Source organism: Priestia sp. Y58, assembly GCF_029522095.1.
Taxonomy (GTDB): domain Bacteria; phylum Bacillota; class Bacilli; order Bacillales; family Bacillaceae_H; genus Priestia; species Priestia megaterium_E.
On sequence record NZ_JAKWFL010000008.1, the window covers coordinates 115,344 to 173,014 of the forward strand.

The window sequence follows — 57,671 nt, forward strand, 5'->3', positions numbered from 1 at the left end:
AAAAATTAAAAACATTTATTTTCTTTTAAAATAATGGAGAAATCGCAATTAGCTTTTTAGAAGAACGTCAATTAGGACAATCTCATCTGAATTTTTTAGGGCTCTTTTTATTATATTTTCAAATTCGACTAAACTATTTGCCCGTTCTCCTTTAATTCCAAAGCTAGTTGCGAATTGGACAAAATTTGGGTTTGTAAAAGTTACTCCATAGCTCTTACCAAACTTTTTGTTCATCATTTCCTGCTCTATTTTTAATGTAGAGTCGTTTAAGACAATAATGATGAATGAAAGCCCTAAGCGCTTTGCCGTCTCTATTTCAGCAAAATTCATTAAAGCTCCTCCATCTCCAGTAATACAAATAACTGGATCATTAGGGCAGGCTAGTTTAGCCCCAATTGAGCCTGGTAAAGCAATACCCATGGAAGCTAGACCATTTGATATAATGAACTTGTTAGCGTTTTTGGGTTGATAAGTTCGAGCTATAGATACTTTATGAGCTCCCACATCTGAAATCACAATTGTTTCCTCTGAAGAGAGCTTGTCAATACTATGCAAGATATTCTCGATTGTCAAAGGCAGTAAATTACTATCTATCTTTTTCTCTTCAATGTGATAGGATTGCTTAATTTGCTCCTGGAGATTGCCAGAGGGAGTCCACGGTTTAGAAGGGATATCCAGCTGATTGAATACTCGTAAAGTCTGCTTTATATCTCCAACCAATTCCACTTCTACAGGATAATATTCATCTATTTCTGCCGTTAAAGTATCTATATGTAAAATTGGTGTTTTTTCGATGTTCCATTCTTTGGGTAACTTTTCGACAAAATCAAACCCAATTACAATAAGCAGATCAGCTTCTTTTAAGCCTGCGAGCACTTCATCTTTTTCATTAAATCCAAACGTAAAGAAATTTTGTGGATGATCTTTAGATAACACACCTTTAGCCATATAACTATGGGTAACCGGTGATTGAAGGTGTTCAATAAATAGTTGAAGCTCATCCACGGCTTCCTGTCTAACAACGCCGTTACCGATAATAACAAAAGGTCTCTCATACTGCTTAATAAGAGTATTGGCAGCCTGAATTGACTCCATGATAGGTATACTTACGGGTATAGATGTAGGTGAAATAGGTTTAATGGGAACGATTTGAGTTGCTAAGTCTTCTGGCAATTCTACTACTACGGGTCCTGGCTTTTCCATCTGTGCAATTTTAAATGCTTTTCGAATAATCTCAGAAAGCGTTTGTGAATCTTTTATTTGAACACACCACTTCGTTGCCGGTTCTACCATTTTAATAATGTCCATATATTGATGTGACTCTTTATGTTGTCTCCCCAAAGCAGCCTGTCCCGTTAATGCTACAACAGGAGAGTGGTCTAGCTTTGCACTAGATATACCCGTCAATAAATTAGTAGCTCCAGGGCCTAATGTAGACAAACATACCCCTACTTTGTTTGTTAACCTTCCGTATACATCTGCCATAAAAGCAGCTCCTTGCTCATGCCGCACATTCACGAATTGAATCTGTTTAGAGTTGGATAAAGAATCAATAAAATCCAATGTTTCTTTACCAGGTATTCCGAAAATATATTCAACTCCCTCATTTTCTAAACACTGAACAAGTGTGTCCGTCACTTTCATATTGTTCGACCTCTCTCTAGATAGTATTCTAACAAGCTTATGTGAAAGAAATAGCTCATTAATTCTTATCTCGTTTTTTCTAGTTTTGACTAACCGAAATCGTAAATATATGGAATGAAATCATACTCACTAACTATTGTTTCTAGTGTAACCATTAGGTTCTTATATTAAATACATTTTTTAGATAATATATAAATAATTGGCTGAGTAAAAAATTGTAATAAAAGAACGCTTCAATGATCGTTTCTTTGTTAATTAACAAAAAAAGGCCCCCTTAAAAGTGAAGCCTTTTAAATTAAGTCATTAAGATTTGTAAAAAGGAAGCATCAATGTATTATTTTTGTGTTTGAAGACTCTTTTCAAACATATCGATAATATGAAGGAACCTTTCAGCCTCTCGAAAAACATGATCAGCTAAAAGAGGATGAATAATACTTTTAATTTTACATTCCTCAATTAAATCTCTCGCTGTTTTTTTAAAGTCTCTAAGGGAAGCCACTGAAACACGATTCTGATCAAGAAATTGATCCAAAAGAGGTACCGTTTGAGATTGAGGCTTCATAGACTCTAAATCTCTTGCTTGAAAAACTAATTGATCAAAATCATGACTGAAATTTCTCGCCATATCTACAAGTTTTCTTTCTGATGGATCAAGAAGATGGCCTATAAACTGGGCATGATCAGCCATAATTCTTAAAAAGAAGACATTTTCCTTTATAATGGCATCAGCGAGTGGCTTCAATTTCCCTTCGTTTAATTCAATTAATCGTTTTCTAAAATAGTTGGCTTCTCTACTAGTATGATCAACCAAAAGAGGAAAGTTATTTGAGCCCGGCAGTTGACAGGTTAAGATTAAACCTAAAATTTTTCTCTTAAAAGCAAATATACCTGTGGCGGCTCGTTGGACTTCTGAATTAAATCTTTTCATTTGCTCCGGATCTGTTTGATTCGTAAATGAATGAGACCGCTGTTCAATATCTTCAAACAAACGATAAAATTGATTCGCTTCCTGAATTAATTGTGTATCCTCACCTCTAAAACCTAATCGAAGAAACAATGAGTGTTCCTTCATAATCCTTGACCAAAAACGAATTTCATCTAAGGATTGTGCAACAAATGCATTAGTCATTATTAATCCTCCTATAATTGTAAATTAGTTTCATTCTAAGTTATTCTGCTTTATGTCTGGACATGCTTAGGCTCACATAAAAAGCTCAAGTCTTTTCAGAATTGAGCTTTTTCGATGTATTCTTATATCTAAAAATTGGTTTTACTATATTTTTGAGGAATGGAATAAAAGATTTTGATTTCAGCCTTTTTATCACAAAAAGAACAGGTACATGTAGAGTAGTGAATCTTCTTTACATGGGGGATTTTAAGACCAATAAGTCCCTCCTTCACATGCTGATTACGTACTATTAGCATATGCTTCACATTTTTTACCTCTTTTTCTTCTAGAGTTTTATATAAGCATATGAGACGAGTAATAATATTTATGAATGTATAAATACAAGAGCCTAAAATTTCGAATTCTCTACTATCACCTTATAGAAAGGTATCTTCTGTAACCCTTCATCCGCGTGAGCTGATTGGTAGCATGACAATACTCTATAAAGAATTATTATTAGAAAATAACGTTTTAAGGAATGTGAAAAATCCCATATACAAATAATAAGACGGATCATTTAAATTGGAAGGAGCAGTTTTTATGAAAAGATTATTATGGATAGGATTTACGTTGTTATTTTCGCTAAACATGCTGGTTGAACCAAGTAGTGCTCGTGCTGAAACACAAGAACATCGTGTTAGTCAATCTCAGGTAACGTTTGAAAATGAATTCAGAAGACTTTGGATGGATCATGTACTGTGGACAAGCAATTATATTACAAGTGCAACAACAGCAGGATCAGAAGACCAAAAACAGGTGTTGACAAGGTTATTAAAAAATCAAGAAGATATCGGTAATGCTGTGAAACCAATATACGGAGAGCACGCTGGGAACAAACTTACGGCTTTGCTCAAGGAACATATTGTGATTGCTGGCAAGATTGTAGATGCAGCTAAAACGGGAAAGAAAGCCTTGGTGAATCAATTAAACAAAGAATGGTATCGAAATGCTGATGATATAGCAGCGTTCCTTAGCCAGGCTAACCCTTATTTAAAAAATGAAGACTTAAAAAAATTACTGTATATGCATCTAAAATTAGTGACAAATGATTTATCTGCAAGCTTAGAAAAAGATTGGGAAGCAAGAATCGTTGCAATTGATGAAGGAGTATCACATATTATCTTAATGGCAGATACTATATCTGCGGGAGTTGTGAAGCAGTTTCCAAAGAAATTCAATAAATAATTTTAACAATATCCAGTATTATTTGAAATTTCTTCATAAAACACTGTACCTGTAAGGGCTCTTTTGCTTGATGACTCTAAGAAACCTTATGCTCACTAAACAGGTACACGTAGATATTCTGCATAAAGCGTTATAACCAAAGGTTTATTAAATTTAAACACTGGGTATTATCAAATCAAGACGATGTGTTTAGAGTACCGCCCGTGCATAGGGTGTGTCCTTTTCTATTCTATAAAAAATGGCGCCTCCAACGGCGTCATTTTTTATGTGTAAATAAGTTTACGGATGGTAGTGCGAAGGTTGTATTTATATGAAAATGACATATAGATTCCTATCTAACAGAATCTATTTTTACGCCACTGTTCAAAAAATTTTTGAGTGAACTTCCCTTTCTTTTTGAACAGACCGCTCCCATTGTGCTTTCTCATCTAATTTAGGTTCATATTTATGAATACAGTGCCCTTAATGATCGTGTGAACATTGGCTAATACTCGACGTCTATCATTTCCGTGTGTAAAAGATCACTTATAAATATGTTGAAGTTTTTGCACGAGAATCCCGTTATGATGTACATAGGCATACACTTATTACCTTTTAGTGGCATGAGTAGTGATAAAGAAAGTTAGAAAGATCACATTAATTTAAGTTTAAGATGTCTCTATTGGGATAATATAATAAATAAGCTAGATTTAATGATAATCTGGTTTATTTTCTATATTCTAGGAGGCAACAAAAAATGGAACACGGTAAAGTGAAATGGTTTAATGCTGACAAAGGTTTTGGATTTATTGAGCGTGAAGGTGGAGAAGATGTATTTGTTCACTTCTCAGCTATTCAAGGTGAAGGCTTTAAATCCTTGGATGAAGGTCAAGAAGTGACTTTTGATATCGAACAGGGGCAACGTGGACCACAAGCGACAAACGTAAATAAAGCATAAGAAACCATACTAAAAAAGCAGACTCTATTTTCAGAGTCTGTTTTTACTTAAAAAGATTTTTATATCAACACTTATTCATCAATAATTATAGTTCATGTTTTTTACATAATGACTTTTTAAAATTGTCACTAATTCATTCGATACTCTTCTATTTACTATTTCTCCATCACTAAATATTTTCTCACTCATAGCTCTTATCCTTTTTTGCACCTCTGTAGATTGCTTACAAAATAGTAAGCGTATTAAGAAATCTGCTGTTTTTGTGTATATAAAATTTTTCATAAAATTGATATCTTGGGCATAATACAGGATAGATACTTGGTAGAGGGGCGATTGTTTGAGACTGAAGGATGGAAACTTTTATACAGATAATAGAACCAATAAGGTATACAGATTAAATGAAGATAACAAGGGAAGCTGGTACCTGAGTACGCGTGATGATGAAGATCATCATCAAATGTCAAGAACTTCGGGGCGTAACATGATGAAATTGTTAAAGAGTTTTTATAACAAAGTGAACGACAGTTGAAAATTAACCGCTCTGCAAAACAGCATAAAAAATATAAAGCTAGCTTAACACAGCTAGCTTTGTTTCTAATTTATAGAATTAGCTATCATGATGTTTTTTAGGGATTAAGCAACGATACTAACAAAAAATTTTTAGCCTGGCCCTTGGCAATGACCTATTATTTAATTTCGATTGCAGAAGCCTTGTTGTCCCAATCCGACGCCATAATACCATTTCTATATTGTTTTTTGAAAAATCATCTATAATTGATATTGTTTTAATCTCATATTGAGATATATAATAAAAACAAGAACAAAAGAAAACGCTTTCTAAATTTAAATACATCGTTATTTCTCAAACTATAAGGAGGATTTAAAATGAGCCAAGTGGAAAGAAATTCTAAAGTGCAGAAATTAGTTGAGTATCAAAAATTCAATGAAGAAGAAGTTTTAAAAATGACAGATCCGCAGGTTGAATATTATCACTGGCTCTATTTTGATGATTCCGCTTATGATTATATGTAACTCAACTATAAAATAAGAAAAAAGCACAAAAACGTTTGGTTCCAACGGGTTTGTGCTTTTTTCGTTTCTTTAATTATAAGATTACTCGTTTTCAATACCATTTCCTGTGACAACAAAGTGCGGGCTGTCTTCCTTTCGGTTGAAAAGTCTCCAGAACTCACTATATTCATCGTCTTCTGAAGTATCCGGAAACACCTCTAATAAATAACCTTGAGATAAAAAGATCTTTAGCCCTCCTACTTCGTCCGATTCAACTCTTTCTACAATCGTGTGTTCGTTTATATCTTCTATAATCGATTTAATTCGTTCTCTGATTTTTCCCTTCTCTCACTTCGCTGATTGTCTTTATAAATTCACGCTCAGTTACGCCTAGATAAGAGTCAGAGCGTCGAATGTACACAATCCTGAGGTTTCTGTAAGGCTCAGGTATTGAAAAGAGCTGTACTAACCCTTCCCTCTCATATCTCTCCGCTAATGACCGGGCTATAAGTGTCACACCAAGACCAGAAACTACTGTCCCCATAATCGTTTCAAGTGTAGCAAATTCCATAATTTTTGGGGATACGATCTGTTCTTCTTTTAACCACTGCTGTAGCCTTTCTCTATATTGACAGCCTTCATTAAATAAAATGAATGGTAAATGCAGTAACTCTTTGGCAGACTGAATCTGTTTCTTCCTGTTCTCATTTGCACTGCATACAAGTACAATTTCTTCATCAAAAGCTGGAATTTGATCAAGCGTTGACACATTTACTGGTTCTGCTACAAATGCCCCGTCTAACTGGAACTTAAGAACTTTCTCTATTAATTGTGCACTTACTCCTGATACTAAAGAAATATCCACATTTTTGTGCTTATTATGATAGGAAGAAATGATTTCAGGAAACCCTACTACCGTTTCAACTAATCCAATACATAATGATCCAACAAGGTTACGCTCATCTTGAAACGCTTTCTCTATTTCATCTATCAGCCGCATCATTTGTTCTCCATATGTTAAAAGTTTTCGACCTTCTACATTTAATGTCATTCCTCGTCTGTGACGATGAAACAATGGGTGTCCAATTTTTCGTTCAAGAGACCGAATACGTGCTGTTACATTTGGTTGGACATAGCCTAGCTTATCAGCGGCAAGGCTTACACTGCCGTATTCTGCTACAGCCATAAATATGCGTATATCTTCTACTTCCATAAACATCCTCCTTTCCACTTGCATTCATTTAGGTATTAATAATAGTGATATCTATAATCATTTATCATTATTTTACAAGATATCAAGCTCTAGATAAAATAATGACATCCGAGTGCTACTGCAATTATTTAGTAGCAATTACGTAAAGTTCTTAAAATAAGGTGACTGAAAGGAGGAAATCTGATTGTTTTATTTACTATTGTTTCTTGCCATCATCTTGGAGGTAATCGCAGTATTTTTTCTTAATCTTACAAATGGATTCACAAACTTTGTTCCGACTGTTTTCGCCATACTATTTTATTGTTCTTCAATTGCTGCTTATATGCTACTTAACGCCAAAGGTGAAGTAGGAGTAGCAAGTGCTTTGTATGCAGGAGGAGCAACTGTACTTGTTGTTGTCACAGGTATTATCTTTTTTGATGAAACTATTTCTTTATCTAAAATTTTAGGAGTTTCTCTTATTATAATCGGTGCAGTTTCTCTTAACATTAAAGGGAGCTCTAAAGAAAGAAGGACAGCGTAATGGGATACGTATTTTTAACGATGGGCTTAGTTTTAGGCATTGCAGGGCAAATGTGTGTAAAACTATCTAAAGGCTTTGGACAAACTGTTCCCACGATAGGCGCATTTCTACTCTTCATTGCTTGTATTTATTTTATTTCTCTAACGACGCACTATTTTGAAATGGGAATTGTTTTTGCTATATGGGCAGGGCTGACGATTGTTAGTACAACGCTGTTAGGTATTTATATATTTAAGGAATCAAAAAACAAAAGAAAGATTATCTCGGTTACTCTTATTATTACAGGTGTTATTATACTGAAAGCTTTCTAATAAAAATAAGATAAATAAGGCCCTTACTTAACTTATAAGTAAGGGCACCAATGCAACTCGGTTCATCTCTTCTTCTAATTCATGTATTCGTTTTGATAATAAACTTTTCAATTTCACAGCTTCTGCTAGAGAAATTTTAGACATAGATCAAAGCTCCTTTATTCATAAACTTAATTTTCACTATTTTATTGTTGTAATACCTTCTCATAATAAGGAGGTGTTGTGCCACTTCCTCCATACCCTGAGACACTGCTGCGATCTACTTTATAAGACATTACATAGCGTCCTTTTCGTTTCCCGTTGGTCCAGTTTTCTTCAAAGGTCACAAGGTATAACTCTTTATTTAATTTTTTAGCACGAGTGCTTCTTTGAACGTGATATCCCTCAAACGTTCCTTTCCACGTTCCCGCTTTATCAGGAAATAGATCAATATCCGTTCCTTCACCACTTGTCGTAAACTCTATGGCATCTTCTTTGGTAAATGGCGGAAGACTAGGTGATATCGCTTCTAATATACTCCAACTGAGAAGTAAAAGAACAAGAGGTATAATTAGTAATACTTTTGTACTTTTTTCCCTGTCAATTCTTCTTTCTACCCACCAATCTATACATGCATATAACACAGCAGCTGCCATTCCGTAATAAGCCAAATATGTATCTTGAAAGAACAAACCGTTAATTAAACCAAATATGCCGTGGAAGAAGACAAATAGCCACCTCATGTTGGGAAGCCATTTCTTTCGAATAGCGTCCAGTATAACTGAGACAAAATTCCCGTAAACAGCAATGACTGCACCTATATAAAAAAGATACACAAGGAACCATCCTGCCATGTCGTTTCCGATATGATACGACAGTTCTTCTTCATCAGTGAGCTGTAGAACTAGACCCGTTATTGCCAAGAGGTAAGCTAAAATAAAGCTTGTAGAAAGAGTTGTTATCGTTTTTCTCAAAATCACATAATCTTTTTCACTTTCCATAAAGGGTACCTTTTTCTACTTATTTCTATATATTTTATATTAAACCATATTTCATCATATAAAGGTGACTTACAAACAAAAAATTGTGATTGAGACTATTTATTTTAGTGGCTTTGTTATAGTAAATCGTTAATCACAAAAGTACATATATTAAACTAATTTGTGTTAGACTGTTACAAGCTTAATACTTTGAAAAAGAAAGGCCGGAAAAAACATGACACAAACGAATACAGCATTTCGTGATGCGCTTATCAAATCACTGCGAGGTGAAAGAGGTCATCTTCCAACGATTAACGCAATAACTGATATTAATATGGAGCTTGCTTCACATAAACAAAAGGAATTACCTTATTCTATTTATCAATTAGTGAAGCATATGAGCTATTGGCAAGACTTTTTACTTGCTCTTGCTAAAGGAGAAAACCCTGAAAGACCGAAAAGTGTAAGTGAAAGCTGGCCTGAACACCCTGCTCCGGTTGATGAAGAAGAATGGAAAAAGACAATCCAGCATTTTTGTGATGGAATTGACGAAGCTTGTCACTTAGCGGATACATTAGCAATCGAAGAACCTCTGGATGCTTGGCCAAGTGAAACCCCAGGGGGATTATTGCGTAATATTGCTTCTCACAACAGCTATCATCTAGGTGAAATTGTCATTATGAGAAGGTTAAATGGAGCATGGCCACCGCCAACAGGAGGCTTTCCTGCTTAATAAAACAGCGCTTAAGCCATAATAGTTGGCAGAAAAGAAGCCCTAAACAGCGTTCACTGAACACTGTTTAGGGCTTTACTGTCGTTATGTACTATTTCTTTAACTTATTATTTGATTCTCTTGATTGTAGATGACAATTTCATAAGAATCACTCTTAGATTCCTTATTAAGGCGCAAAGCTTTTCATGATGGTCTGTACATGTCCTAGCTTTTTATAATAAATTTATTATAAAAATATATAGCTCTACTATTTAGTATTAAATTAACTCCAACGTTTTTTGAGACGCAATATGATGGTAAACTGCACCAATCATACCTGATTGATTTCCAAAACTAGTAGACCTGATAACAGCAGAGAATGCTGGATCAATTTCTAAGATTCTCTGTTTTAATTCGTTTATGAATGTTTTTCTTGAGGTAATCCCTCCCCCAATATAAAAAGTAGGAGGAGCAAACACATAATATAAGTTTAAGATGTTCATTGCCAATCCACTATATAAGTCACTAACCAGAAGTGATGCCACTTCTTCCCCTTGGTCGTAAGCTTCAAAAATTTGTTCACCTGAGACATGTTGAAAAGGTATGTTCATACACGTTGCATATTTTTCACGAATGACTGCTAGCGTAGATGTTTTGTTAAATTTATGATTTTCTGCAATATCACTCGTAACGTGTTCACTGAACATATGTCCAAACTCACCAGACCGGTTACGTCTCCCTCTATAAAGAGCGTCGTTCAAATAAATTGCGCCTCCAATTCCTGTTCCAATAGTTAGACAAAGAAAGTCAGTCTCTTCTTTTGCACTTCCTTTCCATTTTTCTGCTAGAGCTACACAATTCGCATCGTTTTCTGCACTTATTGCCAAATCAGGAAATCGTTCTTTAAAGTATTCAAAGATATTGAACCCATTAAAATCTTCAATAGCACCGCCCATTTCAATAAAACCTGTATTAGGATTAATAAAACCAGGTATGCTTAGAGCTAGCCCTACTACATCAGAATCCATTTGGCTTTCAATTTGAGTAAGAATAGTCTGCCCTTTCCTGTTGACTAGAGGTATTTTTACGGATTCAACAAGATCACCGGAAAGAGAAAATTTACCCATTTTTAAATCGGTACCACCAATATCACAAGCTAATACAAATTTCATTGTATATCCTACTTTCTTATTTAAAATATTGACTATAACTTCATTATAAGCGCATAAATAAAGAATTACCCCCTATAAAATTATACCGGGGGTAATTCTTTATTTAGTTGTTTCAAGCAATATTACTTTCTGATTGTTTTTTTGCTTCAAGCTCTTCGTTGTAAGAAATACGATCTTGCATTCTAACGAAAGGAAGATAAATCATCACTGACATTGCAATGGTTACTATTTGCAATAAAGCCCCTCTCCAGCCGCCAATCAAGAAGCCAGAAACAACCGGCGGTGTGGTCCAAGGAACCTGAAGTGCATTGAAAGGCTCTACCCATCCCCAAATGATAGAGAAGTAGACCATAAATGATGCGATTGCAGGAACAACAATAAAAGGAACAAACATTATTGGGTTAAATACAATTGGCATACCAAAAATGATGGGCTCGTTTATATTGAATAAGCCAGGAGCTAAAGATAATCGACCGAGCTGCTTTAAGTGCGATGACCGGGCCACTATAAGGGCTGCAATAATAAAACCAATGGTAATACCTGATCCTCCCAGTTTCGTAAATACATCCAAGAATTGAATAGTTACAACTTTAGCATTTTCTCCTACAACAAGCTCTTTACCAGAATCCAATATAGCTTGGTTTTGTAAAGCATTAGCTGTTAGGAGCGGTCCCATTACTCCCATAATAATGGCAGCACCATGAATTCCACACCACCAAAGAAGTGACATTAAGACCATGATAAGAACTGCACCGGTAAGCGTGTCTGTCAAATTTTGTACGGGTACTTGCAGCAGTTTATAAACAATTTCAGTAAATGTCTTATTTGCAAAAGCTTGGCATAATCCAAAGACAATGGCAGCTACTGTAATAATGGCAAACCCAGGAATTAGTGCAGAGAACGAGTTCGCAACGCCTGGCGGAACACCTTCTGGCATTTTAATACGAATATCACGCTTAATAAACTGTGAATACACAAAGCCAACAAATAAACCAACTACAATCGAGGCTAGTACACCCTGCCCGCCGGTCCAAACTTTGGGAATAACACCTGTGACGGTTTCTCCGCTTTTTGTCAAGACAGAGGCCTGAGTGATAATAAGGAAGGCAACTACACCTAAAATACCAGCTGGCGTACCTTCAATTTTTTCGTTCCGGACGTATGAATAAGCAATTCCAAACACACCAATAAGAGCCAGAATATCAAATGTAGAACCGACAACCTGGGTAAGTGGAAGGTTCCACTGTTCTCCAAAGAATTTCACCATAGTCTCTTCCCAGCCTGGAATCGGGGCAGCGAGAATTAGTAGAAAGAGAGAGCCGATAATTGTCATCGGCATTGTTAAAATAAACCCATCCTTAATTGCAAGTGTTGGTTTTGCATTTGCAAATCGAAGGAAGAACGGGGTGAACTTTTCAAATACACTTTCTAAGCGACCCATAGGGGTACCTCCTTAAAGTTCTTCTGCACGTGTAGCGATAATGTCCTTGTACCAAAAGAATGACTGCTTTCGTTTTCTTGCAAGATTATTTTTGTGATCGACGTAAATAAACCCGTATTGTTTTTTATAACCATTTAACCAGCTAAGCAAATCAATGACAGACCATGCAAAGTACCCTGAGACGTTAATTCCTTCCATGACAGCTTTTTTGACAGCGCTTAAATGATTTTCAATATAGTCGATTCGAGGTTGATCATGAATCTCTTCACCCACGATAGGATCTTCATCTCCTAAACCGTTTTCCGTGATATACATTTTGATGTCTCCGTAGCGTTCTTTAAGCATACGCATCCCTTCTAGAAAGGCGTCAGGAGCAATTTCCCATCCCCATTTAGTATATACTTTTTCTTCCATCATGACTGTTTTGTATACACCGTCAAATGAAGGATTTCCAGGTTTACCTGTTGAGTTCTCACGTCCACCAGACAATACGAGCGCTGAATCGTTTTTCATTACGCGCTGTGGGCAGTAATAGTTTAAACCGATGAAATCATTCATAGGTGCCGTTCTATGAAGCAAATCCAGTTCTTCTTCTGTCATTTGCGGGAGTAGCCCTTTAGCTTCGAGCTCTTTTATTACATATTGTGGATAAGATCCTTTCAAAATTGGATCATAATACCAATGTGTCGAATAGGCATTCGCATGTCTTTCTGCAAATTTGTTCTCTTCGTCCTCATCAATGCTAAACGCCGGGTTAAAAACATGAGTAATGCCAATTTCACCCTCATAGCTTGACTGTTTAAAAAGTTCAACTGCACGGGCATGAGCCACAAACACATTATGTGTCGCCTGAAAGTATGCTTTCGCATCCCCTTCAATTCCTGGTGGGTGAGCACCGGTTAAATAGCCTAACGAACAAAAAATAACGGTTTCGTTAAAGGTAATCCAATTCCGTACTCGATCGCCGAATGCTCTGAAACAAACATCGGCGAATTCGACAAATGCATCTGCTGTTTTAGGGTTTAGCCAGCCGCCTTCTTCTTCAAGCGTTTGAGGAAGATCCCAGTGATACAATGTGACGAACGGAATAATTCCATGTGTTAAACATTCATTAATGACATTATTATAGAATTCCAATCCTTTTTTATTTACCTCACCTGTACCGTTGGGGAGAATACGTGTCCAGGCAATGGAGAACCGATAGGATTCCAGCCCCATCTCCGCCATAAGTGCGATGTCTTCTTTATATCGGTGGTAGTGATCAATAGCCACATCACCGTTTGTTCCTTCAAATGTTTTACCGGGAATCTTTGAGAAGACGTCCCAGTTTGAAACTCCTTTACCATCCTCGTTCCATGCACCTTCTACTTGGTAGGAAGCTGAAGCAGCACCGAACAAAAAATCTTTTGGCATTTTCAAATCATTCACCTCGTTTATTTATTCGCTAATTTAATTGCGTGTTCAAGTACTTTTGCACCATTCATCATGCCGTAATCCACTGTGTTAATGACATCAATTGCGACACCTTTTGGCTCACAAACAGATTTTCCTTTGTTCAACAAATACTTCACCTGAGGACCTAATAAAGCAACATCGATATCATCAACATACTTTTCCATCTCCGATTCAGGATAAGCTGCAATCTCAGCTTCTACACCACGCTCACCGGCAAACGCTTTCATTTTCTCCACTAACATACTTGTAGACATACCTGCTGCACAGAATAATCCAATCTTCACCATATCAATTCATCCCTTTCAATAAGTTAATTTCTTTTTGCATGGTCATCATATGATCCAATAGCTCTTTTACTAAAATCGTGTTCATTAAATGGTCTTGGGCATGCACCATCAATACACCAACCCGTGCCGATTTTCCTTGGGCCTCTAGTGTGACAAATTTTGTTTGAATAGCATGTGCTTCGTTTAAAATTGAATTCGCTTTTGCTACTTCTGCTTCTGCCTCTTCTACTTTATTTTCTCTGAGCAGATGTAAAGCAGCGTGATAGCTCGCTTTAGCATCACCTGAAAATGCAATTAATCCAAAGATATCTTCAGAGCTAATCTCAATCGATTCTTCAACCATATATGTACACCCTTTCATAAGTACAAATTTAATTTGTTGGTACAAATTTTATAAATTTATAATAACTCACTCAGATTCATATGTAAACTATTTTTTTTATTTTCAGACAAAAAAAAAGAGCCCTGAGCTCTCTTTGCACCTTAACTTCCCTTCATATTTGATACTTTTAGCAATTTTACATGTTTGAAGTGATGCACTGACTGTGAATAATCAAAAATAGCACCGTTTATTAAATAAACCGTATTATCTACCACCAAAGCCGGATCGTTCTCTTTTAATCCCAATAAACCAGCTTGCTCAGACATGAGATAATCGGCACGAATAACACGATCTGCAAAGCCAATTGCTAGTTGCTGGTCATTGCGTAAATATGTATAAATAGATTTTTTTACAATATTTTCATCAAGATATTTAACAAGATTTTTGTTAAAATATGAAGTTTCAATTGAAAATGGATCTCCATCAACATATCTTAGCCTTTTCACATAATAAATAGGTGATCCAATCTTGCATCCCATATTTTGAGCTAGTTCCTCGTCCGCAGTAATTACTTTAAAATCTAGGAGCTTGTTTTCTACAAGACGGTCACTAAAGTCATTGGTAACTCCTTGTAGCTTTTCAAGGTTAACGTATCCACTGTTATGATGATTACGAATAAATGCACCGCTGCCCTGAACTTGATATACATATCCTTTATTTACGAGAATTTCAATTGCTTTTCGTACTGTATTACGGCTCACCTGATACTTTGCTGCATATTCATCTTCAGTCAAAAGTTTGTTTGTTTTTTGATAAACATGCTCAGTAATATCAGATTCAATTTGGCCAGCTACTTGCAGGTATTTTGGAATCATTCCGTTTTACACCTCTCTATACAAACTAAAAAACTAGGGATTATTATAGCATAAAATACTGAAATCGTAATCATGACAGTAGTTAAAATGGATGATTACTATAAATGGGACAATAAACCAAGTATATTTTATCTAAGGTGTATTATTTATGTACATGCAAAACCGAATGGACATTAGTGGAGCAGTGTGACAGAAAAATCAAATAAAAATTACTGCGTTACATATTATGCGTTTTTTGGATTCCGTTACATGGAAGTAGAAGTTAGTTGAACCTGATATTTATAATAATACGGTAAAATCAAAACAAAGATCCCTTAGTTATACTTTTACGAACCCTCGATTTTAGAGAGAACGGTATCCGCTAATTAATTAAATGCGTAATCTTATTTTCCATCTATAAAGAACTATTTTTAAATTCACATCATACTGTCTGTTCTCGGCAGGTATTTTTCTATACGTACATATGTTACAATAGAGAAAGAACATAAATTAAAATTATATGGTCTCTTTGTACCCTGGGTTTCCTTATAATGGAAAGAGGTACTTTTATGAATATACTTGAAATAAAAAAAACGCTTTATACTCTTATTCAGTATGAGGATAGCGCTATTACTCATACCATTCCTGAAGTACTGGAATTGTCGTATTGTAAAACATCTAAGATTTTTCAAATCACTACACTTACGGATCAAAAAACCTTAAATTATAACGATTATGATATAGATAACGCTTCTGAAGCTTTATACAAGATCTTAAACTGAAGAAAGCAATTCAATGATTCTTCTATCTTTTATTTAACAAACGTGCAATTGCACAATATATTATTTTAAACAAAAGAAACTCCTAATATATGTTCAGGAGTTTCTTTTGTTTTTCTAATGTATACAGGATACAAATCTAATTTTAAAAAACCACCTAAAAATATTTAAAATAGTACGAAACCGTAAAGATGATGCCACTATTCCTTTAATTAAATAATTAAAAAATTCCTCTAAAAGGTTCAGCACCACCTAAAGATTTATATGATATGTATCTTTAAAATTGTAAAAGTTGCTTTGATTATTTTCATTTTACAGCTTATTTACTAGAAGTAATTCCTAAAAAATGAAGTGCGTTTTTTACAGTAGCCATTGTCGGGTAGAATCTAAATTAATACCTAGTTGTACAGCAGAGCGAGATAATTCTGGTCTTAATCCTGTTAAGATGCATTGCACTCCAAGTAGTGACATAACGCTATTAATTTTAAAAAGATGCTCCGTTACAATTGAATTCAATGTATAAATACCGGAAAAATCTATAATTGAACAATTTATATTTTGCGTCTGCACTTTTACTGGAACAGCCATTAAAAGTTGATTTGCTCTTTCCTCATCTATGGCTTCTACTAAGGGAAGTACAGCGATTCCCTCTAAAAGAGGAACAAGGGTTGTAGACAATTCATTTATTTGCTTTATTATTTCTTTTTGTCTTGTTTCACTCTCTTTTTTTACCGTAATATCTCTCACATAGGTTTGGATTACTTTTTTATCTCCCAGCAGCAAGGGATGACAATATAATTCAACTTCAAATTTATCAAGGGGTCAATTGCTTGTTTAAAATCTTAAAAAACGATAATAAAGTTTCTGTTGAAGTTATAAATAAGAAATAGTAAGAAAATAAAAGATTAAAAGGTCGTTTGTTCTTTACAGAATACAAACAAAAACGGCCCTTGGAAATGAATTCAAGGGCCCTCTCTGCATTTATTTAGATCATACCTTCTCACCGGTTAAATATGGTGTAAGGCTGTATCAGGAACAATAGGTGAAAATAATTTACTTTGACTTCAAACTGGAATTCTTTTTGATGACGAAATATATTAATTTTTCTTTTAGATCATTTACAGAGTTTTATCTTTTCCTCTTTTGCCCTTTACCCTATTCTCATTTGAATGAATCGTTTGATCTCTATTTCTTTTTCTTCTACTAAGAAAATAGATAATAAAACCTACTAAAACTAATAAAGTAATTAGAAGGATACTTGTAGGAAAGTATAACGTCCCTATGTGGATACCAAAAAATTGAATCATTACCCTTTCACCTCCATATGAGAGTAGTAAACGACTCTAGTAATATACTTTTCGTTCAGTATCTTTCCTATTCATAAACCCTTCGTACAGAAGAACAAATATTATATATAAGGCAACATGCTAATATGATTTACTAATAGTTCTCGATCAGTTAGTTTCTTCGAAAGTTATTGCAAGAAAAAACCATTACATATCTTTTTTTGCAATAATGATTATACGTTCCTGTTTCATTTCACCGACACAGTGTTTAGCTTCTTCTTGGGTTAAACCTAACGAGGCCATTTTAGAATGAAGTTCATCTTCACGAGAAAATAACTTATTAACTGCAGATTCAAAAACTCCTTGTTCAAAAGCTCGATATTCTTTTGTATTTGTTGTATTTGTTAAATATTCCGAGCGCTCTTTATTATAGGTCAATAAATAAATTTCGTTTTTACTAAACCCGTTGGCAAAAAACTCTTCAATAAACTTATTTGCCTGACCACTATTTTCTGCTACTTTAATTTCCTTCACTATTTTCTCCTCCTCTATCCCCATAGAATATGTCGTTCTACTAATAGGTGTATCCTTCAGCAGCCAATTAAAACCAATTTATTCGGATATGGGATAAAAGACTATAAAATATCATCTAAATATTGTATAAAATGGGGGTAAATTATCTACTTCTAAGAGAATAAAATATAGACTTCTTCTCCTTTGTAGAAATATCAAAAGAGAACTTTTTATGTAACCTTAAAAAAATTCCCCCTCTATTGTCAGAGGGGGAATTTTAGTTAACCTTTCGCTAAATCTAACGCTTTATCTGCCTTTTTTAAATCGTGATTTACTTGTTCTTCTACATCATAGGCGTGATACATTTCATTATCAATCATATATTGAGCAATCCTTTCATGAAGCTCGATGGTTTCATCTAATTGCTTTTTTAATACCTTTCGAACTTCGGGCGTCGCTGTTTCCGTAAGCGCTACAGCATATGTTCGTACACCACTCTTAGCTGATAATAATAAATCAGTCGCAATAGCAAGATCATCTAACGTTTTAGTAAGAGTACTTTTAGTGGCCATTTTTCTACCCCTCCTATTTATTGAGCTTTCTTTAAGATTTTTTTCAATTCTTTAATCGCTTCAGTAGATGTTTGAACATCTTCTTCAAGAATCTTTTTTAATTCCTCATCCTCTACCAATCCCAACATCGCTGTTCCTTTTGTTACACATGATGTTTTAAGCGTTAAGATTTCATGAACTTCTAGCGTTTCGTGCATAGCTAGTCCCTTTGCCATGTTTGCATCCTCCTTGTCATTTTTTTGACTTGTGAATTATATTCCCAAATCATTTCCATTTAAACAAGTATTGATTATTTTTTTGGAATTTTAGAAAAATAAACTGGGATATTAAAACTAGCAAAAATAATCACCTATCTTTTGCAATTGACCTTCGGTTTTATTGGAGAATAAATCCCTTTAGGTGTAATATGTAACCCTTCAATGAACCTTAAATTGTAAGTCTTTCTAGACCTTTTTAATCGTTTAAAATTGGGTAATACATTTTGTAAAAAGGTGTGATTTTCTTAATTTCCTGCTTTACTGATTATCGTAAAAGAAACAAAAATAATAAATAGAATAACCAGGTTCGTTTGCGCAACCATTTCAATTAAAAAGTGCGTTAATCTGGCTTGGATTAACGCACTTGATAGTGACACTTGAATCAACAAAACTCACTTTTCTATAAAATCTAAACATGCTTTTAAATATTAAAGCGAGGATCAGTTTGGAAGGAAAGAGTAAGGTTAATTGATGAATTCAGGGTGATTATCACACTCGATTACCTTCTAGACCGATGATTTTTCTGATGACTTATTGCCCGGTGCAAACCAACCTAATAGAGCAATACCAACTAATACTCCATAGAAAATTAGAGTCCAGATAGTGCTATGAGGAAAATGAGGATCTAAGATACCAATATCTTTATGCGCAAAAGTAATAACAGCAAGTTTCACCCCTACCCAGGCAACAATGGCGTATGCTGTCGTTTCCAAGGCAGGTCGCTTTTCAAGGAGTTTTACAAACCAGGTCGCTGCAAACTTGATTAAGATAAGACCTGCAATCCCTCCAAGAACTACAACTGCAAACTGCCCTCCGTCCATACCACCGATTTCTCCAAACTGTGAATCCGGAAGTCCAAGTGCTATAGCAACCGCAGCTAAAATAGAATCAATGGCAAAAGCTAGGTCGGCTAACGCAATTTTGCCCACCGTCGGCCAGAATCCTTTTCCAGCAGACTCCTTTTCATCATCATTATGAATATTCTCATTGTGTTTCCCAAACCGTGCCTTAATGACATGCTTTAAACCTAAATAAAGAAGATAAGCTGCTCCTATCGCCTGTATCCACCAGACGTTGGCGATAAATGAAATGGCAAAAAGAGCTCCAAATCGAAAAATAAACGCCATAAGAATTCCGTAATTAATCGCTCTTTTCTTCTGATCCTCGGGTAAATGTTTAGCTATAACTGCTAGTACAAGAGCATTATCAGCTGATAATAATCCTTCTAACCCGATTAGAATCAATAATGCCCATACGTATTCGAGCCAAATAGATTCCATCCATTTTTCTCCTTTCCAAAATGTAAGCTGTTATGCTAAAGGTTTTGTTTACAATAGAATAACCATATATGCTGCAGTAAACTCTAAAAGATGAGATTTTCATTTTTTTAACACTAATCAACGGTTGAACAACTTTTAGAATAAACATAATTATGAATTCCAGTATGTGAGTAAATAGTTTATGTCAACATACTTACATAGGTTAGAAAGTCACCATATTATTATTATTATGCCCTTCCCCTTTTCTCAAGAAGTACCTGTGAACGATAAAAAAACCGGCTGTAACATATTAACCAATATGTTACAGCCGGTTTTTATAGTGGAATAAGAAAATTAATTAGGACTAATCCCTACCCAAAAAAGGTCCACTAGAGCCTGAGCCGTTTTTTCAGGGCCTCCTAATTCTGTAATTAATTCTTTTTTGTTCCGAATCATTGTTACCGTGGAAAATGTATGCGCAAGCAATCTGGGACTTGCTACGACGATCTCTCCGCTGTTTGCAGCTTGCTTGAATACGTTCTCTAATGCCTCATGTATCGCTTTCTCCGCTTCACGAATTTCATGAATATGACCTTCTGTAAGCGAAGAAGTCGCTTCTTGCAATAATGTTTCAAAATCAATATGCGGTCTTTTTAAATGATCTAATGTTACCTCATATAATCTGTGTTTCAGCCCATTGGAATTTTGTAATAATTTCTCCGTCTGTTTTGTGATACGTTGGAACATACTTGATACCGAAACGGTAAACAAAGTTGCCTTATTTTTAAAATAGTAGTAAACGCTGGCCTTGGTCACATCGCTTGCTTCAGCCACTTGCTCCATTGAAACTTTTTCGTATCCATATGCCATAAAGAGATGGGCAGCTGTTTTTAAAATTTGCTCTCTTGTTATATTATTTTCAGTTGTTATTTTAGGTCTGCCAGGCTTTTTTTTCGGCGTCTGATTCGCATTCATAAGGGCCCTCCTTCTAGTTCAAGAAATTGGCACATTTAAACTAGTTGATTAATTAACCTTCTGGTATATATAATTATTGAAGGTTCTATATATATTGTAATAGAAACAAACAGATTTGGAAATGAGGGAGAATTAATGAAAGAATCACCTTTAGCAACATTCAGTCGATTGATGACTGGAAAAGTGAGTCGTTGGGTTGTTATTGCAGTATGGATTCTGGCAACTGCAGTTCTAACAATTGCTTGGCCTGCCGTTAATAAAACGGAAGTGAACAATGCACCAAACTTAAGTGAGAATTCACCTTCCGTAGAGGCTGAAAATCTCATAAAGAAAGAATTCCCTAACTCTTCAGGGGTTCCTGCCCTGCTTACATGGCATAAAGATTCAGGTTTGAATACCGATGACTTAAAATCTATTCAGCAAGTGGCGGCAGATTTAGAAAAGAAACCATTAGAAGAACAAACGTCTACTCCGCCTTTGCACAAATTACCGTTAGCAGCTTTACAAAAAATGATTTCGAAGGACGGTACAACGCTTGTACAGCCCATTTTCTTTAAAGAAAACGTTGAAACGGATGTACTAGAAAAAAATCTAGACACGATTAAAAAACAAGTAAAAGAACAGGTTTCATATGATTCTTTTGCTACAGATATCGATGCAAAAGATAAGCTAAGCACGCGTGTTACGGGACCTGTAGGAATTCAAGTAGATGCAACTAGCTTATTTGAAGGAGCAGACGTTTCCTTACTAATCGCGACAGTTTTATTAGTCTTAATTTTACTTCTTGTAATTTATCGTTCCCCAATTTTAGCGATTATTCCTTTAATCGGTGTAGGTTTTGCCTATGGGGTTCTGAGTCCGATTCTCGGTATTTTGGCAGATAAAGAATGGATTACGGTTGACTCGCAGTCCATATCCATTATGACGGTCTTGCTATTTGGAGCAGGAACAGACTATTGTTTATTTTTAATTTCTCATTATCGCGATGAGCTTCGCAAAGTAAGAGATAAGAGACAAGCACTTATTAACGCCTTTAAAGGTGCTTCAGGTGCTATAGCTATGAGTGGGTTTACAGTTGTCATCTCTCTTCTGGCCTTGATTGTAGCAAAATACGGTGCTTACCACCGTTTTGCAATCCCTTTTAGCTTATCTATTCTAGTTATGGGATTAGCAAGTTTAACACTTATTCCCGCCCTGCTTTCGGTTATGGGAAGAGGTTCTTTTTATCCTTTCGTTCCTCGTACTCCTGAAATGGAAGAGGAATTGGCGAAAAAGAAAGGAAAACCGGTGCGTGACCGAAAAGAGAAAAACCGTTTCGGGAATTGGATTGGTAATGTGGTCACGACTAAACCATGGACAATCATTGTAGCTTGTCTAGTCTTTTTTGGAGCTTTGTCCATTTACTCAAGTCAAATCAAGTACACATATGATTTATTGTCTTCTTTCCCTGAAGATATGCCTTCTCGCGAAGGATTTACGATTATCTCTGATGCTTACTCTCCTGGTGAACTAGCACCGGCACAAGTAGTCATTGATACGGAAGGAAAATCGGTTGACCTTGAAAAAGTATTAAAGGAAAATCACCTTATTAGTACCGTTTCTGCACCTCAAAGTGGTACAAATAATGAGGATTTAAAAGTATATGACGTCACGTTTAATGTGAATCCATATAGTATAGAAGCAATGAAAGCTATTCCAGACTTGAGAGATGCAGCTGAAAAGGCACTGTCACAGTCCGGAGTTTCCGCTGTCAAATCCAAAGTATGGATCGGCGGTCAAACAGCAACACAGTATGACACAATGACCACGAGTGATAAAGACGACAGTATTATTGTCCCATTAATTATTATTTTTATATCGCTCCTGCTATTGGCTTACTTGCGTTCCATTGTAGCCATGCTTTACTTGGTCGGAACGGTTATCTTGTCCTACAGTGCAGCCTTAGGGTTAGGCTGGCTCATTATCCATAATATTATGGGGGCAGATGCTATTCAAGGAGCAATTCCTTTATACGCATTTGTATTCTTAGTGGCGCTTGGTGAGGATTATAATATCTTTATGATCTCAAGCATCTGGCAGAAAAAGAAGCACATGCCGTTAAAGCAAGCAATTAAAGAAGGGGTAAGTGAAACAAGTGGTGTTATTACATCAGCTGGAATCATTTTAGCTGCTACTTTCGCGGTTCTAGCAACACTGCCGATTCAAGTTCTCGTTCAGTTCGGAATTATTACAGCTTTAGGTGTTCTGTTAGATACATTTGTCGTAAGACCATTCCTTGTACCTGCGATCACTACGGTTTTAGGAAGATTTGCTTTCTGGCCAGGTAAAGTTAAAATGGTATCAGAAAAAGAGCGATAAGTATTCAAACAGAGATGTTTTATAATTGATTTACTATATAGGTTCTATGGATGTAAAAATAAGAAAATGGCAAATATCAGGAAAAAGAAATCATAATTGCCTTTTAAGCAATTATGATTTCAAATAAAACTCGATCCAGTCGACATAATGTCTCCTCTGGGAACCAAACAATCCAACCAGCCCATGGCTAATACTAGGGCTGGTTGGATTTATACATTTATGGTATATAAAATATGGTATATAAAGTTCTTTATACATCGTTTGTTTATCAAAATTTTGAATTTTTTTAAATTATACATACCTCATAAAAAGTGAGCCGTTCATACACGAGAATTCCTAGCATTTTATCATACATAACTAGAAATTCATTTTGTTTTTTTAGCAAAATAAAATGAATTTCTTTCTTCTCTCAACGGAAAGTTTCTATAATATGTAGTCATTCATTTACCATCATATACGTTTCTCCATGTTGTACTGCTTTGCTAATGTAAATATCACTTGCTTCTTTTTCGGCAATATCAAATTGTAAAGCAGCAGCTTTCAATACCTTCGGATCATCTACCTCTGGTATGTAATTCTGACCAGCGTTTGTCATTTGATTAAATTTATTTTCCATATACTCATAGACAGCATCCTCAAAACTAAGAACATCTTCATTCTCGTTATAGTCAGGGCCTTTATAATAGGTCAAGTCATCCCTTTTATATTTCACTTCACCGTATACTAAAACTTCATCCCTATCATGGCTATCTATTTTCATAGAATATGGGTCTTGGTTGGTTGATGTAGCTGAAACTACTTTTAGAGTACCAAAATCACAATCTTTTCTTCCACAATAGTCACTTATATCACTGTCAATATCCTGCACAGTTCTAGAAAGGATATTGAGGATACCCAACGGATTATTGTCATAAAATGCGCTATTTACCTTTGCTTTGACATTAATTTCATACTTATCGTCGTCTTCCTTATAAGAGTATGAAATACTTTCAGAGCCATTTGCTAAATAATTAGCTAACTTTGAATTTTCAATAGAGTGATCTGAATCCATTTTAATTAAATCAAGCTCTGGAGTAGAAGAACAGCCATTAAGAAATAGAGCGAGACACGGAACAACTATGTAAATCAATGTTTTTTTCACTATATCCTCCATATATTTTATAAAAGTAAACGAAAAAGCTCCCTTATAGAACCTTCTTACCATTTTAAACAATTTATTTCTCCTATTTTATGTATAATTCCAATTAAAAAAAGCTCCCCAAACTTCCACAAGAGCTTAATAATTTAATATAAATTCATCTTCTTCGTCGAATTCTGAAACTCCCTTTTGAATTGCCGGTACCTGATTCACAGGCGAGGAACTTGAGTAAATAGCAGCAGCTAAAGTAATCAGTGACGAACAAACGACAACCCATCCCCCATAATATAAGGCTTTCTTCATAGTATTTCCTCCGTATAATTTTCTTTTATTAAATACATTATATATCCAATCTAAGGATAAATAAACAAATATATATATAAATGGAACATAGCCATCTCCACAAGCATGAAAACCCACAATGGAAATTGATTTTGGTGAGATTGGAATTAAACGTTCTTTAGAAAAAGCTGACTTGTTGCTCTCACCCAATCTCTAATTTACAAAGGCCAATAAGTCAAACATGTAGGGTCTCCCTTACTTGGCATATTTACTAATAGAAAGAATAATTTCGATTTACAGAAATTTGGTTAATAAGCAAAAAATCTTTATTGCTAAACCTTTATAATAGCTAAAAAAAGGGTAATACACTTTATCAAAAGGCGTGATTTTATTAACTTTTTACGTATTGCCATAACAGCTGTTCTTCTCTCTTTCGTTGGTGTGATCTTCAGAGTAATTTACGACCGATTAACTGGAGAAAAAGATGTATAAATATAAAGTCTCATCGGTCTTTTTATTTGCTTTTTTATTGGAATTTTTTTAATTTACTATTTTAATAATTATCGTAAAAGGAAAAAAACTAATTAATTCACTAGTTTGCAAACGAAGTGCTCGATGTAAATTTTAATAATCTAGAATGGCTTTTCGTACAACGTTCATAAAAACAGCTATTTAGGTTAAATTATTACTTAAGAAACGTATACTACTGGAGGTCGTAATTTGTTAATAGGTGAGATTGTTCAAAAGCTAAATAATGGTGCTACTTGTGGAGATATTGTTTCTTCCATCAAAATTAGTGAAGATATATTGAGAAATGATGTAAAGAAATTCGGACTTCACTATGATAATAAAAAAAGCAATCTGGTATTTACAGGATACGAATCTGAGTATGAGAATACGCTTCGTACTTGTTACTCTGATATTAAGAAACTTTCTACTTAACATTTCTGAGTTAAAATGATATAGCTTCTGTTAAGTATGATCCCCCATCATAAAAGCGCGAGCTGAATTCAGTCCACGCTTTTAACTCTCTTCATTTCAGTTCTCTTTCTGTTTCAGAAAAATCTCCTTTACTCATATGCTCAACCATGTCATCGATTGCTTGATCCAGTTCATCCAAAATTTGATTGGAACCCATAATATAGCGGCTAATTCTCTTTGAATCTTTTTTATATCCTTCTGGTAAAGTATTGTGAGATATATAGCTAGAAAAGTTATGATCATTTTCTTTGACCAAGTCTTTTAATTGTTCGAATTTTTTCGCTTCAGCTTCATTTAATTTTTCATCGGAATCTATAGTTCCTTCAAATTGATCCCTAATGTTGGATAAATCCTCGCTAGTATCTAAGTATGTCTTTATACTTTTTTCATTTCTTTTTCATCAATTAGGTCATTATTTTTCGATGAACTAAATATGGAAGTTGGTAATACAATTTTTTCACTAGCTGCTTTTGTACTTTCCTGATAAGAACAAGCACCTAATAAAAAGATAGTTATTAAGCTAAAACAAATTTTCTTCAATTCAAGCGCTCTCTTTAACAATATATTTGTACCATTAATTTACATAAGGAATTTTAATATTAAAATTCCCTTAGGACTATACATCTAGAGGCGTATATCACAAAATAATCTTCAACTAAATAAATGTAGCAAAAAATGTTAAGAACAAAGAATTGTTTGCTGTTATAGTGAACGTAAGGTAGGTGAATGCAAATGAATTATGTAACTTGTATACAGCGAACGCTAGATTACATTGAGGAGAATTTGGAGACACAAATTACTTTAGAAAAGTTAGCAGAAATTGCTTGTTTTTCTCCTTTTCATTATCACCGGGTCTTCCAAGCAATGGTGGGAGAATCTGTGATGGATTATGTGAGAAAAAGAAGGCTTACACGCGCAGCAGAACGCTTATTCTTCACAGATGAAAAAGTGATTGATATTGCACTTGATGTTGGCTTCCACTATCAAGAATCATTTAACAGAGCGTTCAAAAAAATTTATAATGTTTCACCGAAACAATACCGTAATGCACCAACAATATCTGGACCTCTACGGGGAAAAGCCTACCTAAATACCACACTTTTGTCAGGAGGAAATAAGATGGAACCAAAACTAGTCACTAAACCTGCTTTTTATGTCATTGGATATGAGCTAAAAACAAAGAACGAAGGTGGCCAGAATAACAAAGACATTCCTGAATTTTGGCAACAGTACATGCAAAATGGCTTGGGCTCTAAAATACCAAATCCCATAAACGAAAACGCGGAGCTTGGCATTTGCACTGATTTTAATCCTGAAACGGGTGAGTTTGTTTATGTAATTGGCATGGAAGTAGAGAAAGACACTCCAGCACCCGAAGGAACAGTTTACAGAAGCTTCCCTGAACTAGAATATGCTGTATTTACTACACCAAAATCAGATGAAGAATCCTTTACTTCTTCTATTCAGTCCACATGGAATTATGTTTTTACAGAATGGTTCCCAAAATCAGGGTATGAGCACTACGGATCAATGGAATTTGAACTATATGACAAAAGATGCTATGGCTCAGAAAACAAAGAAATTGATATCTACATTCCTGTGAAAAAACAGAGCGTTAAGGCATGAAAGAGAGCGCTCTTTTGATTAGTAGAGAGGTAGTGTAAGTAGAAATTCATTTACAATATTGGAGATATTCCTGTACAAAAGCCCAATCTCTAAGCATTAAATTTAAGAGAGGGCTTTTTGTTATTTCGTGTTGGGAATTTTGGAATCAATCAATGTGAATATTCACTTCATTTTTAATTATCATAATGTACGATATCGGCCATAAAAACATCAGATATACAGAGAAATGTAAGGTACTTTTCTCTCCAATTCCTTCACTCTTAAAACAATGTCTGCTGATCTGTCACTGGATATAAAGTAATACCAGCTAAACCGCTTTGATTTTCATCTAAAAACTCTAAAGAATCCTCAGCTTTATTTTGACGTTCAACTAATGCGACAAAATAGAAAACAAAGTTAGATACATTTCCTATCATTTTATTTTATGTATCTTCCTTACGTGCATATTTTTTACATTTTATAGGAATGATAACGTTACTCGTTGTATAAACAAATATTCACTCATATAAAAGGTGGTAAAAAGTGCGACAAAGACATCTTCTAAAAAAATCTAAGGAAAAAAAGACAACAGATTGTTCAGCAACTCCCTTATATGATGATGTAAATAAAAATATAGAGAGGCTCTTGAACGAATTAGGAAATAGTTCCGATGTGTCATCTCGAATAGTTGAGTCTCCGTATCAGAAAACGTTAAAAGTAGCCGTTATTCATCTTGACGGATTAGCTGATGAAAACATTATAAATGAAAACATTGTAGATCCTTTAATTCAGTGGCTTAAAGAAAGTGATCAAGCGATAACCTTTACAGAGATAGAAGAACGAATCCATCAGATTTTAACTGTATCACAATTAACGATAAAAGAGAGTTGGAATGAATTCATGTCAGCAGTTTTAGCTGGAGATACAGTAGTACTGCTGAATGGAAGTTCTAAAGCATTTGTTGCTAGTACAAAAAAACTCCAGTCCCGCACAGTAACGGAACCAACAAGTCAAACGGTTGTTAGAGGACCAAAAGATAGTTTCACAGAAAATTTAAGGACTAATACTTCTTTAATTCGAGCTAGGGTTCAGAGTCCTAATTTGCGCTTAGATAGCATGAAAATCGGAAATGTAACCCAAACGGATATAGGAATTATGTACATTCAGGGAATTGCAGATGAAAGCATTGTGCAGGAAATCAAAAAAAGGTTAAAGGATATTGATATAGATGGTGTCCTTGAATCAAGCTATATTGAAGAATTTATTCAAGATGATCGAACGACTATTTTTCCCCTTCTATTAAATACGGAACGGCCTGATGGCGTTGTAGGGAATTTATTGGAGGGACGAATTGCCATCATCATTCAAGGAACACCTTTTGTGTTAATCGCGCCTGCTGTTTTCTCTCAGTTCTTTCAGTCTCCAGAGGACTATTATCAAAACTACTATATTAGTTCTTTTTTGAGATTATTAAGATTTGGGGCTTTTTTTCTTTCCATGTATGCATCAGCTATTTATTTAGCATTAATTACACACCACCAAGGGCTTATTCCAACCACCTTAATGGTGAGCTTAATGGCTCAACGAGAAAAAGTTCCTTTCCCCGCAATTATAGAAATGTTAGTAATGGAACTAGCATTTGAGATGTTACGAGAAGCTGGAATTCGAATGCCTAGAGCAATTGGCCCAGCTGTATCCATTGTAGGGGCACTTATTCTAGGACAAGCAGCTGTAGAAGCAGGTTTTGTATCAGCAGCCGTAGTTATCATTGTTGCTATTTCTGCTATTAGCAGTTTTACACTCCCTACTACTAGTATGGTCAATGCAGCTCGCGGTTTTCGGTTTATCTTAATTATAATCTCAGCATTTATTGGTTTGTATGGAATTTTGCTTATGACCTTATGTATATGGCTTCATATGAGCAGCCTAAGGTCTTTCGGCATACCCTACTTTGCTCCTTTTGCTCCTTTTCGTTTTAAAAAGCAAAAGGATGGTTTGTTTCGTTTCCCTTTACCATTGCTTTTCAAAAAACAGCAAAATAAATAAAACTTGCATAAAGACAAATGAGGATAAAAAAATGAACACTAACCTTTCACTTTTATGGATCACAGCCATTTGTTTATTGTTTTCTGGTTGTTCAAACTATCGAGAATTAAACCAAATAGGCGTTATTATAGGAATGGGAATTGATCAAAATGACAGCTCGGAACAACCTTATAAAGTAACATATCAAGTCATTAATCCAAGTGGTCTATCACAAGGCAGTTCTTCAGGGGGGCAGGGTCTCCCTGTTATCAACTACACGGTAACTGCCCAAACGCTAGTTGAGGCATTAAAAAAAGCCTCGGTTGTCATTCCGAGAGAACACGTTACTTCACACCTTTCCCTTATTATTTTCGGTGAAAAGTTAGCAAGAAATGGCCTTGCCCTATCACTTGATGCTTTAGATAGAGGCAAACAAGCACGTACTAGTATTCCAATTTTTATTGCACGTGGTGGAACTGCTGAGAATTTGCTTGGTGTGATTGAACCTTTTGAGGTTACCCCGGTCAAAAGTATTCTTAGTACAAGCCAAAATAACCAAAAAATGTACGGAATAGTTAGTAATGTACAGGCATATGAAGTCATTTCCGCGCTTTCAAGTGAAGGTAAGGACCTATCTCTTCCTGGAATTAGTATTAATAAGGGTTCGAAGAACGAGAAGCAAGCAGGTAATTTAGAAAGGACGAACCCGAGTGCTATGCAGGTAAAGGGACTAGCTATGTTTAGAAAAGGAAAATTAGTGAGATGGCTGGATGAAGAAAAGGCTCGATCTGTTCAATTTGTTACATCTGAAGTGAAAAATACAGCTCTTGTGTTACCTCTTGGTGAAAAGGAGAATGCCACCGTCACGATGACTGGAGTAAAAAGCCAAATAAAAACAGAAATACGTCATGACCAGCCTATCGTTCATACAAATTTGAATGTAATGGGAGAAATAACGGAAACTTCATATGGTATAGATTTAAGCAACCCTAAGGTATTAAAAGAATTTGAAAAAAAAATACAAAGTGAACTAAAAAAACAAATTACAGAGACTATTTGCATCGCGCAAAAAGAAAAGACAGACATTTTCGGTTTTGGTGATAGCTTATCTCGAACCAACCCAAGTTATTGGCGTCACCATAAACAGAATTGGGATGACCTATTTTCAGATGCTAAGATATCGATAAAGGTCAACGCCAACATAGTAAATAGCGGAATGCGAACAAATACTTATGAGATAAAATAAATAAGGAGGTGAAAAGGCATTGAGTAAAATAAAAATTGATGGAATTCAATTATTTTGTATGATGTTTATATTTACATTAGGAAGTACATTACTTTTAGATATAGGAAAGGGTGCTAAGCAAGATGCATGGATGGTGCCTCTTTTGGCCACTGTTTTTGGATGCGTGTTATATTTAGTCTATATCTCCTTATATAAAAGATATCCTGATATGCCGTTGACTGGTTACATCCTTGAAATTTTCGGAAAATACATAGGCGGTATCATCAGTTTTTCCTATATTATTTATTTTGTTTATATTGCTTCCAGGGTATTACGAGACTTTGAAGAATTATTAATTAGCTCCTCTTACTATGGGACATCCATTATTACACTGGGTATATGCATGACCCTTGTTTTAATTTATAGCGTTTACTTAGGGGTAGAGGCGTTCGCACGAGTTGTATGTTTATGTTTTGTTATTATTTTGCTAACTCTTTTGATCCTGAATGTTTTGTATATATTAGGAGGCTATATAAAGTTGGAAAATCTTCAACCTGTATTAGCAAATGGATGGGGAAACATAGGAAAAGAGTTATATCCTCTTGGTATTACTGTCCCTTTTGGAGAATTGATTACTTTTACTATGATCCTTCCTTATTTAAATAAAAAGAGTCAGGCTACAAAAGTTGGCCTATCTGCCATCATAATAGGAGGGATTTTCTTAACTATTAATTCAATTGTTCTTTTGTGTGTACTGGGGCCAGATGTGGTACTAAGATCTTCTTTCCCAGCTCTTACAGCTGTGAGTTACATCAATATAGGTGGTTTTATTCAAAGGCTGGATACTTTAATTCTTATTCTAATGGTCATTTTAGGTTTCGTTAAAATAACCATCTATTTCTTTTGCGCTGTGATTGGTGCAACTGATTTATTTCGAATAAAGCCTTCTGTTACATACATTTATTTAATTGGCGGTGTTATTTTTTTCTCATCACTGATGATTGCTCCTAGCTACCAAGCTCATATAAATGAGGGCCTTAAAGTTGTTCCTTATTTGCTTCATATCCCCTTACATATAGGAATTCCCCTTTTATTGCTGATTACAGCGTTTATAAAACAAAAAATAAAGCCTTCCCTTTCATGACAAGGGAGGCTATTGTTTGTTTAAAAGAGTAAAGATACTAGAAAATAGGAACATTAAAATGAATAAAATGGTGAGAAAATAATCCTCCCCCCGAGCAGTTGTAAAATACTGTTTTATGTTATAAAGCGATTGAAACATATAGTTTCCCTGAAAAACGTCGATGAATACAATAAGAACATAAGCCCCCAGCAAAATGCATAAGGATGGAATTATTTTAGTCATTATATCAGCCTCACCTTTTTCTTTTAAATTGCGGTAAATAATATAAAAATATACAAGGCGTCCATGAGATTTAATAATATTTATTAAATGATGAAAAATAATTGATTTTCTGCAAAGTAATCTGTTATAAAAATTTAACGCAACAAGAATTGTGGACAATGATCTCCAAGGAGCTTTGTTCAATCTAATGCACGGTTCTATTTTTATAGACTCTTAAGAAATAGTACAAGCCAAGCAGAAGTAATCCTACATTTGTATAAACATAAAAGATAAATCCATACAAAAAGTTCTTTTGAGCCAATGAATCAAAAACATAATGCAAAGAGTGGTATAGCGCTACATAGATTAAACAAAGATACCAGAAAATATTTTCTTCTCTAGAATAAATCTCTCTTAGTAATAAAAGAATGATCCACCAAAACACAAGTATGGATAATGTACTGAGTAAGTTAATTGGGTAAGTTTTATAGTAAAAAGAATACGCGCTGCTATAAAATAAAAGCATCGATAGTAACAACATGAATAGTGGCTTTCTAGAGTGTTTATTGGTGATAAAAAAGTACAAGCCAACTAAAATGGCAATAAAAAAATAAATGTAATTCAACAAATTTCCCATCTTAAACCTCAAAATTTTTATAATTTAATACTATGACATTTAAGTTTCTAATAAAATCTTTTATGTATTGACTCAAAAACACAGCACTTTACGCTTCCTTGCCTTTTTTATATGTATAATACCTAAAGATAGCAATCCCAAAGGAAACTCCAAAAGCGGTTGAAAATGCTGTTAAAAGATCGAAATTAGAAGTAAACAGAATATTAATCATTAAGTTTCCTCCAAAGAAGATTAAAAAATATACAAAGAATTTCAAAATAACTTTTTTCAAGAACTACCCTACTTTCATAGATTTCGCTTAAATTGACTGCTGATTCAACATAGATTTTAAAAATCACGAAATTATAAATATAACCAATATATGATTATATTACCATATATTTTTACTGGCTATAAAAAAGAACCTCTTTAAAACAGAGGTTCTTTTTTTATAACAGACAAGATATTTAGTTACTGTAATAACAAGAATTAAAATTTCATTCGCAAGCTTTAATAAAGATAATCCTCTTACTACCTATAGCTTCTCTACCAATTCATCAACACGGACACAAGTGAATCCTTTTGTTTGCACTGTTTTTAATACATCTCTTAACGCATTAATTGTGTTTCTTGGAGCTTCAGATTCCGCCCCGAGCGTATCTCCGCAGTCGTGCAGCAAAATGACGTCCCCGCCTTTTATGTTGGCTAGGCGTTGTTTAATCTTTTCGCTTCCGCCAGAGGTTCGCCAATCTTCCGCCATGATTGACCATAGAATAATCTTATATTTACCTCTTCTAATAAAATCGAAAAGGTTGAGCATTCCCCAAGGCGGTCGATAATAAATAGGTGTGACTCCAGTGATAGATTTAATCACCTTGGCTGTATTCTTAAGTCCATTTCTAACTTTCCAAGGCGACATAAACCAGTTGGAGTGATGCACGTAGTTATGAATTCCGATTAAGTGGCCTTCATTATGCATACGCTGAATGAGTTCAGGGTACTTTTCTGCTTTAGTACCGACCACAAAAAAGGTTGCCTTCACCTCATTTTTCTTCAGTAAATCAAGAAGTATCGGCGTATAAATAGGATTCGGACCATCATCAAAGGTAAAAGCAATTTTAGATAAATCCCTTCCTCTTTTAACTACGTTCACTCCTAGACTACGTGATAGGAAATACGGAATAACGGTGTATAATAAAATTAAAAAAATAATAGCAGAAATCATGAACTCCATATTATATACTCACCTCTATCTCCTTTTGCTTTTGTATCGTTCTACTATCTGTTACGTTACGTAATGGAACGCACCTTGCTGCTTCGACAATGACATGGAGAGCTTCCATGGATGATGTTTTGGTTTGATATTTTTTCATCCTTTGTTTCATCCATCTTAAAGGTGCTGAATCGCGGACAAGATTTTCAATTTGCGCAATTAGCTCTTTTTCTGACTGTGCAAACAGTGCGAATCCCGAACGACATAAATACTCTGCATTGTCTTCTTCTTGTCCTGGTAACGAATGATAAAGCAGTATTGGCAAACCTATCGCCATTGCCTCAGAGGTTGTTACTCCTCCCGGCTTGCTGATCATTAAATCTGAAATGGCCATTAACTCTTCAACCTTTTCACAGTATCCAAAAATTCTCACGTCATGCTTCGAATCTTTTAATTCCCACTCTAATTGTGTTTTTAATTTCTTATTTTTACCACATACTATAAAAAGTTGAATCGGTGTGGAAATGGATTCTAATGCCTTAAAGGTTGAAAGTCCTTTTCCAAAAAATCCGTCGCCCCCTCCCATGATGAGTAGGGTGAACATATTTGGATTGATCATATATTTATCTAAGAGAAGGTCTGTTGGAAGAACATCCATAAATCTTTTCCGTACAGGTATTCCAGTGTTTTTAATTTTGTCTGCCTCTATCCCTAACGCAATTAATTGATCACGCAATCGAGCAGACCCTACCACATATTGATCTGTAGAGGGATGAATCCAATAAGAATGATCCGTATAATCTGTGATGATGGTTACCGCTGGAATATCAATTAACCCTTGCTCTTTTAATCTCGATATAATCCCGGCGGCAAATGGATAGGTACTAACCACTACTTTCGGTTTTATTTCCTGTATGATTTTAAGCACAGTTTGCATACCCGATAAAAAGATCGAATTTAGCTTAACGGAAAACGAATTTTTCACACGAGTTTTTTTATACAAAAAGCTATACACTTGAGGAAACTTCTTAATGCTTTTTTTATAAATATAGTGGCTGATTGGATAGAGGTTGGGATGAATCCACTCCATGATATCCATGGTAATAGGCTCAGCATCAGCAACCATCTCATTTACTGCCTCGCTTATCGCATTTGCCACTTGTTTATGCCCCTCTCCAAATGTAGCGGAAAGAATGAGGTATTTATCTTTTTCAGGATTGTTCATGACTTTTCCCTCCTTATAGTTTTTATTCTTTTGTCATATGATGAAATTTGAACTATTCACCACGTCTTTTTGTTCTTTTGTTTATGCGTGTAAAGAATTACTCTACTGATAAAAGAGTAAACATAATAAAAAATTAATACCGGGTATTTAGCCTTTTTAATCAATTTGTGTGGTGTATCTTTTCTTCTTTTTCGTTACATAGATTGTTTAGGAATTTCTTACACTATTTATTAGAAATAATATACAGTCTTAAGTTGCGCTTTCAAATAGCACATTTTCAGTCTACGTTTTGTAATTAAAAATAGGCTAAAAATAACATTAAAAATCAATGAAAAAGCCAGTTTTTTTTATAAATAGTGCTACATTTAAAAAAAGCAAAGGTGAAATTAACCTTTTCACTTCTCCTATTTTCAATAAAATTTAAGTTACTAACTGTGCTTTAGGTAAATACATACTATGAAAGAAGGACAAACCATGGATTTTATCACATCTTATATAAATCAATACGGATATATCGTGCTGTTTCTAGCATTGATGCTGGAACTTCTTGCACTTCCTCTTCCAGGGGAGCTTCTCATGGGCTACGCTGGGGTTCTTGCTTTTCAAGGACATTTAAGTTGGGTCGGAAGTATCCTGGTGGCTGGTATGGGGAGTATGGTTGGAATGACCATAGCTTACGGGGTAGGCTATAAGTTAGGGACTCCCTTTTTTGATAAATATGGCAAAACCCTTCATATGGGACCAGAGCGAATTGAAAGAATGTCAAAATGGTTTGGTGTACATGGAAACAAGCTGTTGATTATTGCTTATTTCCTCCCAGTTATTAGACATATTACAGGATATTTTTCAGGAATTACTCGGCTTCCCTTTCGTACGTATGCACTGTACGCCTATAGCGGATCATTTCTTTGGGTCACCACATTTATTACTCTAGGAAAGTTATTAGGACCTCAGTGGGAACAGTTTCATCATTCTATTAAGAAGTATTTTGTCATTGGGATGATTGCAGCTGTAAGTTTGTTCGTTGCTATTTACATTTATAAAAAGTTCAAAGTAACGATTAAAAAGATAGCAATTAATTTCCTCAAGTGGATAGTAAATGTGTTTCATACGCGGAAACGGGCAGGTCTTGTTTTTATATTTACAGCATTAGTTACATTAGGGTTTATTCTGCTTATGATTGGAATGACGCAAGACTTTATCGCAAACGAGTTTGGAGATTTTAACAAAATAACGAGTCTATTAATAACAGCCCTTTTTAATAAAGATTGGAATGTACCAATGCGGATACTTTTCATGCTGGGATCCAGGCAAGTGCTGGTGGTATTAATTTTCTTTACACTTTTATGGATTTTATGGAAAGGCAGGGATAAAAAAATTGAATTACTATCTCTGGTAGTTGTTACAGGCGGCGGAGAGCTGTACGAAGAAAGCCTGAGACGAATTTTTCATCATTTCTCCCCTATTAGAAAGTCGTTGATAGAACACCTTTCATACACCTTTCCAAGCGAGCAGTCTTTAATGGCTTTTGTTATTTATGGGTTTGCTGTGTTTATGATGGTTCGACACTCTAAAAGATTATGGGTTCCTACATTAGCACCAATAGCAGCCATTCTTATTTTATTGCTTATTGCGATTAGTCGTTTGTACTTGAGCATACAATATCCCAGTGACATTGCAGCAGGATATGTATTTGGAGGAGTATGGCTAGGGTTAAACGTTTTGCTTCTTGAAACCTTCCGTCTTATGAAAGGTATTAATCTATAGTGGTTCACTAAAAAGAAAGGTCTAACTAAACAGGAACTTATCTTGTCCAAATGGAGTTTATTACATTTTGAACGGTGCGAAAGGAGAACCTGCATGCAAAACCGTATTTTAATCGTTGAAGATGAAGAAATGATTGCACGAGCTCTTCAAATTGAGCTTGAGCATGAAGGATACCAAATACTCGTAGAGCATGAAGGAAAAAGCGGCCTTGAAGCTGCTTTACATAACAGCATTGATCTAGTTTTATTAGACGTTATGCTTCCAGAACTTAGCGGTATCGAAGTCCTTCGAAGAATTAGAAAAAAGAACGCCTACCTCCCTGTTATTCTTTTGACAGCCCGTGACACTACGTTAGATAAAGTGATGGGACTAGATCATGGAGCAAATGATTACATCACCAAGCCCTTCGAAATAGAAGAAGTATTAGCTAGGGTGCGCAATAGTCTTCGTCATAGAGCTATCATTCAAGAAGTTACTGAAAAAAAAGATGTTCATTTATCAATAGAAGATTTATCTGTAAATTTAGAGACCAGAGAAGTGATAAGAAAAAACAAAACGATTATATTAACGCCGAAAGAATATGATTTGCTTGTTTATTTACTAAAAAATCAAAATATCGTACTGAGCAGAGAAAATATCGTTTTGACCGTTTGGGGCTACGATTATGAAGGAGAAACAAACGTAGTAGATGTGTATATTGGACATTTGAGAAAGAAAATAGAAGAAGAGATTAACTCTCCCTTGATTCGCACCGTCAGAGGAGTAGGATATGTGATAAGAAAGGAACCATATGAAAATTACTACCAAGGTTAACTTGTTTATTACAGTTTCTCTGTTAGTCAGCTTGCTCATTGTAAATACGATTGTATTTTTCTTATTTATGAAAACAACCGTTAATATGGAAGCGCATTTAGCCTTCAAAAATGCGAATGAAATGTTGAAAAAATACCACATTTCCAAATCCTTAACACTCGACAAAAACCTTTTAAACTCTTACATGCCTAGTCACTCTTTTATTCGAATCGTTGGGCCGAACTCTACAACTATTAATCAAGTCACTAACGACAAAGTCCTTGTTCAGAAAATCTCCCCTACTTTTTCAACAGAAAAGAACTTTGAACTTAGACCTTTTCAAGAACATCAAAATTTAGTAGTTCACGTACCGATTCATCAGAATCACAAAGTAATAGGCACGTTAGAAATAAGTGAGCGGTTATCAGGACTAGAAAGCCGCAAAGATATTATTTTGTCCATAATGGGGACTGTTACCATTGTTTCTGTTCTTCTCTCTTTTCTAGCTGGCAGATGGTTATCGGCTATCATTATGCAGCCTATTGTATCAATGATCTCTACAATGGAAGATATTGAACAAAGTGGAACGCTGAAAAAGATTGGTATACAAACTGAAACAAAAGATGAAGTGTACAAAATGACAGCTACATTTAACCGTATGATTAGTAAACTGAAGGAAAACTCAGATAAACAAAGGCAGTTTATTTCCGATGCCTCTCATGAGTTAAAAACACCTGTGACTGTTATTAGCAGTTTTATTACGATTCTTAGAAGGCATGGAACACAAGATGAAACAATAGCAAAAGAAGCAATTGAGGCTATTTATTTAGAAACAAATAGAATGAAAAATTTGACTAAAACACTATTAAGTTTAGCTGAACTAGAGGACTCGGAACCTGTTGACATAAAATCAGTTGACCTTGTTTCTCTCAGTACAGCCCTTGTAACTCAGTTCATGCAAGTTTATGACCGACCTATTATCCTGCATAAAAATTCCCACTCCATTTTCATCAAAGGAGATGAATTGAAGCTCAAACAAGTGATCATTATCTTTTTAGATAATGCCATAAAGTATAGTACCGATGTAATTGAGGTCTTTTTGGAAAGTGATCAACATAAAGGGATTCTCCGAATAAAAGATTATGGCATTGGCATACCAGAAGAAGAACAATCTCACGTTTTTGAAAGGTTTTATCGAGTAGACAAAGCCCGCAAACGGGATTCGGGAGGAAGTGGACTCGGATTAGCTATTGCTAAAAATATTGTGAACCTCCATAAAGGAAAAATTGATATACAAAGCAAAGAACATGCTGGAACAGAGATTAAAGTTACTTTTCCCCTTACAAATTGAGTAAGTCGCTTTTATATAAATTAGCTCATGTACCCCTAGTGAGGCAGCAACTATCAATATTTAATTTCTAAAAATGCTACCTACTGGATACATTCAAAACGAAATCACCAGTTTTTCATGAGAAAAAACACCTCCAAGTGATTGCTCGGTACCCCATACCCGGTTTTCAGCTTGAAGGTGTTCTTTTATTTATATAAAATCAGAGCCTGTCCAAAAGGTTAGCAACTACGTTTTCTTAATCTGCGAACGCTGATACTTTCTAAACTAGTCGTATTTCTATTACCTGAATTATCTTCCCATACTAAAAATCCGCCTTCTGCTCGAATAAACGTGCCATTTCCATCAAGCTGTCTTCCAGCAGAAAAAACTTGAATTTTATCTCCTCTTCGAAAATTATCTACTATAGAACGAGATTGAGATGTACGACGATCTCCACTACGACGTCCTGGCATAACTTCACCTCCCTGTACACTTATAGTACATACTGTGAAGAAAGCAAAAATTGGTATAAGCAAAACGCGTAAAAACACAAAAAATATTTTACAAATTAAAATTTGGACATATCCGTCCTTAGTATTTCTGCAATACTTCTTACATTCGCTCCTAGTCAATATGATGCTCTTTCAAGGGCACATGTTCAAATCTGGCCTTTAATATCATAAAAAAAGAGCTGCCGTAGCAACCCTGTGCATTAAAGAAGACCCGCTTCTATTCTTTATTATTTACAGAATAAACTTCAATAGGTTTATCCCACTTAAAAATCTCTTTCTCAAAATGTAGCCCAACCCTCGTGGCGACTCTTTTTGATGCTTCATTATTTTTGTCTATTGTAGAAATTAATCGATTATAACCTAGTTGATTAAACCCATACTCTTTACAGGCAGCTGCTGCCTCTGTCGCTAAACCTTTTCCCCAGTGTTTACGTACAAATAGATATCCAATCTCCACTTCTAATTCGCCTTCAATCTCTTGGGGAATCAATCCACATTGACCTACGAACTCGTTAGTTTCTCTTAACTCTGCAATCCATAGACCAATACCATGCTCTCTGTAATTTTTGCTTGTCCATCTAATCCAACTACGTGTTTCTTCTAGATCCTTAGTGGAAGGATAATATCGCATAGCTTCTGAATCAGAGAAAATTTGTAATAGATTATCTGAGTCCTCTTCTGTCATCAACCTTAAAAGCATTCTTTCTGTTTCAAGTACTTTCATTTTTTCATCTCTTTCCTTTTATCTGTCTTTATATTTTTAACTTTTCTATATCGTTTGCAAAAGCTCCTTTGAAACACAGGAGCCTCCTCTAACAGCGATCGTTTTGGTTACTGTAATTTAAAAACAGAACGAATCCCTTTTATCTTGTAACGTGACCTAGATTCAGTGAGTATAAAATACATATATATATGATTAAAGTGTTTGATAGATATAATTTGAAAAGTTATATCTTTTAGACACAAAAAAAGAACCCTCCATAAAAAGAGGATTCAAACAGGGTAAGTAAGAAAAAGAAATATACATGCATGTTCCTGGGGGGCACTACGCTTGTATAATCAACTTATACCCGCTATCCACTGATTCAAACAGTTAAAAACATTTTAAATAAAAATTAATCGTTAATCTATTAAATACAATCTCTGAATATATTCAATAGCTTTATCTTTGTACTCTACCTGTTCTCTAATATTAATAATTCGCATAACAAGTGCTCCTCTACAAAGAATAACAACCATCATTTACATAAAGGGTGTTATAGACATGCGTTTTAATAAAAGTGTGTTGCTTCTTCAATTAAAACGTATCCTTAAACCCATTCTTTCCTATGTTCACGAATAAATTTAATGTCATTTTGATAATGTTCAAGATGCCCTTCGTCTATCATTTTTTGGAACGCACTGTCGCCTTCACTGGCTTTTCTTGTAATTGTTTCACATAACCCCTCTAATCGCAGCAATACCACTTCCAAATAACCTTCTTGTAATTCTTCGCCGTATGATTCAAAAAATAATTTCACTCTTTGGTTTATATGTTGAGCATGCTGCAGTGAATTATAATAAATCTTCTCACCTGTTTCAGAAAGATAAAATCTACTTAAGGGGACGCACGTATAAAGAGTATAAGCAATGTCCCAAATTCTTGGACCGGGCCCAGCAACATCAAAATCAATGATGCCTACTGGTCTTTCGTGTTTGAAAATGATGTTGTATATGACAAAATCATTATGACATAGTATCTCAAATGGTTTAGGAGTGTTATCTATTGATTTCCAGCTGTCATCAAATGAAAAATCACTCACTGAATCATGATAAAGACGGAGCATTTTCCCTATTTCTATTAAAACATCATCAGACCACATATATTTCTTCAAGGGATAATTACCAGCTTCACCTTCAATAAATGATAAGACCTCTCTTCCTTTTTCATCAATGCCTAAAAATTTTGGCGCATAACTAAAACCTTTGTTCTCTAAATGCTTTAATAGCTTATGAAATTTATGACTATCTGATTTTAATTCTCGTCGTACAGTATCTCCCGAGCGATAAACGTTAGAGACATTCCCTCCTGTTAGCACTTCTTCGTCCTCAAAGCTTGACATATAAACATCTCCCCTGAATATATCCTATTTGTCGGCAATAAATAAAAATGTTAAAGTATTCGTCATAAATGAAATATCTCATTTTACTACTGATTTAGAAAAGCCCGTACTTTTTCTTTTGTAGCCTCTTTGGAACTGACTGATAAAGTGTAGAAACTCGGTTATCGTCATGTCACGTTACATTATAAAAAAAGAATCTTCATTCGAAGATCCTTTTAACTGCTTGTTTCATACAAAAATCCGCTAAAAAGTGGAAGACCGCTACTATGTTAAATCAACCAAAGCCTCCATCTGAGTGAATAATTTGTCCGGTAATCCATTCTGATTCTTCACTTGCTAAAAAGATAACTAATTTTGCGGCATCCCGGGGCTCACCAAGTCGGCCCATTGGGAACTTTGGCAGTAGCTCTTCCTTTAACTCACTGCTCATCCAGCCAGTGTTAGTTGGTCCAGGATCTACAGCATTAACAGTAATTTTAAGAGGTGCTAATTCAATAGCAACTGATTTAGTGAACGTAGAAACAGCCCCTTTCGTTGCAACATAAGCCAAATTCCCAGGCTCAGGTGACTTATCTTGACCTGAAACCATATTAATAATTCGACCGCCATGCTTACCTTCGATTAGACGTGCAAACTCAACAGTCAAAAGACACGTCCCTCTAACATTCACGTTATAATGAGCATCAAGCATATTAGCATCTATAGAACGAAAATCTACGTCCACAGAATGTGTTGCATTATTTACAAGGATTGATGGAGAACCTAGTTTGTTTTGAACTTCATCAAGCAGCTTTCTTGGTGCATCGGGTTGCGATAAATCCAATTCCATTGATTCACACCGCACTCCCAGACTGCGAATCTCTTCCATAAGATATTTCGACCAATTAGAATCATCTTCATTAAAATAAGTCATCGAACGATCATACTTTGACCAGTGAGTGAAAAAGATATCTGCCCCTTCTCTAGCTAGCTCCCGACATATTTCAGTACCGATACCCTGCACTCGGCTAGCACCAGTAACAATGGCAATCTTATTCATTAATCGTTTCATAAAGCATCTCCTCATGGAAATGCTGAACAAAGTACTATTAGAGATGTATACTTACTAGTAGCACATGCTTTCAGCAATCCTATCTATGTATTTTATAAAGTCGTACTGCATAAAAATCTGATTAAAGTTTAAAAGGTATTACAATGTCTATATTCGGCACTCATAGACAAAAAATGAGATGCCTTCTCCGTAGCCATCTTTTACTTCATGAACAGTGAGATTGTTAAACCCGTTAGAATTAAGGATACTTTCAAATTCTTCTGAGCCATAAAGTCGAAGAGGAAAATCCATTATCTCCACCTTTTTTGTCTTATTTCCTTGAAGTAGCTCATATCTTATCTTAGTATTCAAAGAGCTTGTTCTTTTATCGTAGCAGCTTTTTTTGTAAACGACGATGATTTCCTTATCAAAAGAAACTCTATCCGTTTCAGTCCAACCTACTAGTTCTTCAATTTCGCTTTTTTTCTTCATAATCGTTAAAAGTATTTTCCCGTCTTCTTTTAAAACTGCTCTCATATTTTGAAGACTCTTAACAGCAATATCATCAGCTAACAGTGAAAAAGAGCCAAAGGGTATCATAATAAGATCATACTTTTTACTACTTTTAAAACTTTCGACATCTTGATACCATACATTCGGTTTAAGACTTAGTGTTTCAGCTTTTTCTATACACGTTTTAAGCATTTCTTTAGAAATATCAAATCCTTCAATCTTAATTCCGTTTTGCATAAATGGAATAAGCATTCTACCGCTCCCGCACATCGGTTCTAATACTTTCATATTTTGGTCTTTTACAAAAGAAAGATAAAACTCCAGCTCTTTTCTATTTGCAAAAGATTTATCACTCTCGTACACCCTTGTGCAGAGCTGTCCATAGTAATCATTCATTCTTATTTCACCTCACATAAGTATTTTTCCATACATGCATTCAACTTTCCTGCCTTATCAACACGTTGCAGACAGCAAAAGCTGAATCCCCCTAGTCTCCAACAAGTTTAGACTTACATTTTCAAGAACGTTATATTTTACTTTTTAGTAAAAAGGTAAAGAGATAGGTAGAATAATGGATTTCCTAAATAAAATTCCAAAAGGAAATATCCCTATGTTAGAGAACTGAATAAAGGACTGCTTTTCATTTCTCTAACACTTAAAAGGAGGTACACGAATGAATGAAGAGATAATAAAAATTGATAACGTTGAGATTTGTACGGAAAGTTTTGGAACCCCCAAGAATTCTGCTGTACTTTTAATAATGGGAGCAATGTCTTCGTTAGATTGGTGGGATGAAGACTTCTGTCTTCGCCTCGCTGAACATGAGAGATTTGTTATTCGTTACGACCATCGTGATTTAGGGCGATCTACCACTTATCCACCCGGTACGTCTAACTATACAATAACGGATATGGCTGACGATGCAATTGGTGTTTTAGATGCTTACTCTATAGACAAAGCTCATATTGTTGGAATGTCTTTGGGCGGGATGATAGGACAAATCCTTGCTCTTAGATATCCGGATCGCTTAGACTCCCTTACTTTAATTGCATCAAGCGTATTTGGAAAGGAGGCGGAAAAATTGCCACCAATGGATCAGCGGATACTTGATTACCACACGAAGAGCGCTTCCATAGACTGGTCAAATCAAGAGGAGACTGTTCCCTACCTTGCAGGTGGATGGAAAATTTTAAGTGGCACAAAACCTTATGAAGAGAAAAGAATGTATAAGCTAGCAGAAAGAGAAGCTGCCCGCGCCAAACAGCTGCCGAGTAGATTTAACCATGCTTTGCTTCAAGGAGGAGGCCAATATTATGACAGATCGAGTGAAATTACTATACCTACACTGATTATTCATGGAACAGAAGATCCGGCGCTGCCATACGAACATGGGCTTGCTCTTGCAAAAGCTATTTCTCATGCTAAATTAATAGCTCTTGATGGTACAGGACATGAAGTCCATAGGGAGGACTGGGAACAAATCATCCAATCAATTGTAGAGATTAGCTCCTAAAAGCAAAACATGAGATATGAAGACTTCAAAGCTCTTTTTTAAGAAAGCTTTGGGGTCTTTTTATGTTTCAAATGTTCTTCTACTGACAGTAGACACCCCCCTACAGCAAAGGGTATTTTGTACAAAAGTACCTACACCTTTTCAAAACATCACATTTACGATACACTGATATTCCGCATAATATCCACATAAGGGTATTTAAGTAATAAAATGGAGGTTTTTATGAAATGTTTTAAGGTGCTTTTTTGTTTAATTTTATTAATCCTTGTAGGTATAACCGGCTGTTCTTCAAAAGAAGAAGTCACGAGCATTAACACTGTTGATGTAAAAGAGCTTAAAGACCACAGTGGAACTTATGTTGGAGATAATTCTAACGTAGTAGCTATCGTAAGAGCATTGCCCGGAGGAGAAACGTTTAAAGAAATTGATTTACATAATAAAACACCAAAAATAATTTATGGTGCTAAAGAGAGCTCTTTATCGGAAGATGAAATGTTAAAATATTGGTTTGACGGTAAGAATACATTAGAGAAAAATTTTCTTTACAATGCTATTTATTTAACAATATTAGTACCTAATGCTCAAGGTTACAGCTTTAGAGTAGACAATCAAAAATTTTCAGCGTCTAGAGAAGAAATGAAACAATTCATTTCCAAAAACATTCAAACTTTACCAACTAGCAATGAGTTATTTGATAAAGAAAAAGCACAGCAATTTATAGATAATAATAAAGAGAAGATTAATAAAGCAGTTAAATCGGCAACTATTCGAGAACAATTTTTTAAGAATGTTCCTATCGTAAAAGAATAAGAACAAATAAAGAGCCTTATTGAAGGCTCTTTATTTGTTTTCTATTTGCCTTTGTGCTTGGCTTTTGCCTTTTGTTTCTTTATGGAATACTTTTGTTCCTTCAGCTCTTCACGATATCGTTTAGCTTTCTTTTTTCTACTTTTTTTCTTTTCTTCGTAAGCTTGCTTCATCGCTTTTTGAGCTTTAGTCGAAATACCAACTTTATTTCTTTCTTTTGCTACTTGGCGTTGTAAGCGTTTTGAATTTACCTTTTTATTAGATTTTATTTTTACATTAATACCTGCATGAACTGATTGATTGATCACCTCTAGCAATCTGTCATAAATAAAGTCTAATATTTCTGTGTCTTTTGGTTCTGTTCCAAATACATAACGAAATGCTTTTAACTTACCGCCTTCTACAACTTCAATAATTCCTACCCAAAACTGACCATCATGGTAAATCGTTAGTGACATAACGATTCCCTCCTCTAAACATACTATGAAATGATGGACATCCCGAGGAGGGGAAGGTTACTGACATTAATACATATTAATGCATCCGGACTACCAACCGAACTGTGTTTTTACATCTCATATACAAATTTTAACATAAACATATTTGATATAAATACCTTCTTTTATTTTTCGCCAAAATTCATTGCAAAAAATAAAAAGCCCGCCATCATAAATATCGGAATTACTACAAAAGAGATTAAACTAAAATATTTTATCAGCCCTTTTTCTTGTTTTCCAAAAGCTATTATTCCACATGAGAATCCTATCAAATAAACAGTAATACATACATACAAAATTTTCGAGCTGTGTATGGGTGTAAAATACTGTCCAACACCAACAACCATCCCAAGCAACGATAACCACAGTGAATATTGACTAAAACGTTTTTTCAATTTAGTCCTCCGCAAACTAGATATATGTTTATATGGCACCATTTAACTAGCAGCTACCATAATGTACTTAATCACCAGTAGAAAAAAGCTTGGGTGAATCACTCCAAACTCTTTTTTCTATAAAGAAAGAAACCTATTACCGCTCCCAGTACAGCTATAACTACACTAAAACGAATTAGATGAATAATAAAATCAATAAGTTTTAAATAGGTTGTTTCTGTTACAGCATCACCGACTGATTGGACTTCTTTATATGGAATCACAAAGAAACCTAATGTTCCTCCTAAGATAAGCCCATAGAGAAAACCTTTTTCTATAAATCTCAACAAGAAACTCTCCTCCTTTCACAAATGCTCATTTAACAAGTTATAGCATTCCCTGCTACTATTAAAAGGCATTTATTTATCTTTCATAAATAATATTTTATTATGAATTTTATTACATATAATCTATATATTGACATATTCACAGATTAAAAAGGAGACTAACGTATAGTCTCCCTTTCTATAAAAGTTTAATAACTGTTACCATGTTATTTACTTAACCAATCTTTCAAATTGAATAAAAGCCCCACAAAGTCACGAATCAAGGAAGCTTTTCACAGCATTTAAAAAAGCGGATAAGTTTCCTGCATGCACCTCATGTCCAGCCCCATCTATCGTTACGAATTTACAATTTGGAATGCGCTTAGAAACTTCCTGCAATTTATCTTGAGGAATATGGCTGGATCCTCCTCCGATGATGAGAGTAGGTGCAATTATCTCTGTAAGACTTCCCCACCATTTAGGGTTGGGGTTATTTAACTGTTGAAGAATTGAAGGTACAACCTCCCAGTCAAACGGTAAAGAACCAGGCGGTTTAGCAGGAGTTTCAAACTTTTCTCCTGTAAAAGGTGGAGGAGTGTCTTCAACAATCAATTGATCTACCCTTTCTGGAAATGTTTCAGAAAAAAGATAGGACACCGTACCACCCATAGAATGCCCAATCAACGTAAAGCTCTCCAAATTCATCGCATTTACAAACTGAAGTAAGTCATCGCACATAAGTTCAAACGTATAGGTGCCGGTTCTCTCACTTCCACCGTGTCCTCGCTGGTCTAAAGCTAGAAACCGATATTCCTTCCCTAATACAGCCGCTACTTCGTCCCACGATTCCGCACTCATTCCTAAAGCGTGAAGTGCAACAATAGCAGGTGCTGAGCTTTCTCCAGCCTCTCGATATTGAAAACTCAAACCGTTTAGCTCAATTCGATTCACTTGTACTTTCAAATCAGATCAACTCCTAATTTAGATTTCACCAATTAAAATCTAGTTTATTAAGGTTCCTCTATATATTAGTGAAATAATGAAGATTTCCTTCATCTCTTATCTTATTGGGAAATATATCAGATTATTTTATGTATCCTGTGGAATTCTTTAGTCAGCATAATGTACCTAAAGTTTTTCACTTTCTATACCTATATAATTTAAACCAAAAGTACTGCAAGCCAATTGAATAAAAGATTGTAAAGGAAGGGACATAAATTTATCTTTATGCCAAAACATTTGTGTATAAAGGGTCGTATCAACTTTAGTACAAGCCAATTCTTTTAATATGCCTTTCTCAAGCTCTCCTTTTACTACTACTTCGGGCAATATGGCAATACCTAAATCCAACATCACACATTGCTTAATAGCTTCCACGCTTGCGAATTCAAATTTAGTGGATGTACAAATACCCGCTTCGCGAAACAAGTTTTCCAATACTACCCGATATGAACACCCCGACTCAGTATACAAAAGAGTCTCATTTTCAAGCTCTTCTAAGTAGATATCCGTTTTATCAGCTAAAGGATGCTGAGGAGCAGCAATAATTTTCAAGTCTTCTGCAACAAGACATTGTGTATGTAGATTTGCATCATGATGCTGGATAGGCTCCATTGTAAAGGCGATATCAAGAGTGCCGTCTAGTAGCTGCGCTCTTGTTTGTGCTTGAGAGTAAGTGGGCTTAAAAATCATTTTCACCTTTGGGAATTGATCCTTAAACTCTTTTAATATTGGAGGTAACCTATACGTACACTGGCTTTCAGAAGATCCAATAATAAGTGTACCCGCAGGCTCTTCCACTCCACTTACAGCGTTTTTTGCTTCCTTAGTCAATTGAATCATTTTATCGGCGTACCTTTTAAATTCTCGACCTGCCTCTGTTAAAACCAAACGCTTTCCGAGACGTTCAAATAAAGGAGTTTCAAGTTCATTCTCAAGAGCTTTTATTTGAGCGGTAACGCTTGATTGAGCAAAGTTCAAAATTTTAGCTGTATATGTAAAATTTAAATTTTCTGCAGCTGTTTTAAATGTAATCAGTTGTTTTATTTCGATTTTCCTCACCTCTGTATAATCGGATATTTCGATTGATTCAATCGTAATGTTCATCTGTAATGATTGCTAATTTCATTATAAAATATGGTAAATCAAACCACAACATACTAAATATAAAGAGATAAGGGGAAATCATAATGTCTATAAAAAAAGAGGATACAGAGGAACCAACCGTTCTAATGCAAAAAAATACAAGTGACAAAAACTTCAAATACTATTGGAATGAAATTATTCGAGCGCTTATCGTAACCAAATAAGTAAGGCTAATCAATTTTATTTTCTGGAAAAGTAAATCCACATACAAGCGTATAAATATAAAAACAATAGCTCGCTAACGCTGACGATATACAGAGTTAGCGAGCTATTAACCTATTTAAACTTATAATTATGTTTATTGCCTTGAATCTAACCTAAACTTTGCAATATCCTTTTCATCTTGGGAGATAATGAGTGTACCCTTTAACGCATTAGCTTGTAGCTTTTTTAGTTTTTCTTCAGTTGGTAAAAGAGGTAATTCATTATTTTTTTCCTTTGCTCCTAAGGTATAACTAAGAGTAAATTTACTTGTTCCTTTAAATGGAATTTCTCCTATACTCATACCAATACCTAACTTATTGTTATCCATATTATAAATATTTGAACCAATTGCTTCTTTTACAGCTGATACTAACTCCTTATCTGGTTCTATGCGAATGTTTGTTTTAGAAAAATCAGAGAGAGCCATAATATTATTAGACTTATTTTCCATCGTGAATGTATAGTGTAACTCCGTTGGAACGATACTTTTACTTTTATTCTTTTTATCAGGTACTATCATTTCTCCAACGATTTTTTTATCATCTGTTAACGTTACCTCTGCTTTTTGTAATTTTAAGTACTCAACATTGTTTACATATTCCGTTTTTGAACAAGCAGAAATGATAAACACCGAACAAATAACAAACAAACCAAGATAGAACTTTTTCATATTTCTCCTCCAAACATTTTTTATCCCACAACAATAAACATATGTTAACTAATTTTTTATATTTTGTATTTATAAACTTTTATTTAGGGTACAAATAAAAACACCAAGATGTTTTACGCTCGCTTGGTGTTTTTATGTTCATAACTATGCCTTAGCTCAAACAATATCCCCATACCTATTCCCACGTCATGTTTGTTATTAGTATCCCATGACTGTGCTAATTCCTTCTATCTATCACTTCATGGTGTGATTGAGCTTCAATATAGTATTTAGAATACCTAATTCTTAACGTTCTTGAGACAAAGAAGATTTAGAATAAATAAAAGTACTTGTACTGATTTATTGTCCATAAATAAACTGTTCCTTCCCATTATTTTTTTAGTTTGAACACGTTTTTTGTACATATGATAATGCATCAAAAACTAATAGACATATTGAAAACAAAAAAAACTACTAGTATGTGGGACAGTCTCGTCCCACATACTAGTAGTTTTTTAATTAAAAATCGCTATATTCCTCTAAATCATCATCATCTAGTGACCCAGATAATTGCTCTAGATCTGCAATCTTACCTTCTTTGAAGGTTTGGTGGCTTTCTGAAGGCTTCTCTTCTATCTCCTCTTGTTTACTCACAAAACCGTTGGACTGAGCTAACTTCTTTAATTCCCGTAGTTCGGAATTGATATGTTCAAGAAGTTCTTCTGTTCTGTGTCCTAGTTCTACTTGATTGGAAGATGAACTATGAAGGTCACGAACAATTAAAGATGAAATATAGTCCCCTAATTTTCGAGACTTTGCATATTTTGCAAGTATATCATAGACTTCATCACTCAACTGATTAGTTTTAATAGTAAAGGCGTTTTGACGCTCTGACATGGTTATCACCTACGCTGTTAGGATTTAACGGCTTTCTTCTCGGCTTGTTTCTTTTGAAGGTACCCCATGCTTCGGATTTCTAAGCCGAATAAATTCAAGTGACGGCTATCCTCAGGCACTTTATGATATTTCTCTGTGCGTTCTTCGCCAATTTTTTCACGCATGCTATTCATAATAGCTACTTCTAGTGTAGGAGCGACACCGCCACTATATACATATTTTCGGATTTTATTTGCTGGCGGTGGGGCGACATCATTTAACTTAGCTAGTAAGATCTCTACATAATCTCTTAGAGAAGATTTGATTTGAGCTGTTAAATCAATGGATTCGCCTGTGTTTTCATTTTTCAGTTCAAACTTTTGTTTACTGTAGTTATCTAAAATAAATTGATCAAAAGCGCGTAAATCGGTAAACAACTCTGGGAATTTCTCTTTTCGTAACTTATCGATATGTGCTAAATAGGGAATACCCTCGATACTTTGGAACGATTCACGACTGTTCGCAGCCTTCAACCCTTCAGGTAAGATTACAACATCAATGGATCCTCCACCGATATCGATCATTACGGTTTCACATTCCACATATTCATTAGCATCTTCACGGTTTTGAAGGGTTAGGTCTTTCTTTAACGCAAAACGTGCGATTTCACCTTCTTTTAAACAAACACTTTCTTTCACAGATACTTTTAATTCTTTTTCAAATCCTGGGGTATGGATATAAAAAGTGTGATCACCTACAAAGCGATCTGCCATAGCCTTTTGCGCTTCTCCGAAAGTACTTTCTTTTTTTAGTAACCAGATTGGTAACATTGTAGAGAAATAGTCGATCTCGATGTTGTTTTCCTTTTGATCTTTTGTATGTAACGCGTGGTAATATGCAACGGCAGCTAAAAATGTTACGTATGGAATATGACTTGTAATTTTATTATGTAAACGATTGATGTGATTGTTTGCTAATTGTTGGCTGGCGGCACTGTCACCTACTAAGAAATAACGTTCTTTTTCTTCCTCTCCAATGGTTGTAGATAGTAAGATACGCTTTTTAAATTCCTCTGGTGCTGTAACAGCATCTGTAAAGAATGAATCAGCAGCTTCTTTTTGGAGTTCTACTACGTTGGTTTGGAAATCAAATAGATATCCATCTATGATATTCATATCGACTGAGTTCCCACAGTCTTTATTAAAACGTGAAATTTTCATCTCTATACACCTCTTTTTTTAGTTGAACTTCTGTTGAACTTATTATACAAAAGAAAAGGTGGATTTTCAATCCTTCAGTTCAACTGATTTATCATCAAAAATTTACACATATCAACAATTTTTTTATCTAGTTGAACTTATTTCGGGGTCAGAAAAACAGTGTCAGGAAAGTTCTTTTTCGAGAATAAGAAAGTCGGAAGTAGAGATTCTGGTGAAAAAAGAGGTTGAGACAAAAGTATTTTAGATGAAGTGAAAAACGAACTATTGATCAAGATTTTCGATTAGTAGTTTGTTTTTTTATTAAGGTAAACGCAGACTTCATTTGTTTAGGTCTTTCTAGCAGTTGATTGAAGGGTAAGACAAATACTCCTGGTGGGAAAGCGGAATGTGTCAAGATAATACTTATATTCGTCAAGAGACTTAAAATATTGTTTGGTAGTATTAGATCACACTCACCTTTTTTGGGCTACCTTTTTCATTAACTGACTTTTATGATCTTTATCTTTAACTATAATATAATCCTCTGTTCCTTTTACTGAATAGATTTCTGAACCAACTGTAAAATAGTTTGATTGATTATTACCTTCGGACATCGTAGTTGCTTTAGTTTTCTTTTCTATGGTTCCTATTTGGTCTCCTATTTCTTGTGTTTGATCTAATTTATCTTCTGTTCCGTTATATTCCTTGTTTTCAACTACAACAATGATAGCAGAAGAACTTTCTGTATTCGTTCCTGTACTTTCTTGATTACATGCAGTTAGAACGGTTAAATAAACTACTGACAGAAAACTAAGTGTTCTCTTCATAATAGCCTCCGGAAATCATTTTCCTTACCCTTTAATTAAAATTGACATTAGGCGATATACCAATTTCAGTAACGTATCATAATGTATTCGAAAATGAAAAATCCTAAAAGTTCTATTAAACAAAATTTCCAGGCTCCTCTATATAAAAATCCACATAACCGCAGCTTGAACAAACATAAGGTATTAATTCACTGTAATGGTGATTGTTATTTAATACCCTGCTCGGTGTTTTATTTACACCTACTGTACCAGGTGATGATTGAATACGGGCTTTGGCTAGAGCTGAATCACATTTAGAGCACTTTTTTCTTTGCATACATATCACCCTTTCTATTTCATAACATCCTTACTCGCTTTAAAATTAATAATTAGCCATATAACTTGAATAATCAAAGGGAAAATAAATGCGATTAGCAACACTATAAATGCGAACAATTTCAGCTCCGGTGTTTGGGTAACACCCGCTCCATCCACTTCTCTTGTCCAGACAACAGCTGTTCCTACGACGAAAAGTATGATCCAAATTATATTAGCTATCCACCAGGAAATCCATCGTCTTTTCACATCATCACTCCTTTCAATTTAAGCTGCATCTTTCTTTATTAATTCCCAGATAAGAGCAATGGTAGAAATAGCTCCACCTACCGCAAAGAGGTAAGAAGAAAACGGCATTGTTTTATATACGAATAAACCTCTTACTCCATAGAAACACAGGATAATAATGCTGATTAACCCGATCATAAGCCGGATATTTTTTTAAATCGTTTTCTCCCCCTTTAGGCTTCTCTTTGCACCTGATCCTTTATCATAAGTCCAAATATAGCGAAGAAGTTTAATACAACCAGCAATCCATAATAAAAGCCAAGCCCTTCAAAAAATAAAGAAAGAATGGGAATTATTATAGTTTCAAAGCCAAACAGCATAATAATAAGCCCAATTCCTTTAGCGAGCTGCTTTTCATCCTTAGGTGTAAATATCTTTCCATATCCAGCAATAAAATTAGTACTACCTTTTTTCCATACACGTTTCCCAATATAAATGATTAAACAGCTTACTAGACTTATAAATAATAATTTCAACACCAGACATTACACCTTCTTTACATACTTTAATTTAACATATGTAGTACATTTTACCATAATCAACAAACAAATATTATGTATTAAAGGTGGACTCACAAAATACAACACTGTAAAATATATACATACTAATTTTGGAGGTTTTTGTTTGTTAAACTTATGCTTAGAGCTGGGTGAGTAAGCTTCCTTAATGAATGTGTGCATAAAGGAAGCCCCATTTATGGAGTATAAAAAGCGGTAATTTAGCAAGTTGATAGGAGACTCTAAATGGATATCTTAATTAAACAAGAACTCACTGAAGAATATAATAAAACTGAAAAAGTTGTGAAAAGCGCCTTTTTAAATGAAGAATACAGCGATAAGAAAGAACATTTACTTGTGAAACGAATTAGGAAGTCAGATGAATTTATTCCTGAACTTTCACTAGTCGCATTAAATCAGAATGCAGCAGATATTATAGGCCATATTCTTCTATCTAAAATAACAATTATAAATGGTGATAACGCTACCGTTTCTTTAGCACTTGCTCCAGTTTCAGTTGCGCCTCAGTATCAAAAACAAGGAGCTGGTAGCCAACTAATACACGCTGCGTTAAGACGCGCAAAAGAGCTTGGTTATCATTCAGTAATTGTTTTAGGGCACAAAGATTACTATCCTAAGTTTGGATTTAAACCAGCTAGCTCATGGAAGATATGTGCTCCATTTGACGTGCCTGAAGAATTTTTTATGGCCATAGAGTTAACAGAAGGATCTCTAAACAATGTGCAAGGTGTTGTACATTACTCAAAAGCTTTTTCAGAGTAAGCACTAACTGATTAATTAGATTTTACGTAAAGGCTGCCTGGAAAATAATTTTATAGTATTTTCTATAGGCAGCCTCTTTTTTTATTTACCTGATATTATTAAAGCGGTGGGTTTTCCACACCTAAATGAACCCAATCTTCTTTTGGAGGTCCATAAACTCCAGGGGGTTTTAGGCCTGCTTGACGCATAAGGACTGTGATTTGACCTCGGTGATGAACAATATGCTTGATTAGTCCCATTAAGATTGTAGCATTTGATTGGGTTCTTCCGAATGCTTCTTGCGTATGTTCTAAAGATTCATCTGTCCATTGCTGTTCAATGATTTTAGCAGCGTGAGAACTTACATTTTTAAAGGTTATAGCGATTTCCTGTGCTGAAGATGGAACGCTTGCTGTACTTTCAATTCTCTCCATGTTTAACCCAAACTCAGTTAGATAATCTGGAATATTTGTTGTAAAATGCCAAGCAATTCTTCCTAACGTACGTCCTTCAGGGTAAACTTGTTGTTTCAACGAATCATCTGTTAAGCTATCCAAAACTTTTTGAGTTAGCATGGCTTCGTTGTTCCATTCTTTGATAAAATCTGAAATGGTATTATACATGTAAAAGACCTCCTAATATAAATCTAATCTAAATTAACACTTAAATAATATCATAGAAAAAACCAGTTGGCTTATTTACTAAAGAAAGGAGATTCTATGTTATTTAAAGCTACCGCTCAAAAAACTATTATTTTTACTCTATTACCTTTAAATGCTTTATTATGCATTCAAGCAGTTCAATATAAAGCACTTGCCTTTTTACTTCTTTTGGCTATCCTTTGTTCGTTTCTTTCCCTGTTCCTCAGATATGAATTTCAAATAGACAAAGATACTTTAACCTATAGAACATATATATTATGGTTTAAAGTATATGCAAAAACAGTTAAACCAATGGACATTAAAAGAATTGTATTTAAACGGTTAAATTGGAAAACAAAATTGGCAGTAGTAAAAGTAGAAAACGGGTGGAATATGCGAATAGCATTATTTAATCCACCAAATGTTTTTAAGGAATTAGAAAGATTTGCACATGAATATGATGTAGATATTCAAAAAAAGGCAGATTATTAAATCCTAGAGAAAACATCTTGAATGTCACCGCGTTTTGGATACATTAAACTCCACGCAAGTTAGGCCGTATAATCAGCCGTTATTTATTTCTAATTGAGTTGCTTTTGGACCTCTCTACTGCTACAAAGCATTAATAAAGAGGTCCTTTCTTAAACACCTCCAAGTTAAACACTTTGTCCTCCTTCCTCACATCAACCTCAAGCCCTACATAAAAATAAGCTTCAAGACCATTTCATTTAACATTATTTGGATATATAATTCGTATATAACACTTTTTAAGAGGTGATGATTCTGTATATATCAAAAAAGGTTGGCATTTTAAGCTGGTTTGCTACTTGCTTGTATTTTTTAGTTGAACCTTTCTTTATTTTGACTTCAACTGCTCCCTACAGTTTTTTAAATCACGCAATGAGTGATCTTGGCGTAACTTCTTGTGGAACCTACACCTATTCAATTGCACCTCATGAAATTTGCTCTCCTCACCATTTCTGGATGAACGTATTGTTTATTATAAACGGATTAACACTTTCGATTGGTGTTCTGTACATTTCACAAAAACTAAAGAAAACAAAAATAATCCAGCTGGCAACAGCTTTTATTCTTATATTAGCTTTAGGTAACATTGTTTCAGGCTTTATACCGGCTGATATAAATTTATTTTGGCATTCAATATTCGCTCAACTTGGCATGATCACTGTTTTAGCTGGTCTTTGGATATATGCATCCTCCTTAACCAGCGCCAAGTGTTGGACTTATGGCTGTTTAGTCTCCTTACTAGTCATCCTCATACTCATTATGCTTGTATTTTTTGTTCCTATGCCTACCGGTCTGCTGCAAAGATTATTCTATTTAGTCATCTTTATATGGGGCACGGTGCTTTCCTTTATGTTAAACAAATAATCTATCATCACAGGACTATGTTGAACTACTCCTCGTCATCTCAAAAAGCAAAAAGTCCATAGAGGCATGGGACTGACCCCATGGAGTGAGACAAATAAAAAACACCTTTAAGTTAAAAAACGGGTATGTAGTACCTAACAATAACTTGGAGGTGTTTTTTCTATGGGGACAAGAGTAAGCTATCCAGTAGAAGTGAAATTAAAAGCAATTGAAATGCGATTGGCAGGAATCCCCGTCAAAGAAGTGATGGAAACGTTACAGATTCGCAATCGTACACAGCTTAAAACATGGATGAGATGGCATAAAAATGGAGAAGCTTATCGTTTAGCACAGCCCGTTGGGCAAAGCTACACCCATCAAAAGGGGTCCCATTCTCAAGATGCTTTATCAACGTTAAAAGCTGAAAATCAATATTTAAAGCAACAGAATAACGTGTTAAAAAAGTACAAAGAATTGGAAAGGGAGTGGTACGAGAAGTTGTATTGAATGTAGTGGAAGAATTAAAAAAGCAGTTGCCGATCTCTCAAATCTGTCAGTGCCTAGGGGTTCCTCGATCTACTTATTATCGTTGGCAGAAAAATGAGCAACGAGAAGAAATGAAGAGAAAAAAACGAATCGAACGAAAAATTGGTGAACAGTGCCGCAACCATAAATTTCGATATGGATATCGGAAAATTACAGCGTTACTCAATCAAACGATGCATATCAACCATAAAACCGTGCAGCGTGTTATGCAGAAATACAGTTGGCAATGCCGAGTAAAAAGAAAAAAACGGAAACAAACAGGACAACCTTATCAGGTTGTAGAAAACGTGTTAAACCGTAATTTTCGAGCAGAGCGCCCTCTTCAAAAGCTGGTTACGGATATTACCTACTTGCCTTTTGGACCCAAACAGTTGTATCTTTCAAGTGTTCAAGATTTATTTAATGGGGAAATTATTGCGTACTCCATTGGTGATTGCCAAAACGTAGAATTTGTTTTAGATACATTAAGTCAACTCCCTCCTTTGCCTGAAGGATGTACGTTGCATAGCGACCAAGGTTCGGTTTACACGTCCTATGCGTATCAACAAAAAGTCAAAGAAAGAGGCATCATCATGAGTATGTCCCGTAAAGGGACATACTCATGATGATGCCTCCATTGAATCGTTTCATTCCATCCTAAAGTCTGAAACGTTTTACCTCGACGAGTTAACATGTACTACGACTGCCATCGTAGAACAAACCGTCGAAAATTATATTACTTATTATAACCATATCCGTATTCCAACAAAACTAAACAACCAGTCACCGGTACAATACCGAAAACTGGCTGTTTAAAAGGTGTTTTGATCCCTGTCTCGAAATCAGGGGTCAGTCCCCATCCCCTATGGACTTTTTTGCAATTTTTTAGATAAATTCTCTTAATAATTCTTTAGATTTCTTTCCGCTAAAACCAAAATAATTGCCAATAAGCTTGACGTAT

General features: G+C 35.0%; 64 protein-coding genes and 1 pseudogene (2 of these 65 cut by a window edge). 23 read left to right on the forward strand and 42 right to left on the reverse strand.

The features are described 5' to 3' along the window. On the forward strand, positions 1-29 hold the 3' portion of the coding sequence (locus MMB68_RS21745; RefSeq protein ID WP_221782469.1) for a hypothetical protein. Its footprint begins 535 nt before the window's first position; the window shows 29 of its 564 coding nt (coding positions 536-564); the start codon falls outside the window, past its left edge; the stop codon is at positions 27-29. 19 nt (positions 30-48) lie between these two features. On the opposite strand, the gene MMB68_RS21750 is transcribed toward MMB68_RS21745, so the two are convergent. Further along, on the reverse strand, positions 49-1,644 hold the full coding sequence (locus tag MMB68_RS21750) for an acetolactate synthase large subunit (RefSeq protein WP_221782467.1): 1,596 nt from the start codon (positions 1,642-1,644) through the stop codon (positions 49-51). Positions 1,645-1,978: 334 nt separating this feature from the next. Beyond that, complete coding sequence (locus MMB68_RS21755) at positions 1,979-2,773, reverse strand: DUF2935 domain-containing protein (RefSeq protein WP_221782466.1); 795 nt, start codon at positions 2,771-2,773, stop codon at positions 1,979-1,981. Between the two features lie 579 nt (positions 2,774-3,352). On the opposite strand from MMB68_RS21755, the gene MMB68_RS21760 reads away from it, so the two are divergent. The 3 genes from MMB68_RS21760 (at position 3,353) to MMB68_RS21770 (ending at position 5,966) form a co-directional block, all read left to right on the forward strand. After that, complete coding sequence (locus MMB68_RS21760; RefSeq protein ID WP_221782464.1) at positions 3,353-3,997, forward strand: glycosyltransferase; 645 nt, start codon at positions 3,353-3,355, stop codon at positions 3,995-3,997. Positions 3,998-4,733: 736 nt separating this feature from the next. Then, positions 4,734-4,934, forward strand: a complete 201-nt coding sequence (locus MMB68_RS21765) for a cold-shock protein (protein ID WP_013056409.1) — start codon at positions 4,734-4,736, stop codon at positions 4,932-4,934. Positions 4,935-5,819: 885 nt separating this feature from the next. Next, positions 5,820-5,966 (forward strand): BH0509 family protein, encoded by a 147-nt coding sequence (locus MMB68_RS21770; RefSeq protein WP_221782462.1) that lies wholly within the window; start codon positions 5,820-5,822, stop codon positions 5,964-5,966. A 298-nt stretch (positions 5,967-6,264) separates the two neighbouring features. Here MMB68_RS21770 and MMB68_RS21775 read toward each other — a convergent pair whose 3' ends face one another. Beyond that, positions 6,265-7,158 (reverse strand): LysR family transcriptional regulator, encoded by an 894-nt coding sequence (locus MMB68_RS21775; protein ID WP_221782460.1) that lies wholly within the window; start codon positions 7,156-7,158, stop codon positions 6,265-6,267. Positions 7,159-7,342: 184 nt separating this feature from the next. Here MMB68_RS21775 and MMB68_RS21780 point away from each other — a divergent pair, with 184 nt between their 5' ends. Then, on the forward strand, positions 7,343-7,681 hold the full coding sequence (locus MMB68_RS21780) for a DMT family transporter (protein WP_013056402.1): 339 nt from the start codon (positions 7,343-7,345) through the stop codon (positions 7,679-7,681). Then, complete coding sequence (locus MMB68_RS21785; RefSeq protein WP_221782458.1) at positions 7,681-7,992, forward strand: DMT family transporter; 312 nt, start codon at positions 7,681-7,683, stop codon at positions 7,990-7,992. The genes MMB68_RS21780 and MMB68_RS21785 overlap by 1 nt, the downstream gene beginning before the upstream one ends. A gap of 185 nt (positions 7,993-8,177) precedes the next feature. Here the strand turns inward: MMB68_RS21785 and MMB68_RS21790 are convergent, their stop codons facing one another. After that, a complete protein-coding gene (locus MMB68_RS21790; RefSeq protein ID WP_221782456.1) occupies positions 8,178-8,972 on the reverse strand; it encodes a hypothetical protein in 795 nt (264 codons plus the stop codon). Between the two features lie 214 nt (positions 8,973-9,186). Here MMB68_RS21790 and MMB68_RS21795 point away from each other — a divergent pair, with 214 nt between their 5' ends. Continuing rightward, complete coding sequence (locus MMB68_RS21795) at positions 9,187-9,684, forward strand: DinB family protein (protein ID WP_153252600.1); 498 nt, start codon at positions 9,187-9,189, stop codon at positions 9,682-9,684. Between the two features lie 257 nt (positions 9,685-9,941). Here MMB68_RS21795 and MMB68_RS21800 read toward each other — a convergent pair whose 3' ends face one another. The 6 genes from MMB68_RS21800 to MMB68_RS21825 all read right to left on the reverse strand — a co-directional run bounded on the left by MMB68_RS21800 (position 9,942) and on the right by MMB68_RS21825 (position 15,215). After that, positions 9,942-10,835, reverse strand: coding sequence for an ROK family protein (locus MMB68_RS21800; protein WP_221782454.1), 894 nt, complete (start codon positions 10,833-10,835; stop codon positions 9,942-9,944). Between the two features lie 112 nt (positions 10,836-10,947). Next, a complete protein-coding gene (locus MMB68_RS21805; RefSeq protein WP_098333466.1) occupies positions 10,948-12,276 on the reverse strand; it encodes a PTS sugar transporter subunit IIC in 1,329 nt (442 codons plus the stop codon). A gap of 12 nt (positions 12,277-12,288) precedes the next feature. After that, the gene (locus MMB68_RS21810; protein WP_221782452.1) at positions 12,289-13,695 is read right to left on the reverse strand and encodes a GH1 family beta-glucosidase; all 1,407 of its coding nucleotides are present in this window, start codon (positions 13,693-13,695) and stop codon (positions 12,289-12,291) included. A 14-nt stretch (positions 13,696-13,709) separates the two neighbouring features. Next, positions 13,710-14,018: a PTS sugar transporter subunit IIB gene (locus MMB68_RS21815; RefSeq protein ID WP_098333468.1), complete on the reverse strand. Its 309-nt coding sequence runs from the start codon at positions 14,016-14,018 to the stop codon at positions 13,710-13,712. 1 nt (position 14,019) lies between these two features. Next, complete coding sequence (locus MMB68_RS21820; RefSeq protein WP_014460688.1) at positions 14,020-14,361, reverse strand: PTS lactose/cellobiose transporter subunit IIA; 342 nt, start codon at positions 14,359-14,361, stop codon at positions 14,020-14,022. A gap of 140 nt (positions 14,362-14,501) precedes the next feature. Next, positions 14,502-15,215 (reverse strand): GntR family transcriptional regulator, encoded by a 714-nt coding sequence (locus tag MMB68_RS21825; RefSeq protein ID WP_221782450.1) that lies wholly within the window; start codon positions 15,213-15,215, stop codon positions 14,502-14,504. A 548-nt stretch (positions 15,216-15,763) separates the two neighbouring features. On the opposite strand from MMB68_RS21825, the gene MMB68_RS21830 reads away from it, so the two are divergent. Next, positions 15,764-15,976 (forward strand): hypothetical protein, encoded by a 213-nt coding sequence (locus MMB68_RS21830; RefSeq protein WP_047751259.1) that lies wholly within the window; start codon positions 15,764-15,766, stop codon positions 15,974-15,976. Between the two features lie 357 nt (positions 15,977-16,333). Here the strand turns inward: MMB68_RS21830 and MMB68_RS21835 are convergent, their stop codons facing one another. The 6 genes from MMB68_RS21835 to MMB68_RS21860 form a co-directional block, all read right to left on the reverse strand. Continuing rightward, complete coding sequence (locus MMB68_RS21835; RefSeq protein ID WP_264409083.1) at positions 16,334-16,720, reverse strand: STAS domain-containing protein; 387 nt, start codon at positions 16,718-16,720, stop codon at positions 16,334-16,336. Between the two features lie 746 nt (positions 16,721-17,466). Then, entirely contained in the window at positions 17,467-17,793 is a 327-nt protein-coding gene (locus MMB68_RS21840) for a YflT domain-containing protein (protein ID WP_221782448.1), read from the reverse strand. A gap of 260 nt (positions 17,794-18,053) precedes the next feature. Further along, positions 18,054-18,344: a spore coat protein gene (locus MMB68_RS21845; protein WP_221782446.1), complete on the reverse strand. Its 291-nt coding sequence runs from the start codon at positions 18,342-18,344 to the stop codon at positions 18,054-18,056. A 17-nt stretch (positions 18,345-18,361) separates the two neighbouring features. Then, on the reverse strand, positions 18,362-18,559 hold the full coding sequence (locus tag MMB68_RS21850; protein ID WP_221782445.1) for a spore coat protein: 198 nt from the start codon (positions 18,557-18,559) through the stop codon (positions 18,362-18,364). A 548-nt stretch (positions 18,560-19,107) separates the two neighbouring features. Next, a complete protein-coding gene (locus MMB68_RS21855; protein ID WP_221782443.1) occupies positions 19,108-19,881 on the reverse strand; it encodes a TerC family protein in 774 nt (257 codons plus the stop codon). A gap of 333 nt (positions 19,882-20,214) precedes the next feature. Next, the gene (locus MMB68_RS21860) at positions 20,215-20,835 is read right to left on the reverse strand and encodes a TetR/AcrR family transcriptional regulator (RefSeq protein ID WP_221782441.1); all 621 of its coding nucleotides are present in this window, start codon (positions 20,833-20,835) and stop codon (positions 20,215-20,217) included. Between the two features lie 135 nt (positions 20,836-20,970). Here MMB68_RS21860 and MMB68_RS21865 point away from each other — a divergent pair, with 135 nt between their 5' ends. Further along, the gene (locus MMB68_RS21865) at positions 20,971-23,193 is read left to right on the forward strand and encodes an MMPL family transporter (RefSeq protein WP_269870988.1); all 2,223 of its coding nucleotides are present in this window, start codon (positions 20,971-20,973) and stop codon (positions 23,191-23,193) included. 436 nt (positions 23,194-23,629) lie between these two features. Here the strand turns inward: MMB68_RS21865 and MMB68_RS21870 are convergent, their stop codons facing one another. Next, the gene (locus MMB68_RS21870; RefSeq protein WP_221782437.1) at positions 23,630-24,334 is read right to left on the reverse strand and encodes a hypothetical protein; all 705 of its coding nucleotides are present in this window, start codon (positions 24,332-24,334) and stop codon (positions 23,630-23,632) included. Positions 24,335-24,469: 135 nt separating this feature from the next. Then, positions 24,470-24,634: a hypothetical protein gene (locus MMB68_RS21875; protein ID WP_221782435.1), complete on the reverse strand. Its 165-nt coding sequence runs from the start codon at positions 24,632-24,634 to the stop codon at positions 24,470-24,472. 699 nt (positions 24,635-25,333) lie between these two features. Between MMB68_RS21875 and MMB68_RS21880 the strand changes: the two genes are divergently transcribed. Further along, complete coding sequence (locus MMB68_RS21880) at positions 25,334-25,555, forward strand: hypothetical protein (protein WP_221782433.1); 222 nt, start codon at positions 25,334-25,336, stop codon at positions 25,553-25,555. 91 nt (positions 25,556-25,646) lie between these two features. Here MMB68_RS21880 and MMB68_RS27565 read toward each other — a convergent pair whose 3' ends face one another. Next, positions 25,647-25,973 carry an NDxxF motif lipoprotein gene (locus MMB68_RS27565; RefSeq protein ID WP_221783405.1) on the reverse strand — a complete coding sequence of 109 codons (327 nt, stop codon included), beginning with the start codon at positions 25,971-25,973 and terminating at the stop codon, positions 25,647-25,649. A 353-nt stretch (positions 25,974-26,326) separates the two neighbouring features. Here MMB68_RS27565 and MMB68_RS21885 point away from each other — a divergent pair, with 353 nt between their 5' ends. After that, on the forward strand, positions 26,327-27,220 hold the full coding sequence (locus tag MMB68_RS21885) for an AraC family transcriptional regulator (RefSeq protein WP_221782431.1): 894 nt from the start codon (positions 26,327-26,329) through the stop codon (positions 27,218-27,220). Between the two features lie 260 nt (positions 27,221-27,480). Here MMB68_RS21885 and MMB68_RS21890 read toward each other — a convergent pair whose 3' ends face one another. Continuing rightward, positions 27,481-27,636: a hypothetical protein gene (locus tag MMB68_RS21890; protein ID WP_221782429.1), complete on the reverse strand. Its 156-nt coding sequence runs from the start codon at positions 27,634-27,636 to the stop codon at positions 27,481-27,483. 106 nt (positions 27,637-27,742) lie between these two features. On the opposite strand from MMB68_RS21890, the gene MMB68_RS21895 reads away from it, so the two are divergent. Genes MMB68_RS21895 through MMB68_RS21905 form a run of 3 tightly spaced genes read left to right on the forward strand, consistent with a single transcriptional unit; the run spans position 27,743 to position 31,593 of the window. After that, on the forward strand, positions 27,743-29,245 hold the full coding sequence (locus MMB68_RS21895) for a spore germination protein (RefSeq protein ID WP_221782427.1): 1,503 nt from the start codon (positions 27,743-27,745) through the stop codon (positions 29,243-29,245). Positions 29,246-29,276: 31 nt separating this feature from the next. Beyond that, positions 29,277-30,470: a Ger(x)C family spore germination protein gene (locus tag MMB68_RS21900; protein WP_221782425.1), complete on the forward strand. Its 1,194-nt coding sequence runs from the start codon at positions 29,277-29,279 to the stop codon at positions 30,468-30,470. Positions 30,471-30,489: 19 nt separating this feature from the next. Further along, a complete protein-coding gene (locus MMB68_RS21905) occupies positions 30,490-31,593 on the forward strand; it encodes a GerAB/ArcD/ProY family transporter (RefSeq protein ID WP_221782423.1) in 1,104 nt (367 codons plus the stop codon). 9 nt (positions 31,594-31,602) lie between these two features. On the opposite strand, the gene MMB68_RS27570 is transcribed toward MMB68_RS21905, so the two are convergent. From MMB68_RS27570 to MMB68_RS21920, 4 genes are all read right to left on the reverse strand, one after another. Continuing rightward, positions 31,603-31,815 (reverse strand): YczF family membrane protein, encoded by a 213-nt coding sequence (locus tag MMB68_RS27570; RefSeq protein ID WP_481861876.1) that lies wholly within the window; start codon positions 31,813-31,815, stop codon positions 31,603-31,605. 704 nt (positions 31,816-32,519) lie between these two features. Beyond that, positions 32,520-32,642 (reverse strand): hypothetical protein, encoded by a 123-nt coding sequence (locus MMB68_RS21910; RefSeq protein ID WP_260506589.1) that lies wholly within the window; start codon positions 32,640-32,642, stop codon positions 32,520-32,522. Between the two features lie 303 nt (positions 32,643-32,945). Next, complete coding sequence (locus tag MMB68_RS21915; RefSeq protein ID WP_221782421.1) at positions 32,946-33,644, reverse strand: polysaccharide deacetylase family protein; 699 nt, start codon at positions 33,642-33,644, stop codon at positions 32,946-32,948. A 1-nt stretch (position 33,645) separates the two neighbouring features. Then, positions 33,646-34,848: an MGDG synthase family glycosyltransferase gene (locus MMB68_RS21920; RefSeq protein ID WP_221782419.1), complete on the reverse strand. Its 1,203-nt coding sequence runs from the start codon at positions 34,846-34,848 to the stop codon at positions 33,646-33,648. A gap of 474 nt (positions 34,849-35,322) precedes the next feature. Here MMB68_RS21920 and MMB68_RS21925 point away from each other — a divergent pair, with 474 nt between their 5' ends. The 3 genes from MMB68_RS21925 (at position 35,323) to MMB68_RS21935 (ending at position 38,758) form a co-directional block, all read left to right on the forward strand. Continuing rightward, a complete protein-coding gene (locus tag MMB68_RS21925; RefSeq protein ID WP_264409077.1) occupies positions 35,323-36,615 on the forward strand; it encodes a VTT domain-containing protein in 1,293 nt (430 codons plus the stop codon). Positions 36,616-36,708: 93 nt separating this feature from the next. Continuing rightward, a complete protein-coding gene (locus MMB68_RS21930) occupies positions 36,709-37,428 on the forward strand; it encodes a response regulator transcription factor (RefSeq protein ID WP_277549327.1) in 720 nt (239 codons plus the stop codon). Further along, entirely contained in the window at positions 37,406-38,758 is a 1,353-nt protein-coding gene (locus MMB68_RS21935) for a sensor histidine kinase (protein WP_277549328.1), read from the forward strand. Before MMB68_RS21930 ends, MMB68_RS21935 begins: the two co-directional genes overlap by 23 nt. 218 nt (positions 38,759-38,976) lie before the next feature. Here MMB68_RS21935 and MMB68_RS21940 read toward each other — a convergent pair whose 3' ends face one another. The 5 genes from MMB68_RS21940 to MMB68_RS21960 all read right to left on the reverse strand — a co-directional run bounded on the left by MMB68_RS21940 (position 38,977) and on the right by MMB68_RS21960 (position 43,290). Next, positions 38,977-39,210, reverse strand: a complete 234-nt coding sequence (locus tag MMB68_RS21940) for a hypothetical protein (RefSeq protein ID WP_051421143.1) — start codon at positions 39,208-39,210, stop codon at positions 38,977-38,979. A gap of 256 nt (positions 39,211-39,466) precedes the next feature. Further along, a complete protein-coding gene (locus tag MMB68_RS21945) occupies positions 39,467-39,973 on the reverse strand; it encodes a GNAT family N-acetyltransferase (protein WP_221782412.1) in 507 nt (168 codons plus the stop codon). Between the two features lie 586 nt (positions 39,974-40,559). Further along, a complete protein-coding gene (locus MMB68_RS21950) occupies positions 40,560-41,351 on the reverse strand; it encodes a phosphotransferase (RefSeq protein WP_221782410.1) in 792 nt (263 codons plus the stop codon). A gap of 274 nt (positions 41,352-41,625) precedes the next feature. Further along, positions 41,626-42,402, reverse strand: coding sequence for an SDR family oxidoreductase (locus tag MMB68_RS21955; RefSeq protein ID WP_221783403.1), 777 nt, complete (start codon positions 42,400-42,402; stop codon positions 41,626-41,628). Positions 42,403-42,549: 147 nt separating this feature from the next. Beyond that, positions 42,550-43,290, reverse strand: coding sequence for a class I SAM-dependent methyltransferase (locus tag MMB68_RS21960; protein WP_221782408.1), 741 nt, complete (start codon positions 43,288-43,290; stop codon positions 42,550-42,552). Between the two features lie 277 nt (positions 43,291-43,567). Here MMB68_RS21960 and mle point away from each other — a divergent pair, with 277 nt between their 5' ends. Both mle and MMB68_RS21970 read left to right on the forward strand, forming a co-directional pair. Further along, entirely contained in the window at positions 43,568-44,407 is an 840-nt protein-coding gene (mle, locus tag MMB68_RS21965; RefSeq protein ID WP_221782406.1) for an alpha/beta fold macrolide esterase, read from the forward strand. Positions 44,408-44,629: 222 nt separating this feature from the next. Then, the gene (locus tag MMB68_RS21970) at positions 44,630-45,217 is read left to right on the forward strand and encodes a DUF4825 domain-containing protein (RefSeq protein ID WP_221782404.1); all 588 of its coding nucleotides are present in this window, start codon (positions 44,630-44,632) and stop codon (positions 45,215-45,217) included. A gap of 41 nt (positions 45,218-45,258) precedes the next feature. Here the strand turns inward: MMB68_RS21970 and MMB68_RS21975 are convergent, their stop codons facing one another. The 11 genes from MMB68_RS21975 to MMB68_RS22025 form a co-directional block, all read right to left on the reverse strand. Then, positions 45,259-45,672, reverse strand: coding sequence for a YjdF family protein (locus tag MMB68_RS21975; protein ID WP_221782402.1), 414 nt, complete (start codon positions 45,670-45,672; stop codon positions 45,259-45,261). Positions 45,673-45,836: 164 nt separating this feature from the next. Beyond that, positions 45,837-46,106, reverse strand: a complete 270-nt coding sequence (locus MMB68_RS21980; RefSeq protein ID WP_221782400.1) for a hypothetical protein — start codon at positions 46,104-46,106, stop codon at positions 45,837-45,839. Positions 46,107-46,204: 98 nt separating this feature from the next. Further along, the gene (locus tag MMB68_RS21985; protein WP_013082550.1) at positions 46,205-46,435 is read right to left on the reverse strand and encodes a hypothetical protein; all 231 of its coding nucleotides are present in this window, start codon (positions 46,433-46,435) and stop codon (positions 46,205-46,207) included. A 249-nt stretch (positions 46,436-46,684) separates the two neighbouring features. Continuing rightward, the gene (locus tag MMB68_RS21990) at positions 46,685-47,374 is read right to left on the reverse strand and encodes an alpha/beta fold hydrolase (protein WP_221782398.1); all 690 of its coding nucleotides are present in this window, start codon (positions 47,372-47,374) and stop codon (positions 46,685-46,687) included. Positions 47,375-47,539: 165 nt separating this feature from the next. Next, positions 47,540-48,463: a LysR family transcriptional regulator gene (locus tag MMB68_RS21995; RefSeq protein ID WP_221783402.1), complete on the reverse strand. Its 924-nt coding sequence runs from the start codon at positions 48,461-48,463 to the stop codon at positions 47,540-47,542. Between the two features lie 391 nt (positions 48,464-48,854). After that, on the reverse strand, positions 48,855-49,430 hold the full coding sequence (locus MMB68_RS22000) for a hypothetical protein (protein WP_221782396.1): 576 nt from the start codon (positions 49,428-49,430) through the stop codon (positions 48,855-48,857). Positions 49,431-49,928: 498 nt separating this feature from the next. Beyond that, positions 49,929-50,306 carry a hypothetical protein gene (locus tag MMB68_RS22005; protein ID WP_153254030.1) on the reverse strand — a complete coding sequence of 126 codons (378 nt, stop codon included), beginning with the start codon at positions 50,304-50,306 and terminating at the stop codon, positions 49,929-49,931. Positions 50,307-50,323: 17 nt separating this feature from the next. Next, on the reverse strand, positions 50,324-51,505 hold the full coding sequence (locus MMB68_RS22010; RefSeq protein WP_221785950.1) for an Alp7A family actin-like protein: 1,182 nt from the start codon (positions 51,503-51,505) through the stop codon (positions 50,324-50,326). Between the two features lie 452 nt (positions 51,506-51,957). Continuing rightward, positions 51,958-52,311, reverse strand: a complete 354-nt coding sequence (locus MMB68_RS22015) for a hypothetical protein (protein ID WP_221785951.1) — start codon at positions 52,309-52,311, stop codon at positions 51,958-51,960. A 330-nt stretch (positions 52,312-52,641) separates the two neighbouring features. Then, positions 52,642-52,875 (reverse strand): DUF3923 family protein, encoded by a 234-nt coding sequence (locus MMB68_RS22020; RefSeq protein WP_221785952.1) that lies wholly within the window; start codon positions 52,873-52,875, stop codon positions 52,642-52,644. 212 nt (positions 52,876-53,087) lie between these two features. Beyond that, positions 53,088-53,393, reverse strand: a complete 306-nt coding sequence (locus MMB68_RS22025) for a hypothetical protein (RefSeq protein ID WP_221785953.1) — start codon at positions 53,391-53,393, stop codon at positions 53,088-53,090. 264 nt (positions 53,394-53,657) lie between these two features. Between MMB68_RS22025 and MMB68_RS22030 the strand changes: the two genes are divergently transcribed. After that, entirely contained in the window at positions 53,658-54,194 is a 537-nt protein-coding gene (locus tag MMB68_RS22030; protein WP_221785954.1) for a GNAT family N-acetyltransferase, read from the forward strand. A 98-nt stretch (positions 54,195-54,292) separates the two neighbouring features. Here the strand turns inward: MMB68_RS22030 and MMB68_RS22035 are convergent, their stop codons facing one another. After that, entirely contained in the window at positions 54,293-54,796 is a 504-nt protein-coding gene (locus MMB68_RS22035; protein ID WP_221785955.1) for a DinB family protein, read from the reverse strand. Between the two features lie 96 nt (positions 54,797-54,892). On the opposite strand from MMB68_RS22035, the gene MMB68_RS22040 reads away from it, so the two are divergent. The 3 genes and pseudogenes from MMB68_RS22040 (at position 54,893) to MMB68_RS22050 (ending at position 57,526) form a co-directional block, all read left to right on the forward strand. After that, the gene (locus MMB68_RS22040; protein ID WP_221785956.1) at positions 54,893-55,306 is read left to right on the forward strand and encodes a diguanylate cyclase; all 414 of its coding nucleotides are present in this window, start codon (positions 54,893-54,895) and stop codon (positions 55,304-55,306) included. 285 nt (positions 55,307-55,591) lie between these two features. Continuing rightward, positions 55,592-56,206, forward strand: a complete 615-nt coding sequence (locus MMB68_RS22045; RefSeq protein ID WP_221785957.1) for a DUF998 domain-containing protein — start codon at positions 55,592-55,594, stop codon at positions 56,204-56,206. A 162-nt stretch (positions 56,207-56,368) separates the two neighbouring features. Then, a pseudogene (locus MMB68_RS22050) lies at positions 56,369-57,526 on the forward strand (IS3 family transposase). 69 nt (positions 57,527-57,595) lie between these two features. Here MMB68_RS22050 and MMB68_RS22055 read toward each other — a convergent pair. Next, on the reverse strand, positions 57,596-57,671 hold the 3' end of the coding sequence (locus MMB68_RS22055; protein ID WP_221785958.1) for a YdcF family protein. The gene runs 521 nt beyond the window's last position; 76 of the gene's 597 nt are visible here — the last part of the coding sequence; its start codon lies off the right edge, out of view; it ends in the stop codon at positions 57,596-57,598.

Coding starts and splice junctions, on each gene's coding strand:
- MMB68_RS21860 (WP_221782441.1), bottom strand. CDS start 20,835: ATGAATGCGAATCAGACGCCGAAAAAAAAGCCTGGCAGACCTAAAATA.
- MMB68_RS21960 (WP_221782408.1), bottom strand. CDS start 43,290: ATGAATGATTACTATGGACAGCTCTGCACAAGGGTGTACGAGAGTGAT.
- MMB68_RS21800 (WP_221782454.1), bottom strand. CDS start 10,835: ATGAAATTTGTATTAGCTTGTGATATTGGTGGTACCGATTTAAAAATG.
- MMB68_RS21770 (WP_221782462.1), top strand. CDS start 5,820: ATGAGCCAAGTGGAAAGAAATTCTAAAGTGCAGAAATTAGTTGAGTAT.
- MMB68_RS22010 (WP_221785950.1), bottom strand. CDS start 51,505: ATGAAAATTTCACGTTTTAATAAAGACTGTGGGAACTCAGTCGATATG.
- MMB68_RS21890 (WP_221782429.1), bottom strand. CDS start 27,636: ATGATAGGAAATGTATCTAACTTTGTTTTCTATTTTGTCGCATTAGTT.
- MMB68_RS21910 (WP_260506589.1), bottom strand. CDS start 32,642: ATGATTAATATTCTGTTTACTTCTAATTTCGATCTTTTAACAGCATTT.
- MMB68_RS21940 (WP_051421143.1), bottom strand. CDS start 39,210: ATGCCAGGACGTCGTAGTGGAGATCGTCGTACATCTCAATCTCGTTCT.
- MMB68_RS21805 (WP_098333466.1), bottom strand. CDS start 12,276: ATGGGTCGCTTAGAAAGTGTATTTGAAAAGTTCACCCCGTTCTTCCTT.
- MMB68_RS21955 (WP_221783403.1), bottom strand. CDS start 42,402: ATGAAACGATTAATGAATAAGATTGCCATTGTTACTGGTGCTAGCCGA.
- MMB68_RS21795 (WP_153252600.1), top strand. CDS start 9,187: ATGACACAAACGAATACAGCATTTCGTGATGCGCTTATCAAATCACTG.
- mle (WP_221782406.1), top strand. CDS start 43,568: ATGAATGAAGAGATAATAAAAATTGATAACGTTGAGATTTGTACGGAA.
- MMB68_RS21855 (WP_221782443.1), bottom strand. CDS start 19,881: ATGGAATCTATTTGGCTCGAATACGTATGGGCATTATTGATTCTAATC.
- MMB68_RS21785 (WP_221782458.1), top strand. CDS start 7,681: ATGGGATACGTATTTTTAACGATGGGCTTAGTTTTAGGCATTGCAGGG.
- MMB68_RS21865 (WP_269870988.1), top strand. CDS start 20,971: ATGAAAGAATCACCTTTAGCAACATTCAGTCGATTGATGACTGGAAAA.
- MMB68_RS21935 (WP_277549328.1), top strand. CDS start 37,406: ATGAAAATTACTACCAAGGTTAACTTGTTTATTACAGTTTCTCTGTTA.
- MMB68_RS21875 (WP_221782435.1), bottom strand. CDS start 24,634: ATGAAGAAAGCCTTATATTATGGGGGATGGGTTGTCGTTTGTTCGTCA.
- MMB68_RS22030 (WP_221785954.1), top strand. CDS start 53,658: ATGGATATCTTAATTAAACAAGAACTCACTGAAGAATATAATAAAACT.
- MMB68_RS22035 (WP_221785955.1), bottom strand. CDS start 54,796: ATGTATAATACCATTTCAGATTTTATCAAAGAATGGAACAACGAAGCC.
- MMB68_RS22040 (WP_221785956.1), top strand. CDS start 54,893: ATGTTATTTAAAGCTACCGCTCAAAAAACTATTATTTTTACTCTATTA.
- MMB68_RS22005 (WP_153254030.1), bottom strand. CDS start 50,306: ATGTCAGAGCGTCAAAACGCCTTTACTATTAAAACTAATCAGTTGAGT.
- MMB68_RS22045 (WP_221785957.1), top strand. CDS start 55,592: ATGATTCTGTATATATCAAAAAAGGTTGGCATTTTAAGCTGGTTTGCT.
- MMB68_RS21925 (WP_264409077.1), top strand. CDS start 35,323: ATGGATTTTATCACATCTTATATAAATCAATACGGATATATCGTGCTG.
- MMB68_RS21760 (WP_221782464.1), top strand. CDS start 3,353: ATGAAAAGATTATTATGGATAGGATTTACGTTGTTATTTTCGCTAAAC.
- MMB68_RS21930 (WP_277549327.1), top strand. CDS start 36,709: ATGCAAAACCGTATTTTAATCGTTGAAGATGAAGAAATGATTGCACGA.
- MMB68_RS21850 (WP_221782445.1), bottom strand. CDS start 18,559: ATGGCAAAGGGACTAGCTATGCACGAAACGCTAGAAGTTCATGAAATC.
- MMB68_RS27570 (WP_481861876.1), bottom strand. CDS start 31,815: ATGACTAAAATAATTCCATCCTTATGCATTTTGCTGGGGGCTTATGTT.
- MMB68_RS21820 (WP_014460688.1), bottom strand. CDS start 14,361: ATGGTTGAAGAATCGATTGAGATTAGCTCTGAAGATATCTTTGGATTA.
- MMB68_RS21790 (WP_221782456.1), bottom strand. CDS start 8,972: ATGGAAAGTGAAAAAGATTATGTGATTTTGAGAAAAACGATAACAACT.
- MMB68_RS21750 (WP_221782467.1), bottom strand. CDS start 1,644: ATGAAAGTGACGGACACACTTGTTCAGTGTTTAGAAAATGAGGGAGTT.
- MMB68_RS21830 (WP_047751259.1), top strand. CDS start 15,764: ATGAATATACTTGAAATAAAAAAAACGCTTTATACTCTTATTCAGTAT.
- MMB68_RS21845 (WP_221782446.1), bottom strand. CDS start 18,344: ATGGCCACTAAAAGTACTCTTACTAAAACGTTAGATGATCTTGCTATT.
- MMB68_RS21975 (WP_221782402.1), bottom strand. CDS start 45,672: ATGTCACTAACGATTTACCATGATGGTCAGTTTTGGGTAGGAATTATT.
- MMB68_RS21755 (WP_221782466.1), bottom strand. CDS start 2,773: ATGACTAATGCATTTGTTGCACAATCCTTAGATGAAATTCGTTTTTGG.
- MMB68_RS21920 (WP_221782419.1), bottom strand. CDS start 34,848: ATGAACAATCCTGAAAAAGATAAATACCTCATTCTTTCCGCTACATTT.
- MMB68_RS21815 (WP_098333468.1), bottom strand. CDS start 14,018: ATGGTGAAGATTGGATTATTCTGTGCAGCAGGTATGTCTACAAGTATG.
- MMB68_RS21765 (WP_013056409.1), top strand. CDS start 4,734: ATGGAACACGGTAAAGTGAAATGGTTTAATGCTGACAAAGGTTTTGGA.
- MMB68_RS21775 (WP_221782460.1), bottom strand. CDS start 7,158: ATGGAAGTAGAAGATATACGCATATTTATGGCTGTAGCAGAATACGGC.
- MMB68_RS21950 (WP_221782410.1), bottom strand. CDS start 41,351: ATGTCAAGCTTTGAGGACGAAGAAGTGCTAACAGGAGGGAATGTCTCT.
- MMB68_RS21945 (WP_221782412.1), bottom strand. CDS start 39,973: ATGAAAGTACTTGAAACAGAAAGAATGCTTTTAAGGTTGATGACAGAA.
- MMB68_RS21970 (WP_221782404.1), top strand. CDS start 44,630: ATGAAATGTTTTAAGGTGCTTTTTTGTTTAATTTTATTAATCCTTGTA.
- MMB68_RS21885 (WP_221782431.1), top strand. CDS start 26,327: ATGAATTATGTAACTTGTATACAGCGAACGCTAGATTACATTGAGGAG.
- MMB68_RS21825 (WP_221782450.1), bottom strand. CDS start 15,215: ATGATTCCAAAATACCTGCAAGTAGCTGGCCAAATTGAATCTGATATT.
- MMB68_RS21900 (WP_221782425.1), top strand. CDS start 29,277: ATGAACACTAACCTTTCACTTTTATGGATCACAGCCATTTGTTTATTG.
- MMB68_RS22000 (WP_221782396.1), bottom strand. CDS start 49,430: ATGAAAAAGTTCTATCTTGGTTTGTTTGTTATTTGTTCGGTGTTTATC.
- MMB68_RS21915 (WP_221782421.1), bottom strand. CDS start 33,644: ATGGAGTTCATGATTTCTGCTATTATTTTTTTAATTTTATTATACACC.
- MMB68_RS22015 (WP_221785951.1), bottom strand. CDS start 52,311: ATGAAGAGAACACTTAGTTTTCTGTCAGTAGTTTATTTAACCGTTCTA.